We start from the raw sequence: 56172 nt of genomic DNA on the forward strand, positions 1-56172 counted from the left end.
GCGACATCCCCGTGGTCCACGGTGGAGACGTCGTCACGGCTCGCCACCGCCGCCAGCGCGCCCACGGTGCTGTTAGTGAAGATCTGGGTCGCCGTGACGTAGAGGCCGGCGTCCCGCAGCGCGCTCAACAGCGAGATCGCCAGGATGCTGTCGCCACCGAGCGCGAAGAAGTCCTGGTCGACACCGACCTCGGCCCGCCGCAGCACCGACGCGACCGCCGCGCACACCACGCGCTCGTTCTCGGTGGCGGGCGGGACGAGCGAGGTCTCGATCACCGGCTCCGGCAGCGCGCGCCGGTCCAGCTTGCCGTTCGCGGTGAGGGGGAACTCCCGCATCACGACGAGGTGGGCGGGAACCATGTACTCGACCATGTGCTCGGCGGCCCACGCCCTGACCTCGTCCGCCCGCAGGTCCTCGCTGCCGGCCGCCGGGATGACGTACCCCACCAGGTGGGTGCCGCCGGCCGCGTTCTTCTTCGCGACGACGCAGGTGTGCCGTACCCGGGGGTGCTCGGCGAGCCCGATCTCGACGTCCTCGATCTCCAGCCGCATGCCGCGGATCTTGATCTGGTTGTCGGCCCGGCCGAGGAAGTCCAGCGACCCGTCCGGGGCGAACCGGGCGAGGTCACCGGTCCGGTACAGCCGGGAGCCGTCCGTGGCGAAGGGGTTCGCCACGAACTGGGACGCCGTCAGGCCGGGCGCGTTGACGTACCCGCGGCCCAGCAGGAACCCGCCCGCGTACAGCTCCCCGCCGACGCCGACCGGCACCGGGCGCAGCTTCTCGTCCAGTACGTACAGCTGTGTGTTGGGGTTGGCCTTGCCGATCGACGTGGACAGGCGTTCGGCCGCGCCCCGGTAGATGACGTGGGAGACACCGATCGTCGTCTCGGCCGGGCCGTAGCCGTGGTACATGGGGATGTCGAGCCGGGTGCGGAACCGCTCGTACAGCTCGGGGGTCAGCACCTCGCCGCCGCACCACACGTGCCGCAGGCTGTCCAGCCGCCCGGAGTCGCCGGCTATCTCCAGCAGCACGTCCAGCATGGACGACACCAGGTAGGTGAAGGTGACGCGCTGCTCGGCGATCACGCTCAGCAGGTGGTGCGGGTCGCGCTCGCCGCCGGGCCGCAGGATCACCAGCCTGCCGCCGCGCACCAGCGGCAGGAAGATCTCGTTGATGGAGATGTCGAACGACAGCGGCGCCTTGAACAGCGACGCGTCGTCGTGGCCGAAGCCCAGGATCTCCTGGCTCTGCCACAGCAGGCGCTCGCTGATCGCCTCGTGCCGGATCATCGCGCCCTTGGGCCGCCCGGTCGAGCCGGACGTGAAGATCACGTACGCCAGGGCGGGGCCGGGGATGGCGACCTCGGCCGGCTCGGTGGGGTACGCACCGAAGCGCCAGTCGCCGAGGTCGACGGCCACGGCTTCCGGCTCACCCGCAGGGGGCTCGCCGGAGTCGTTGAGCTGCAGCACGACGCGGGCGTCGTCGATGACGACCGCGCGCCGGGCGGCGGGCCACTGCGGGTCGAGCGGCACGAACGCGCCCCCGGCCTGGAGCACGCCCAGCAGGCCGATCACCATCTCGGCGGAGCGGCCCAGCGAGATGCCGACGACCTGTTCTGCGGTGAGCCCGCGGTCGATCAGGTGGTGGGCCAACTGGTTGGACAGCTCGGCCGCTTCCCGGTAGGTCAGCGACCGATGCTCGTCAACGATGGCGACGGCGTCCGGCCGGGCCCGAGCCTGCTCGTGAAACATCTCCACGATGGTCGGGCGGACCCTGTCGACGTGGGTGTCGTTCCACTCGGCCAGGGTCGCAAGGCGCTCCGCCACGCTGGATTCCGTCATCGAAGCCGTCCCTTCCACACATAAGTCAGTTTTCTAACTGCCTTCTTGCCAGGCACGCCACAACCGCGCGTACCGGCCTCCCAGAGCGACCAACTCCTCGTGGGTTCCCTGCTCCACAACACGTCCCGCGTCCAGCACGGCGATGCGGTCCGCCACCATCGCCTGCGTCAGCCGGTGCGCCACGAACAGCGTGGTGCGGCCCAGGCACGCGGCCGACACGGCCCGGTCCAGCTCGGCCGCGCCCTGGCTGCCCGCCTCCGCGGTCGACTCGTCCAGCACCACCACCGGCGCCCGGCCGAGGACCAGCCGGGCCAGGGCGAGCTGGGCGACCTTGGTGCCGTCCAGGCGCTCACCGCCCTCGCCGACCACGGTCTCCAGCCCGTCGGGCAGCGCCGTCACCCACGCGTCGGCGCCGACCGTGCGCAGCGCGTCCATCAGCTCGGCGTCGGTCGCCGTCGGCGCGGCCAGCCGCAGGTCCTCGGCGAGCGCGCCGGAGAAGACATGCGTCTCCTGCGTCAGGATGCTCACCAGAGCCCGCGCTTCGGCCTCGTTCAGCTCGGCCAGATCGGTCGATCCGATGCGCACCGACCCGGCCTGCGGGGTCCCGATGCCCGCGATCAGCGCCGCCAGCGTCGTCTTGCCCGCACCCGTCGCCCCCACCAGCGCGAGCGATCCGCCCGCCGGGATCATCAGGTCGACGTCCAGCAGGACCGGCCGCTCGGACTCGGGATAGCTGAACGTCAGCCCCGCGACCGTCACCGGGTACGCCTCGGCGTCCGGCCGCGCGACGGCCGCATCACCCACCAGCTGTTCGTCCGGGGCCTCGCTCAGGACCCCGACCAGCCGGGTCAGGCTCGCCCCCGACTTCTGCGCCTCGTCGAAGGTGAACATGATGGCGCCCAGCGGGGTGAACAGCCTGTGGAACAGCAGCGGGGCCACCGCCGCCTCGCCCAGGGTGGCCGCGCCGGCCTCCAGCAGGACGTATCCCACCACGATGATCAGGACCAGTCCGATGAACTCGGCGCGGTTCTCCCGGCCGACGAACCGGCCGAAGAACCGGAACACCTCGACGCCGAGATCGCGCACCCGCCACGACTCGCTGGTGACCTTCTCCCGGAAGGCGCCCTCCAGGCGGTACGCCCGGACGGTGCCGATCCCGTTCAGACCGCTGATCAACGCCTGCGCGCGTTCGGCCTGGGCCTGCCGCTGCTGCTGGTAGAGCGGCGCGGACCTGGGCAGATACCAGCGCAGGGCCAGCGCGTACGCGGGCAGCGCGCCGGCGCCCGCCAGGCCGAGCCGCCAGTCCAGCCCGAACATGCCGGCCGTGGCGATGACGACGAGCACCCCCGACGAGAACACCGTGGGGATGGCCGCCCGGATGCCCTTGGACACCACGGCCACATCGTCACCGACCCGGGACAGCACGTCCCCCCGGCCGACCTGCTCGATCCGCGCGCTCGGCATGCCGAGCACCGCCCGGACGGCGCCCTCCCGCAGCCGCGCGAGCAGCTCCGCGCCCAGCCGTCCGATCAGGTACGTGGACGCCGCCGTGGCCCCCGCGCCGAGCAGCGCGGCGGCCACCAGCAGCACCCCGATCGTGACCAGGATCGACTGCGGCTCGCCCGCGACCACCCCATCGACCACCTGGCCGAGCAGGAACACCGGCAGCACCTGGAGCGCCGCCCCCGCCACCGTCGTGAGGACGGTGGCGAACGTCAGCCCCTGCACCTCGCGGCAGTGCGCGGCGACCCATCGGGTGGCCTCGCCTCCGGTCGCGGTGCGCAGGATGGCCGAGGTGACGCGCGTGTCGGTGGTGCTCACACCTGGGACCAGTCGTTCACCGATGCCTAGCCGACCGACTTGACGAGCTCGTCGATCGCGTACGGCAGCGACAGCAGGGTGCCCTGCGACATGGCCGCGCCGATCGCCGGGCCCTCGCTGTCCAGCAGGTACGACACCTTGCCCTCCTTGACCGCGGACAGGTTGGCGAACAACTTGAACTTCTTCAGCGCGTCCTGGTCCGCCTTGTCGGCGATGACGAAGATGCGGTCGACGTCGACCAGGTCGATGCGCTCAGGCGACAGCACGGTGTAGAAGCTGCCGTCCGCGATCTCGTCGATGGCCGTCGTGCCCTTGAAGCCGATGCCCGTCACCATGCGTCCGCGAACGTCGGTGGTGGTGAACGGCGCGACCGAGTTCTTGTACCAGGACACCGCCACGGCGGTCTGGTCGGCGAACTCCGGGTGCGCCGCCTTGGCCGCGTCCAGCTTGTCCTGGATGCCCTGCACCAGCTCCTTGCCCTCGGCCTCCTTGCCGAGCGCCTTGGCGATGTGCACCGCGTTGTCCTGCCAGGGGGCGCTGAACGGCTCCTTCTCGGTCTTGGTACGGCCGACCGTCGGGGCGATCTGGGAGAGCTTGTCGTAGGCGGCCTGGTCGATCTCGGAGTAGACCGCGATGATCAGATCCGGCCGCAGGGCGGCGATCTTCTCGTAGTTGGGACCGGAGTCCCCGTTGTTCATGATGACCTCGGGGCGGGTGTCGCCCCACTTGTCCTTCACCCAGGGCCACTGGGTGTTGATGTCGGGAGTCTTGCCCGGCGGGTTCGGGTACTGGTCGACCATGCCGACCGGCTTGATGCCGAAGGCCAGGATGTGCTGGTCGTCGGTGTAGCCGACGGAGACGACCCGCTCGGGCGCCTTGGTGATCTGCGTGGACCCGAACGCGTGCTCCACGGTGACCGGGAACGGGCCGCTCGTGGTGGCCCCGGTAGTGGCCGCGGTGGTGGCGCTCGGCTGCTCCGCCGGGCCGCTGCCGCATCCCGCGAGGAGGCCGACGCCGAGGGTCACGGCGGACAGGGCCACCGTTAACCGTCGCAAGGTAACTGTCGTTCGTTGGAAAAGCATCCGGGAATCCCTTGCTTTCGCACTATCCGCTGCAAACCCTCATTACGGGCAGGGAAACCGTAACACGCCCAGATTAGGTTAGGCTAACCTTACTTTCATTGATCTGGACATGGGTGCGTCCGATCGGCACGATGAGCGGCCTGTCGCTCACCGGGTCGTCGATCACCCTGGCCTGTAATCCGAACGCCTCGTGCAGCAGTTCGGAGGTGATCACGTCACGGGGGTGCCCCTGCGCCAGGATCGATCCCGACCTCATCACGATCAGGTTGTCGCTGTAGCGCGTGGCCAGGTTGAGGTCGTGCAGCACCATGACCACGGTGCACCCCGACTCGTGCAGGTCGTCCACCAGGTCGATCACGTCGATCGCGTGCGCCAGGTCCAGATAGGTGGTCGGCTCGTCCAGCAACAGCAGGTCGGTGCCCTGGGCCAGGGTCATCGAGATCCAGACCCGCTGACGCTGCCCACCGGACAGCGCGTCGACCGGGCGGCCGGCCAGGTCGGAGACCCCGGTCATGGCCAGCGCGCGCTCCACGACGGCGGCGTCGTCCGACGACCACTGCCGCAGCCAGCTCTGGTGCGGATGGCGGCCCCTGGCGACCAGGTCGGCCACCGTCAGCCCCTCCGGCGCGATGGGGGCCTGCGGGAGCAGGCCGAGCTTCTTCGCCACGTCCCTGGTCTTCAGCTTGGCGATGTCCTCGCCGTCCAGCACGACCGTCCCCTTGGTCGGCTTGAGCAGCCGCGACAGGGCGCGCAGGAGGGTGGACTTACCGCAGCCGTTGGGGCCGATGATCGTGGTGATCACCCCCGGCGGGATCGTCACGTCGAGGTCGTCGAGGACGACCCGGCCGCCGTATCCGACGGTGACGCCCTCGGCTGACAGCCGCGAGGCGACCTCGGTGTTTCGCACGATCACAAGGCCCCACTTTGCTTAGGATAGCCTTACTTTACATCTCTTTCCTGAGGTTGGCTCGTACCAGAAGGTAGACGAGGAAGGGGCCGCCGATCGCGGCGGTGACCACGCCGACCGGGAGCGTGACCGGCAGCGCCGTACGCGCCACCAGGTCCGCGCCGATCAGCAGCAGCGCGCCCACCAGCCCGGAGGCCAGCAGCGGCGGCGTCGGGTATCGCGTCAGCCGCATCGCCACCTGCGGCGCCACCAGGGCGACGAACGGGACCGGGCCCGCCGCGCTCACCGCCACGCCGGCCAGCAGCACCGCGCACAGCAGCAGGACGGCCCGCACCATCGAGTAACGGACCCCCAGCCCCGCCGCGACCTCGTCACCGAAGTGCATCGGCCTGAGGTGGAAGGCGACGTACGCCACGACGGCCATGAGGGCGAGGGTGCACCACAGCGCGATCCAGATCTCGCCCCACGACCGGTTGTCCAGCGAGCCGACCAGCCACGCCTGCGCCCGTGCCACGTCCCGGATGTCGGCCGTGACCAGCAGCCAGACGGTGATCGCCTCCATCACGGCGCTCACCGAGATGCCGATGAGGATGAGCCGGAGGCCGTCGATCCCGCGCCGCCAGGCCATGAAGTACACCAGCAGGCCCGTGCCGAGGCCGCCCGCGAGCGCCGCCGCGGACAGGCCCACGGAGCTGACGATCGCCGCGGCGGCCCCGCCCGACACCGTCACCAGGAACACCGCGACCGCGCTCGCTCCGCCGGTGATCCCCAGGATGTCCGGGCTGGCCAGCGGGTTGCGCGCGATGGACTGCGTGATCGCCCCGGACACCCCGAGCGCGATCCCCACGATGAGCCCGGCCAGGGCGCGCGGCATCCGCAGGTCCATGAGCACGAACTCGTCGACCCGCTCCCCCTGGCCGAAGATCGTGGCGATCACCTGGGCCAGGCCGATGGGGAAGTCCCCCACGCCGAGGGACACGCAGAACAGCAGAAAGCCCGCCGCCGTCATCAGCAGCGTGACGAACACCATCCAGGGCCGCCACACGAACGACGCCCGGCCGAGCCGCACACCCGGCGCCACAGTTCTCTCGTTCATGCCTTGCTGAACTTTCCGCGCCACACCAGCGCCGCGAAGAACGGGGCGCCGACCAGAGCGACGACGATGCCCGCGTCCAGCTCGCCCGGCCGCACCACCACGCGCCCCACCATGTCACAACCCAGCAGGATCACCGCGCCGAGCAGGCCCGCGTACGGCACCAGCCAGCGATAGTCCGGCCCCGTGAGGTACCGCGCCACGTGCGCCACCATGAGCCCGAGAAAGGCGATGGGACCGCACGCCGCCGTGGTCGCGCCCGCCAGCAACGTGATGGCGACGACCCCGATGGTCCGGGTCAGCGCGATGTTCACCCCCAGCCCACGGGCCACGTCGTCACCCAGGTTGAGCAGGTTGACGGCGGGCAGCGTGATCAGCGCCAGCACCAGCCCGGCCACGACGAACGCGACCACCGGCCAGATGACGTCGAACCCGACCCCGGCCACGGTGCCCGCGTTCCAGAACCGCAGCGCGTCCAGTGACGCCTGGTCCGTCAGCGCGACCGCCCTGGTCATCGCCGCCAGGAACACCGCGATCCCCTGCCCGGCCAGCACGAGCGTCAACGGGCTGCCCGCCCCCCGGCCGATGCTCGACAGCCCGAACACGATGACACCGGCGACCGCCGCCCCCAGAAAGGCGAACCAGACGTACTGGTACGGATTGGCGAGCCCGAACACGAGGATCACCATCACCACGGCGAACGAGGCGCCGGCGTTCAGCCCCAAAAGGCCCGTGTCGGCGATCGGGTTACGCGTGTACCCCTGGATCAGCGCCCCGCCGATGCCCAGGGCGATGCCCGCCACGATGGCGAGCACGGTCCGGGGTATCCGCACGGTCTGCACGATGAGCGTGATCTCGGTGAGCCGCTGGTCGGAGCCGGGGGTCGCGAACAACCCGTGCCACACCTCGGCGGGACTCAGCGCGCGTGCGCCGACGGCCAGCGACACCGCCGCCGCGACCACGAGGACCACGACCAGCGTGCTCAGCCCCGCGACCCGCCTCCCGCGGGCTTCTGTGATCCCGGGCGCGGGATGAATCTCCACAGTCGTGCCCATGTCGACGTACGTTATCTCTCTGATCCACCTGCGTTGCATGGCCACCGGCCACCGATGCGAGCGGCTGCCCGCGCTTAGGTAAAGCTATCCTTAGTCCGCTGACGATGGAGTAGGGACTGCGCATGGAGAACACCTTCGCCCGGTTCGGGCTCGCCGGTGAACCCGGCGCCGACGAGTTCTGGGCGGCGGCGGGGGCTCCCGCGTCGGTGCCCGCCGGCGACGGCTGGGTGATGCTGTTCCTGTGGCGCGGGTCCCCGGCGACGATCGACTTCGAGAGCTGGTCGGAGCCCGTCCCCCTGCGCCGGTGGGGCGACACGGACTGCTGGTACGCCGAGGTGGCCATGCCCGCGCGGCTGCGGGTGACGTACCAGATGCGCACCGACGACGCGGTCCACGCCGACCCGCTCAACCCGGACGGCGCGGGCGGCGACCGGTCCATCGCCGCGACCCCGGACGCGCCCGCGCAGCCGCACTGGCCCGCCGTCGGCCCTGCCGACGTCCTGCCCCTCCCACGGACCCGCCTGCGCTGGACCGGCGGCCGGCTCGGCGGGCGGCGCACCGTGCGGGTCCACCCGGCGGGCGGCGGCGGGCCGATGGTCCTGCTGCTCGACGGGGACGACTGGCTGTACCTGCACCCGGCCATGACCGCGTTCGACGCGGCCGTCGCCCGTGGCGAGGTGCCCGCCGTCACGCTCGTCTTCGTGCCCGTCCAGGCCAGGGAGGCCGAGTTCGGGTGCCGGCCCGAGCTGTGGGAGGCGATCCGGGACGAGCTGCTGCCGCTGGTCGCCGGGAGCGGCGTACCCGCCGACCCGGACCGGCTGGTGGTCGCCGGGCAGAGCCTCGGCGGGCTGAGCGCGCTGTACGCGGCCCTGGAGTTCCCGGACCTCGTGTCGCGCGTCGCCTGCCAGTCGGCGTCGTTCTGGTGGACGCCCGAGGCCGCGAGCCAGGCGGACCCCATGGGCGGCCCGGTCGGCGGCGCCGTCGCCGCGCGCCTGCGGGAGCGCCCCGACCTGTCCGGCCTGCGGGTCGCGTTCGACGTGGGTGAGCACGAGACGCGGATGCTGCCGCACTGCGAGCTGGTCGAGACCCTGACCGAACAGGCCGGGGCGACCGTGCGGGTCGCACGGTCGGCCTCCGGCCACGATCGAGCGGGCTGGCGGCACGCCCTGCTCAGGGACGTCGCCTGGGCGCTCGCCTAGCCGGCCTCACCAGTCGTGGACGGTGCCGTCCTTGAGCCGGTTGAACGGCAGGTACGCCGGTTGGTACGGGAACCGCGCCGCGGCGTCCTCGTCGAGTTCCACGCCCAGCCCCGGCTTCTCACCGGGGTGCAGGTAGCCGTCGTTGAAGCTGAACGACTGCTGGAACACCTCGTCGGTCGACGGGCCGTGCTTCATGTACTCCTGGATGCCGAAGTTGTGGATCGCCAGGTCCAGGTGCAGGGCGGCGGCCATGCCCACCGGTGAGATGTCGGTCGGGCCGTGGATGCCGGATTTGATCTGGTACTGGGCGGCGAAGTCGAGCAGCTTCCGCATGGCCGTGATCCCCCCGGTGTGGGTGACGGCCGACCGGACGTAGTCGATGAGCTGCTCGCTGATCAGCGTCTGGTAGTCCCACACGGTGTTGAACACCTCGCCGATGGCCAGCGGGGTGGTGGTGTGCCGGCGGACCAGGCGCAGCGCCTCCTGGTTCTCGGCCGGCGTGCAGTCCTCCAGCCAGAACAGGTCGTACGGTTCCAGCGCCTTGCCGAGCTTGGCGGCCTGGATGGGCGTCATCCGGTGATGGCCGTCGTGCAGCAGCGGCAGCTCGGGGCCGAACTCGCCCCGCACCGCCTCGAAGACGCCGGGCAGGTGACGCAGGTAAGCGCGGGTGTCCCAGTCCTCCTCGGCGGGCAGCGCGGTGCGCTGGGCCGGCTCGTAGTCGTACCGCTTGCCGTCGACGGCGGGCTGAGCGGCCACGCCGTACACGGCGTTGATGCCCGGGACGGAGGTCTGCACCCGGATCGAGCGGTACCCCATCTCCAGGTGCAGGCGGATCGAGTCGAACAGCTCCGGCAGGTCCCGGCCGGAGGCGTGCCCGTACGCCATGATCCCGGTCCGCGAGGCCCCGCCGAGCAGCTGGTAGAGCGGCAGCCCGGCGGCCTTGGCCTTGATGTCCCACAGCGCCACGTCCACGGCGGCGATGGCGGCCATGGTGACGGGTCCGCGCCGCCAGTAGGCCGAGCGGTAGAGGAACTGCCAGGTGTCCTCGATGCGGTGCGGGTCCCGGCCGATGAGGAGGGGGACCACGTGGTCGGCCAGGTACGACGCGACCGCCAGCTCCCGCCCGTTGAGGGTGCCGTCCCCCAGCCCGGTGATCCCCTCGTCCGTCGTGATCTTGAGGGTGACGAAGTTGCGGTCGGGGCTGGTGACGATGACGTCCGCCGCGATGATCTTCACGCAGGTGCCTTTCTTACAGGTGGAAGCGGTGCGGTGCTCACCATTCCGCGAAGGAGCCGTCCGGGTGCCGCCAGATGGGGCCGCGCCAGGCGTGCCCGGCCTTGTCGGCGGCGCGGACCACCTGCTCGTCGACCTCGATGCCCAGGCCGGGCGCGGTGAGCCGCTCGATGTGCCCGTCCTTGAACGTCAACGGGGTCTTGTCGAGGAGGTAGTCCAGCACCTCGGCGCCCTGGTTGTAGTGGATGCCGATGCTCTGCTCCTGGATCAGGTAGTTCGGCGTGGCGAAGCCGACCTGCAGGCAGGCCGCGAGGGCGATCGGGCCGAGCGGGCAGTGCGGGGCGAGCTGCACGTCGTACATCTCGGCGAGCGCGGCGATCTTGCGTACCTCGGTGATGCCGCCCGCGTGCGAGAGGTCCGGCTGGGCGACGGCGATGCCGGCCTGCAGGACGGGCAGGAACTCCTGCCGGTTGTAGAGCCGCTCCCCCGTCGACACCGGGATGGTCGTCGAGCGGACGAACTCGCCGATGAGGTGCGAGTTCTCCGGGACGACCGGCTCCTCCAGGAACAGCGGCCGGTACGGCTCCAGCAACGGCGCCAGGCGGCGGGCGTTGGCCAGGGTGAAGCGCCCATGCAGGTCGACGGCGACGTCACGGTCGTCGCCGAGCACCTCGCGGGCGGCGGCCACCCGGGCGACCACGCCGTTCAGCTCGGCGACCGTGGCGAGCGGGCTCATCCTGCCGGAGGCGTTCATCTTCACCGCGGTGAGCCCGGCCTCGACCTGGGCGGCGACGTGGTCGCGGATCTCGCCCGGCTCGTCGCCGCCGACCCAGCCGTACACCCTGATCCGGTCCCGGACCGGGCCACCGAGCAGCTGGTGCACCGGGGCGCCGAAGTGTTTGCCGGCGATGTCCCACAGGGCCTGGTCGAGGCCCGCCACGGCGCTCGCCAGGATCGGGCCGCCCCGGTAGAACGAGCCCTTGGTCAGCACCTGCCAGTGGTCCTCGACGCGCAGCGCGGGCCGGCCGATCAGCAGCTCGGCGAGCTGGCCGACGGCGGCGCGGACGGTCTCGGAACGCCCCTCGCAGGTGGCCTCGCCCCAGCCGACGATCCCGGTGTCGGTCTCCACCCGGACGAAGAGCCAGCGGGGGGCGACCAGAAAGGTCTCGACGCGTGCGATGGCCGGCATGCCGGTCAGCCCTTGGTGGCGCCGGCGGTGAGGCCGGAGACCACGTACTTCTGCACGAACAGGGCGATCAGCATGATCGGCACGGTCACCACGGTGGCCGCGGCCATCAGGCCGCCCCAGTCGATGCTGGCGTAGCCGACGAAGTCGAAGATCGCCACGGGCAGGGTCTTGGTGTCGGCGTCGGAGAGCACCAGGGCGAACATGAAGTTGTTCCAGGAGAAGATGACGGACAGGATCCCGGCGGTGGCGATGCCCGGCACGGACAGCGGCAGCATGATGCGGCGGAACGCGCCGAGGTGGGTCGTCCCGTCGACCAGCGCCGCCTCCTCCAGCTCCGCCGGCACGCTGTCGAAGTAGCCCATCATGATGTAGACCACCAGCGGCAGCGCGACGAACATGTGGCTGAGGATCAGCACCCCGGAGCCGCCGACCATCTTCAGGTTGGCGAAGACGTAGTACCAGGGCACCAGCAGCGAGACGCCGGGGATGACCCGGGCCATCAGCACCACCAGGGCGGACTTCTTCATGTTGAACCGGCTCATCGAGTACGCGGCCGGCACGCCGAGGACCAGCGACGCCACGGTGGCGGCGACCGCCACCCACAGGCTGTTGACGATGAACTGGACGTAGTTCGCCTGCTGGAGCACCTTGAAGTAGTTGTCCGTGGTGGGCGAGAAGACCAGCGCCTTGCTCGTGTCGTAGATGTCGACATTGGTCTTGAACGACGCGGAGATCATCCAGAGCAGGGGCGCGAGCAGCGAGAGCACCACGACGGCGAGCGCCACGACCCGGAACACCCGGTACGCGGGACGGGACCTCATCGCTTTGCCTCCTTGCGCCGGGCGGTCAGGGCCCACATCGAGCCGATGATGATCAGGAAGAAGAGGATGAGGACGGTGGAGGAGACGCCGTACTCGTTGTAGTCGAAGCTGAGGCCGTAGGCGTACACGTTGAGGGTCTCCACCTCGTGGAACGAGCCGCCGCCGCGCCCCTTGGTGGCGTAGAGGATGTCGAAGGTCTTCAGCGCGTCGATGCCGCGCAGCAGGATCGCCACGGTCACGGTGGGCATCAGCAGCGGCAGGGTGACGTGCCGGAACCGCTGCCAGGTGCTGGCGCCGTCGATCCGCGCCGCCTCCTGCGGCTCTTCCGACAGGGAGGTGAGCCCGGCGAGCAGGATCAGCACCACCATCGGCGTCCACTGCCACACGTCGATGAAGATGGTGGTCGGCAGGGCCGTGTGCTGGCCGGCGAGCCATGGCTGCGGCCCGATGCCGAACCAGCCGAGGATCTGGTTGGCCATGCCGATGTTCGGGTCGAAGATGAGCCGCCACATCATGCCGACCGCGACCGGGGTCGCGACGAGCGGCATCAGGATGGCGACCCGGACCCACTTCTGCCCCTTGAACGGCCGCCAGAGCAGCAGCGCGATCGCCATCCCGAGGACCAGCTCGAACAGCAGCGCGACGATGGTGAACGTGGCGGTCCGCCCCACGGCGGGCCAGAACCGGTCGACGTCCGAGAGGACGTCAAGGTAGTTCTGGAAGCCCACGAACTCGCTCTCCGCGCGGACGGATCCCTCGGTGTCGGTCAGGCTCAGGTAGCCGGTCCAGACCAACGGGAACACGATCAGCGCGCTGACGAAGATCATCGCGGGTGCGGCGAGGAGCCATTTGCGGTGGGCGTTGGCCCAGCGCACCCAGCCGGGTGTTTCGGGGGCGGCGGGCGCGTTGCGCGGCGCCTTGGTGGTGGTGATCGTTGCCATGACGTTCTCCAGGGGTGGGCGGCACGCGGGTGGCGGGCACTCGGCCCGCCACCCGCGTGCGCCGCTTACTTGGCCTCGTCGTCCAGGAACTTCTGGAAGGCGGCGTTGGCCGCGTCAGCGGAGGCCGCCGCGTCCTTGCCGGTGATCGCGTCGACGATCGGCTGGCCGACGATCTCCCGGGACTCGGCGACCTGCACGACGACCGGCCGGTCATGACCCACGCCGCCCTTGGTGCTGGCCTCGATGGCCTCCACCATGTCCTTCGGGAAGGTCGAGGTGCCCTCCGGGTTGGCCCAGACGGAGCTGCGGGCGCCCGGCACGCCGGACTTCTGCTGGGCGAGCGTCTGGTCCTTGCCGGTGGCCCACTCGATGAACTTCCAGGCGTTGGCCTTGTTCTCCGAGCTGTCGTTGATCCCCAGCGCCCACGACGGGATGCTGTACGGCTTCGATCCGGCCGGACCCGCCGGGAACGGCGCGAAGCCGACCTGGTCGGAGACCTTGGACTTGGCCGGGTCGGTGGCGTTCTTGTAGAGCGAGTTGGCCTCGGTGTAGAAGGCGGCCTGGCCCTGGGTGAAGATGGCCATCGCCTCGGGCCAGCCCATGTCGGTGCTGACGTTCGCCGGGCCGGAGTCCTTGATCAGCCCGCCGTAGTAGGCGTACGCCTGCTTGGCCGCGTCGCTGTTGACCGTGGACTTGCCGCTGCTGTCGACGAAGTCGCCGCCGAAGCTGTAGAGGAAGCTGGAGAACTGGGTGACCGCGGCCGACTTGCCGGTACGGGCGACGAATCCGGCGACGCCCGGCTCGGCCTCCTTGATCTTGGCGGCGGCGGCCTTCAGCTCGTCGAGGGTCTTCGGCGGCGCGTCCAGACCGGCCTTCTCGAGCAGGTCCTTGCGGTAGTAGAGGACCTCCTGCTCGGTGATGATCGGGATGCCGACGGGCTTGCCCTCGTACGTGGTGGCCTCCACCGGGCCGGCCTGGAAGTCGCTGAAGTTCCAGTCCTTGTTGGCCGACACCTGGTCCGACAGGTCGGCCAGGTACTTGTTCTTGGCGAAGAGCTTCCCCTCCTGCAAGGGGCGGTACATCATCACGTCGATGTCGGACGAGCCGGCGTTCAGCTTGACGTTGTACTGGTCGGACAGCTGATCCTCGCCGAGCTGGGTGACCTCGATCTTGAGCCCGGTCTCCTTCTCGAAGGCGGGCAGGGCCTTCTTGACGTTCTCCGTCCACACATGGTTGGCCAGGGTGACCCGGACCGTGTTGGACGCTCCGCTGTCGTCACCGCCGCAGGCGGACAGGCTCATGGCGACAACCACGGCCAGAGACGCACCGACTATCGATCGACCTCGCACGTCATCTCTCCTCTCTGTCATGGTCGCCGCCCCCCGGAAGAGCGCCACACTCACTTAACATCTGCTTAATGTGAGGATGCTAGAGCAATAAAGCTGACTTATTCAAGGTGAAGTCTTCACTGATATGCTCTTTGCCGTGACTCAGCCATCCCCAGGGGCCGCGCCCTCCCAGCACGCCCCTGTCGAGGCTGGGCTGCACGCGCGCGTCCTCGATCACCTAGGCACCGCCATCTGCAGCGGTGAGGTGGCCGCCGCCGCGGTCCTGAGCATCGACGACCTGGTCGACCTCTACCAGGTGTCCCGCTCGGTGATCCGCGAGGTGCTGCGGGTGCTCGCGTCCATGGGGCTCATCGAGACGCGGCGCCGGGTGGGGATCATGATCCAGCCCCCCGAGGCGTGGAGCGTCTTCGATCCGCAGGTGATCCGCTGGCGCCTCGCCTCGGAGGGGCGGATGGCGCAGATGCGCTCGATCACCGAGCTCCGGACGGCGATCGAGCCGCACGCCGCCTGGCTGGCCGCCCAGCGGATCGACGACGACGAGGCGAGCGAGCTGGTCGGGATAGCGGCCAAGATGTGGGCCGCCGGGAAGGCCGGCGACGAGGCGCGCTTCCTCACCCTGGACATCGACTTTCACCGGCGGATGCTGGTCGCCTCCGGTAACGAGATGTTCGCCAAACTGCAACTGATCGTCGCCGAGGTGCTCGCCGGTCGGCACCATTACCACCTCATGCCGCACTACCCTGACGAGCTGGCGTTACAGCTGCACACCGATGTGGCCCAGGCGATCCAGCGGCGCGACGGCGAGCGGGCCCGCAGGGCCATGGTGGGGATCATGGAGCAGGGGTTCGCCGAGATCAAGTCGATGTGGGAGCAGACCGCCGAGCCCGGCGGCGCGTGACCGCGCCGCCTCCTGGCTCACGGCTCATAGTTGTCGTGGCGTAAGAAGAAGGCCGCGGCCTCCGCCTCGCCCAGCTCCCTGCCGGCGGCGAGTTCGGCCAGCGTCTCGAAGTACTCCTCGCGAGGCGCGCCGGGGGTGAACAGCAGCAGCATCGAGGCCGGCTCCCCCACGACGTTGCGGAAGCCGTGGACGCCGCCGGGCGGCACATGCAGGAAGTCCCCCTCCCTGCCTTCACGCCAGTCCCGCCCGTCATACAGGCGTATGGTCCCGCGCAGCACGAAGAACGACTCGCTGATGGTCTTGTGGAAGTGCGGGCCCGGCCCGCTCTCACCGGGCCCGAAGTCCCAGCGATACAGGCCGTAGGCCCCCTGAGTGGTCTGTCCGGTGGCGAGGTAGTGGATGTCGCGGCCACCGTAGGACAGGTCCGCGGGCTGGGTGTGCGCCCGGAAGACCGCGCTGACTTCTCCGGTGTCGCCCTCGTAGCGGGGCGGCGGATACGACACGGGGTCTCCTCGGGTCAGTAACGGTTTCTCTCGGAGTCCAGGGCGAGGTCCGCGTCGATCTTCTCCGCGGACACGTCCTTGAGGCCCAGGTGGTCCTTGGCGATCCGGCCGAGCGTCGGCAGACTGCCGCGGTCCGGCCAGGTCCCGGGCTGCCACAGCGACGAGCGCAGGAACGCCTTCGCGCAGTGCATGTACAGCTCTTCGACGTCGATGAGGACCGCCAGCCGCGGCCGCTTCCCCTGGACCGTCAGGTCGTCGAAGAACGGCGCGTCCGACACCAGCGTCGCGCGCCCGTTCACCCGCAGGGTCTCGTTCATCCCCGGCACGAGGAACAGCAGGCCGACGCCGGGATTGCGAAGCATGTTGCGGAAGCTGTCGAGCCGGTGGTTGCCGGGCCGGTCGGCGAACACCAGCCGGTGGTCGTCCAGGACCAGCACCGACCCGGCGGGGTCGCCCCGGGGCGAGACGTCGCAGGTGCCGTCCGGATTCGAGGTCGCCAGCAGCATGAACGGCGAGTGGGCGATGATCGTGCGCGCGTGCTCGTCGATCCGGCCGATGTCCTTGTCCCAGATGCCCTGCGACGGCTCCTTGACGATCTCCCGGAGCTCGGCCTCGGTCGTCACCGTACGGATCTCAGAATGGTTCACCACCCGAAAATAGCGGCAAACCCCCCGCCAGGGCACGACCGAGGCAGTACTAGGGTCTGGGAATGCCCCTCGTGTCGCGCCGTACCGAGTCTTCGCCCTCATGACCAGGGAGACCCGCACGTTGCCCGCCCTCGCGGCGGGGCCGGACGAGACGCCGTTCGTGATCCTGAGCTGGAGCGAGGCCATCGCCAGCGACACCACCTGGAACGAGCACTCCCACCGGTTCCACGAGCTGCTCTGGAACGAGCGGGGCGCGTCCACGGCCGTGGTCGGGGCGCAGGTCTGGACCGTCACCCCCACCCTGGGCCTGTGGATGCCCGCGGGCACGCTGCACTCCGGCTCGGCGATCGCCGGCACCTGGTGCCGGGCCAGCTTCTTCGGTTACGGCACCACGACCTCGATCTCCGCCACGCCCGTCGGCGTCGAGATCACCCCGCTGCTCCGGCTGCTGCTGGAACGGCTCGGCGACACGAGCCTGTCCTCGTACTCGCGGGTGGTGACCGAGGCGATGGTGCTGGACGTGCTCACCCCTTCCTCGCGTGAGCTGCTCCTGCACATGCCCACCTCCGACCTGCTGCGCCCGATCGCGGACGCGGTCCGCGACGATCCGGGCGATCAGCGCCGGCTGGCGGACTGGGCGGCCCACCTCGGCGTGAGCGCCCGTACGATCACCCGCGCCTTCAACGCCGAGACGGGCACCAGCTTCGCGCGCTGGGTCGCGGCGGTGCGCGCCCAGCACGCGGTCGCGCTGCTCACCCGGGGCTGGGAGGTCGACGTGGTGGCCGAGGAGGTCGGTTACCGGTCGGCGAGCGCGTTCGGCGCGGCCTTCCGCCGGACGACCGGGATGACCCCGGGGGCGTTCCGGGCTCGGTGAGGTTCCCGGTGAATGTCCCGATCTCGACAGTGGATGTCTCAAAGCGATGATTGCGACAACTCGTCCATTTCTCCTAAAGTGCAGCAAAGGCAAGCCTTACCTAACCAGGTCGGGGGCTTGTGGCATACGGCCGCACTGTCGCAATTGTTGAAAGTGGAGTACGGATGAAGCGTCCACACAGCCTTCGCATCCTGACCGTGGCGGCCGCCCTGCTGGCCGTCGCGGGCTGCGGCGGCACGTCGGAGACCAAGAGCGAGAGCGCGAGCGCCACGAGCACCGCCTCCACCAGCAGCAGCGCGGGCGCCTTCCCCCTGACGATCGAGCACGCGCTGGGCACGACCACCATCCCGGCGAAGCCGCAGCGGGTGGCCACGGTCAACTGGGCCAATCACGAGGCGCCGCTGGCCCTGGGCGTCGTCCCGGTCGGCATGGCCGCCGCGAACTTCGGCGACGACGACGGCGACGGCCTCCTGCCCTGGGTGGAGGAGCGGCTGACGGAACTCAAGGCCGAGACGCCCGTGCTGTTCGACGAGACCGACGGCATCGACTTCGAGGCCGTCGCCGACACGAAGCCGGACGTGATCCTGGCCGCCTACTCGGGCCTGACCCAGCAGGACTACGACACCCTGAGCGACATCGCTCCCGTGGTGGCCTACCCGAAGGCCGCGTGGGCGACCCCGTGGCGCGAGATCATCCGGCTGAACAGCAAGGCCATCGGCATGGCCGCCGAGGGCGACAAGCTCATCGCCGGCATCGACGGCGACATCAGCACGGTCGTCGCGAAGTACCCGCAGCTCAAGGGCAAGTCGATCATGTTCATGACGCACGTCGACCCCAACGACGTGAGCCAGATCGGCTTCTACACCACGCATGACACCCGCACGCTGTTCTTCGAGGACCTCGGGCTGACGATCCCTGGCAGCATCACCGAGGCGTCCAAGGGCACGGACAAGTTCTCCCTGACCCGGAGCGCGGAGCAGATCGACCTGTTCGACGACGTCGACATCATCACCGGGTACGGCGACGAGAAGGGCGAGCTGCTCGCCAAGATCAGCAAGGACCCGCTGCTGTCGAAGATCCCCGCCGTCAAGCGCGGCTCGGTGTACCTGCTGCCCGACAGCAAGCCGCTCGGCACCGCCGCGAACCCGACCCCCCTGTCGATCTCGTGGGTGCTGGAGGACTACGTCAAGGCGCTCGCCGAGGCCGCGGACAAGGTCAATTGACATCCTCCCCCGCCTGAAGGCAGGGGATGCCAACGTCAGCTACCTCACGAGGAGGAAGTCGCGTTGAGGTTCGCGGTTCGTCGGCTCGCTCAACGGCGGGCCTCCCCGCGCGGACACGGCATGCCCTGCCGCGTGTGCGATGTTTCTGGCCGCGTTCACGTCGGCGTTGCCGGCGTATCCGCAGGATCGGCACCGGTAGGCGGCTTGGCTCTCGCGCGCCTGCCGGTCCACGATCCCGCACGCCGAGCAACGCTGACTCGTGTACGCGGGGTTGATCCTCACGACCCGGCCGGGAGCCTTCTGCTCCAGCCGGGCCACCAGCCGACCCCACCCGGCGGCCAGGATGCCCCGGTTCAGGCCCGCCTTCTGCCGGACGTTGCGGCCCGGCGCATCGATGGTGCCCTTGGCCGAGCGGGTCATGTTAGCGATCTTGAGGTCTTCGACGGCGATCACGCCGAAGCGGCTGGCCAGATCGGTGCTGGTCTTCTCCACCCAGTCCTTGCGCCGATCCCTCTCCCGGGCCTTCAGCCTCGCGATGGCCACCTTCACCTTGCCGCGCCGGTTCCCCCTACGGCTGGCCCGCGCCAGCTTGCGCAGCAGGCGCAGCAGCCGGGCCTTCTCAGCGTCGCGCAGCGTGGGGGCGTGCAGCAGTTCGCCGGTGGACAAGGCGGCGCTCACGGCCACCCCCCGGTCCACGCCCACCACCTCGCCCGTACCCGGTGCGGGGATCGGCTCAGGGATCGCGGCGAAGGCGACATGCCAACGCCCGGAGGTGTCGCGGGTGACCCGATACGACTTCACCCCCTCGGGGACGGCACGGGACCAGCGGAACCGTACCCACCCCTCCTTGGGGACCTTCACCTCGCCCACGTTGCGGGACAGGCGGCGCACATCACCCGTCTTGACCGCGACGATCCGGAACCCTTCGCCCTGCCCCCGCCTGCGCCACGTCGGCCGGCGGTGCGTCCCCCCGAAAAAGTTCGCCATCGCCTGCGCGAAGTCCTTGAGCGCCTGCTGCTGCACGATGATCGACCCCGCGCGCAGCCACGCGTTCTCCGCCCGCGCCTCAGTGAGCTGCCTGCACTGCTCGGCGAAACCGGGCGCGGACCTGCGACCCGGCTTCCAGTGGCGGTGCTGCTCCACCGCCAGATTCCATACATACCGGGCGTGCCCGCAATGCTCCAGCAACGCCACCTCTTGGGCAGGCGAGGGCTGGAGCCGGTAGCGGGACACGCCGATCAAACTACCGACCGCCACCGACAAAACCGGAAGACCGAGATGCCTGACCGTTCCGCGTTTCCTCCCCGCCCTGAAGGACTGGGCTTCTACGCTGGAAGTATTCGGTGACCCTGCCAGAGACCGCGGTCGGCACCGACCGCCTGCCGGACGCCGCCATCGTGCGGCGTCCGGCGCGCGTCCGGGTCCTGTGGCTGCTCGTCGTGCTGGCGGTCCTGGCCGTGCTCATGGTGGCCTCCGTCGCCCTCGGCTCGCGCGATGTGGCCTGGGCCGACGTCTGGGCCGCCCTCGGCGGCGCGGACGGCTCACTCGAACAGGCGGCGGTCACCAAGCGGATCCCGCGCACCCTGCTCGCGGTGCTGATCGGCGCCGCACTCGGCCTCTCCGGCGGCGTCATGCAGGGCGTGACCCGCAACCCGCTGGCCGACCCGGGGATCCTGGGCGTCAACATGGGCGCGTCGCTCTCCGTCGTCACCGCCGTCGCGTTCTTCGGCCTCACCTCGCCCACCGGGTACATCTGGGTCGCGATGACAGGGGCCGCCGCCTCGGCCGTGTTCGTGTACGCCATCGGGTCCCTCGGGCGGGGCGGCGCCACCCCCCTCAAGCTCGCCCTCGCCGGCGCCGTCACGTCGGCGGCCTTCGCGTCCCTCGTCAGCGCTGTCGTCCTGCCCCGCAACGACATCGCCGGCAGCTTCCGGCTCTGGCAGATCGGCGGGGTCGGCGGCGCGTCGTACGAGCGCATCGGGCAGGTCCTGCCGTTCATCGCCGTCGGCTTCGTCGTGTGCCTGCTGTCCGCGCGCGCGTTGAACTCGCTCGCCCTGGGCGACGAGCTCGCGGCCGGGCTCGGCGAGCGCGTGGCCGTGATCCGGGCCACGGCCGCGCTCGGCGCGGTCGTGCTGTGCGGCGCGGCGACGGCCGTCGCCGGGCCGATCGGCTTCGTCGGGCTCGTCGTCCCGCACGCGTGCCGCCTGCTCGTCGGTGTGGACCACCGCTGGCTGCTGCCGTTCTCCGCCCTGGTCGGCGGGGCGCTGCTCACCGCATCCGACGTGGTCGGCCGCATGGTGGCGCGCCCTGAGGACCTTGAGGTGGGCATCGTGACGGCCCTGATCGGCGCGCCCTTCTTCATCCACATCGTCCGACGGCAAAAGGTGCGTGACCTGTGAGTAGGGACAGCGAGCAGGGCGGACAGGTGGGTGTCGCCGTGCGGCCGTCCGTCGTGCAGGCCGTCGCCCGCAGCCGCCGCCGGCGTGCCTCCCGGCGCGGCCTCATCATCCTGGTGCTGGCGGTGCTCGCCGTCGCCGCGTTCGCCGTGACGCTGATGGCCGGGCAGACGTTCTACCCGCCGCGCGACGTGGTCCGGGTCATCCTCGGCGAGCAGGTCCCGGGGGCTTCCTTCACCGTGGGGCGGCTCCGGCTGCCGCGTGCCGTCCTCGCCGTGGTCGCGGGCTTCAGCTTCGGCCTGGCCGGTGTCACCTTCCAGACGATGCTCCGCAACCCGCTGGCCAGCCCCGACATCATCGGCATCAGCTCGGGGGCGAGCACCGCGGCCGCCATCGCGATCGTGTCGCTGTCGCTCGGCGGGACCCAGGTGTCGGTCTTCGCCATCGTCTCCGCCCTCGTCGTCGCCATGCTGGTGTACACCCTGGCGTTCCGGGACGGCGTCGCCGGCACGCGGCTCATCCTGATCGGCATCGGGATCGCCGCGATCCTGGACAGCATCACCTCCTACGTCCTGTCCAGGGCCGCCGAATGGGACCTGCAGGAGGCCATGCGCTGGCTGACCGGCAGCCTGAACGGCGCCGCGTGGGAGCAGGTCCTGCCCGCCCTCGTCGCGCTGGTCGTCCTCACCCCCGTCCTGCTGTCGCGGGCGCGGGACCTGTCGGCGATGCAGCTCGGCGACGACACCGCCTCGGCGCTCGGGGTCCGCGTCGAACGCACCCGCATCACGGTGATCGTCGCCGCCGTGGGCCTGATCGCCTTCGCCACGGCGGCGGCCGGGCCGATCGCGTTCGTGGCGTTCCTGTCCGGCCCGATCGCGGCCCGGCTGGTCGGCGCCGGCGGCTCGCTGCTCGTGCCCGCCGGGCTCGTCGGCGCCCTCCTGGTCCTCGTCGCCGACTTCGCCGGCCAGTTCGCGTTCGACGCCCGCTTCCCGGTCGGCGTCGTCACCGGCGTCCTCGGCGCGCCGTACCTCGTCTATCTGATCATTCGTACGCATCGAGCCGGAGGGTCGCTATGACCACGTCCCACTCCCTCGCGACCGAGCGGCTCACGCTCGGCTACGGTGACCGCGTGGTCGTCGAGTCGCTCGACCTGGTCGTGCCGCCCGGCGAGATCACGGTCATCGTCGGCGCGAACGCGTGCGGGAAGTCGACGCTCCTGCGCTCCCTGTCCCGGCTGCTCACCCCCCGCGAGGGCCGGGTCGTGCTGGACGGCAAGGAGGTGCACCGGATGCCCGCCAAGAAACTGGCCCGCACGCTCGGACTCCTTCCTCAGTCGCCGGTCGCGCCCGAGGGCATCACCGTGCTGGACCTCGTCGGCCGGGGCCGCCACCCCCACCAGAAGCTCTTCTCCCGGTGGAGCGAGCAGGACGACGTCGCGGTGGCGGCCGCCCTGGAGGCCACGCAGACGACGGATCTCGCCGGCCGCGCCGTCGACGAGCTGTCCGGCGGCCAGCGCCAGCGGGTCTGGATCGCCATGGCGCTGGCCCAGCAGACCGACCTGCTCTTCCTCGACGAGCCCACCACCTTCCTGGACGCCGCCCACCAGGTGGAGGTCCTCGACCTGCTGACCGACCTGAACCGCAGCCGCGGCACCACCATCGTGATGGTCCTGCACGACCTCAACCTCGCCGCCCGCTACGCCGACCACCTCATCGCCATCGCCGACGGCCGCTGCCACGCCGCGGGCCCCCCGGCCGAGGTCCTCACCGAGGAGAGCGTCCGCACCGTCTTCGGCCTCGACAGCCGCATCATCGAGGACCCCGTCTCCGGCCGCCCCCTGATGCTCCCCATCGGCCGTCACCACATCCGGCCGCAGGTCGCCTCGTCCCCGGATAGTGGCAAGGCTCGGTAACTCCGCGTTTGCCTCCCCGACGCCGAGGCCAGGACTGCGAGCAGGACGGCTCATCTACCGGGGGGAGAACGCATGCGGTCGTCGGGCCCCATCCGGGCGGACCGCGCGGTCGCCACGACGGGCGGCCCCCTGTCCGGCAGACGGGCGCCGAAGATCCAACTGCGGCACGGCGAGGGCGACAAACACCACCTGACCAGCCTGCAGGGGCTGGTCGCGCTGTCCCTGGACGCACTCAGCTCCGTCGCCTACGGCCCCGAGGCGATCGCCCTCGTCCTGGTCGCCGCCGGGAGCGCCGCCGTCGGCCACACCCTGCCGATCACGCTCGCCATCGCCGCGCTGCTCATCCTGCTGGTGATCTCCTACTGCCAGGTGATCGCCGCCTATCCGGACGGCGGCGGCTCCTACGCCGTGGCCAAGCAGAGCCTCGGCCCGAAGGTCAGCCTCCTGGCCGCCGCCGCGCTCGTCGTGGACTACGTGCTCACCGTGGCGGTCAGCCTCGCGGCGGGCGCCGCCAGCCTGGCCTCCGCCTTTCCCGCCCTCGGCCCGCACCTGCTGGGGACCTGCCTGGTGGGACTGGCCGTGCTCACCGCGCTGAACCTGTACGGCATCGCCGACAGCGCGCGGGTGCTGGCGTTGCCGACCCTGCTGTTCATCGTGAGCATCGTGGGCATCGTCGTCGCCGGGCTGGCCCGAGGCCACCCGGCGGCGGTGGTCGGGGCGGCCATGCCGCTGCCGGGCTACGAGGCGCTCAGCGTCCTGCTGATCCTCAAGGCGTTCTCCTCCGGCTGCACGGCGCTGACCGGGGTGGAGGCCATCGCCAACGGCGTGCCGATGTTCCGCGAGCCGAGGGTCCGCCACGCCCAGCGAACCGAGCTGATGCTGGGCCTGCTGCTGGGGACGATGCTGGTGGGGATAGCCCTGCTGATCCGGCGCGACGACGTGATCCCCCGGGCGAACGTCACCATCCTCGCCCAGCTCACCGCCGGCGCCTACGGCACGGGCTGGCTCTACTACGCGGCCAACATCATCGTCACCTTCGCGCTCGGGCTGGCCGCGAACACCAGCTTCGGCGGTCTGCCGGTGCTGATGAGCCTGCTGGCCAAGGACCATCGGCTGCCCCACCTGTTCGCACTGCGCTCCGAACGGCCCGTCCACCGCTACGGCGTCGTCGCGGTGGCCGTCCTGGCCGCCGCGCTGCTGATCGCGGTCGACGCGGAGACCCATCGGCTGATCCCCCTGTTCGCCATCGGGGTGTTCACCGGGTTCACCATCGCCCAGGCCGGGCTCGTCCGGCACTGGGTGCGACTGCGCCCGCCGAAATGGGCGGGCAAGGCGCTGCTGAACGGCGTCGGCGCGGCGGCCACGACGGTGGCCACGCTGGTGCTGCTCACCACGAAGTTCACCGAGGGCGCGTGGGTGATCCTCGTCGCGATTCCGCTGCTGATCCTGCTGTTCACCTGGGTAGAGGGTTACTACGCCATGGTCGGCGACGCGCTCGGGCTGGGGCGGCCCCAGCCGGTTCCGCGCAGCCCCGACCCGGCCGCGCGGCTGGTCATCGTGCCGCTCAGCCCGGCCACCGCGATCAGCGCCCTGTCCGAACGGGCGATCAGCGCGGCGTTGGCCATCGGCGGCGAGGTCACCGCCGTCATCGTGTCCGACGCCCCCGGGACGCTCGACGGCCTGCGCGCCGAATGGGACCGGTGGACGCCGGGGGTCGGCCTGAAGGTGCTGGACGGTCCCAGCCACACGGTGGTCCGCCCGATCGTCGAGTACGTCCGGCGCCAGGAGGCGGACGGCAGGTGGATCGCCGCGGTCATCCCCGGCATCCAGCCGCCCCATCCCCGCTACCGGGTCCTGCACACGCAGCGGGACCTGCTCCTGGCCGCCGCCCTGCGTGACCACACGGACGCGGTGGTGTGCTTCCTGCCGTTCCGGATCCCGGACTGAGCGGGGTCAGCAGCCCTTGAAGTGCTTGTCGTCGGCCCAGCCGGTGTTGGCCCAGGACTGCGGGTCGGCGGGGGTGAAGCCGGGGAACCGTCCGGCGAGTTCGTCGAGCAGCCAGGCGGCGAAGCGAGCGGCGCCCTGCGGGCAGGTGTGGATGCCGTCGGCGCTGCGGTCGGGCTTGCCGTTCTTCTTCTGCTGGTAGGCGCTGCCCCACACCGCACTGGCGTCGAGCATGAAGGCCTCCCCCGAGGAGGCCTTCACCACCGCTCGGGCGGCGCTGCCGGCTCGCTCCAGTTCGGCCATGTGCGGCTTGTAGAAGTCGTCGGGCTTGATCGGCGGCATGCTGACGAAGATCAGCTTCGCGCCGGCGCCGGTGACCGTGGTCACCAGCTTCCGGTAGGCGGCCTGCTGCTCCTTCTGGCTGCCCCAGTCGAAGGTGGTGATCTGGTAGATGACCAGGGAAGGATCGGCGGAGGTGATCTCCTTGGGAAGCTTCTGCCATCTTTTGTCGGAGAACGGTCCGACGACGTTCCCGCCGCCTTCGGAGGCCAGGGACTTGAAATGGACGTCGCTGGCGGCGAAGGCCTCGGTCAGGGGCAGCGCTTCGCCCATGGCGATCGAGTCGCCGAGGAACAGCACGTTGGACAGTCCCTCGCCGTCTGCGGCCGCCGTCGCGGCGGACTCGGCGCCGGCGGGCTCGGCACTCGCGGTGGGCTGGGTGGCGCACGCGGTGGTCAGCATGAGCAGGCCGATCAGGCCGGGTACGAGACGTGATGTCTTGGTCATGGCCACAACCGTGCCGCCGGCATGTCCCAGGATCTCCGCCGCCGTGTCGCAGCTGTGTCGCAACGACCGTCGCCGCCGTCCTGCCGGCCGGCGTTCTCCATACTGGACGTGTGGTGGCGATTCTGCTCATCGAAGACGATCCGCTGGTACGGCGCGGGCTCCAGCTCGCGCTGGGCAGGCACGGTCACGACGTGCGCACGGCCGAGACCGGCGAGGACGGCCTGCGCGAGCTGCAGGCGTCCATGCCGGACCTGGTGGTGCTCGACCTGATGCTGCCCGGCATCGACGGGCTGGAGGTGTGCCGCCGGGTCCGCTCGATCACCGAGATCCCGGTGATCATGCTCACCGCGCGTGGGGACGAGTTCGACGTCGTGGGCGGTCTGGAGGCGGGCGCCGACGACTACGTCATCAAGCCGGCGCAGCCCGCGGTGCTCGACGCGCGGATCCGCGCCGTCCTGCGCCGCAGCCCCGGCCCGCCCGACGGAGTACGAACGCACCGCGACCTGCGCATCGACACCGTGGCGCTGACGGTGTCGCGGCAGGGCGAGCCGGTGCCGCTGACGCCGACCGAGATGCGGCTGCTGCTGACCCTGTCCCGCACTCCGGGCCGGGTGTTCAGCCGTCAGCAGCTGCTGGAGGAGGTGTGGGAGCACGACTACCTCGGCGACTCCCGGCTGGTCGACAACTGCGTGCAGCGGCTGCGGGCGAAGATCGAGGCCAATCCGGCGTCTCCGGAGTACGTGCAGACGGTACGCGGGTTCGGTTACCGGTTCGGGCCGTTGTGACCTGGCGGCTGTGGCCGCGCGGGCTTCGCCCCCGGTTGCTGGTCGCGTTCGTGCTGGTGACCCTGCTCGGCGCCGCAGCTGCGGCCTGGTCGAGCGCCCGGTCGGCGAGCGCCGCGCTGGTCACCGTGACGCAGGAGGGGCTCACCGACACCATCGCCGACCAGGTCAGCGCGATCACGCCACAGCTCACCTATCCGCCGGACCAGGAAACGCTCGATAGGCTGCGCGCCGCCGTCGGGCCGGACGCCCTGGTGACCTACCGCGCTCTCCGGTCCGCGGCGGGCGCCCACACCGGGCTGGTCACCGACGCGCTGCGCGGCGCCGTACGGAACGAGAACCGGATCGTCGTGCAGCGGATCACCGCCCATGACCGGCCATGGCTGCTCATCGGCACGCCCGTCACGATCACCGCGCTGGACGGCGAGCGCACCCCGTCCGGCATCGAGGTGTACGCGGTCCGCGATCTCACCGGCGTGCAGCGGCAGATCGACGACCTCACCCGAGCCGCGGTCGGCACGGCCGCGCTGGCGCTGCCGCTGGCGGTGCTGCTGGCCGTGCTGGCCGCGGGCAGTGTGCTGCGCCCGGTGCGCAGGCTCCGCGACACCGCGCGCCGGCTGGCCGCCGGTGACCTGGACGCGAGGTCACCGCCCCGGGGGGCGGACGAGCTGGCGGACCTGACCGTCACGATCAACCAGATGGCCGAATCGGTGCAGTCGTCGATGGCGGCGATGCAGCGGATGGAGGCCGATGCCAGGAGGTTCGCCGCCGACGCCTCGCACGAGCTCCGCACCCCGTTGAGCACGCTGACGGCGGTGGTGGAGGTGCTGGCGACCACGGCCGACGGCATGGAGCCGGACGCCCGCGAGTCCGCGCAGCTGGCGATCACCGAGGTTCATCGGATGGTCCGGCTCGTGGAGGACCTGCTGGAGGTGTCCCGCTTCGACGCCGGCACCGTCCGGCTGGTGGCGGAGGAGGTCGACCTGGCCGGCGCCGTGTGGGACTGCCTGCGCGCGCGGGGCTGGGCGGAGCGGGTCGAGCTGGTGGTGCGGCACGACATCCGGCTGCGGCTGGACCGGCGCAGGCTCGACGTCATCGTGGCCAACCTGGTCGGCAATGCCCTGCGACACGGCGAACCGCCGGTGCTCGTGCATGTTTCGGCCGACCGGCACCAGGTGTGGATCGTGGTGACCGACCACGGGCCCGGCCTGGCCGAGGACGTGCTGCCCCAGGTGTTCGACCGCTTCTACAAGCACGACTCGGCCCGGACCCGGACTCCTGGCAGCGGGCTCGGGCTGGCCATCGCGCTGGAGAGCGCCCGCCTGCACGGCGGCGACCTCACCGCGGGCAACGCCCCCGGCGCCGGAGCCCGCTTCGTCCTGCGACTACCACGGACCCTGGAGGACGAATGCGACGAACCTGGTTGACGGCGTTGCCGGCCTTGCTTGTGGCGGGCTGCGGCATCCAGCCGACCGGCGTCATCGACGCGGGTCAGGCCCCCACGGGCGTGGCGCCCGGGGCGACCCTGTACTTCGTCGACGCGAACGACCGGCTTCGGCCGCAGCGACGGCGAACCGATCACCTGGGCACGATCCCCGAGGCGCTCTCCCTGTTGCTGACCGGTCCCGGCGGGGGCCTGCGCACCGAGATCACCTCGACGGAAGGGGTGACCAGGGTCTTCGTGGAGACCACGCCCGACCTGATCCACCTGCGGGTGCCGTTGGCGACCTACGAGGTGACGCCCCTGGGCATCGACCAGATCGTGTGCACGGCGCTGGGCGTGTGGGTGCAGAGCGGCGGTTCGAGGACCACCAAGGTGCGGCTGACCTTCACCTTGGCCGAGCCGGGGTCGGACAAGCTGCGGACCTGCCCGCTGATCAGGTGATCAGCCCAGTTCGGTGATGTCGATGGTCACCGGCACCGGGGCGGGCACGGCGAGCCACAGCACGACCAGTGCGAGCATGAGCGCGACGAACGCCAGCAGCCCGCGATGCCCCCTGGCCCACCGGGCGCGGAACCGGATCGGGTCCTCGACCAGGTACTTCGACAGTGCGGCCAGGCCGATCGAGGCCGCGTACACCATCAGCGTGTGACCCCAGCCGTCGAGTCCGGTCCGCTGGGGGGAGAACAGCACCAGGATCGGCCAGTGCCACAGGTACACGCTGTAGGAGATCAGCCCCAGCCACCGCAGCGGCCGCCAGGCGAGGGCTCTGGCGACCAGCGCGTGCGGCGCCTGTACGCAGAGCCCGACCAGCAGGGCGCCGGCCAGTGAGTGCAGGAAGAGGCCGCCGGTGAACAACCACCCCGACCGCACCCCGTCGGTGAGCCACCACGCCGTGCTCATCCCGGCCGCGAGCAGCACCAGCACGCCGCCCGCCCGCGCGCCTGTGCCGTCTGTGCCCCCTGTGCCGGCTGCGCCGACCGCGCCGACCGCGCGGGCCAGCGCGTCGCGCACCGGCCGGGTCGCGACCGCGGCCCCCAGCAGCAGCGAGAACGCCCGCGTATCGGTGCCGGTGTAGACCCGGGTCGGATCCGCCGCGTCGACGAGCGCGATCATCAGGATCAGCGAGAGGACGGAGGCCAGGACCGCGACCACCGCTACCCGGCCCGCCACCCGCCGCCCCGACTTGGCGACGACCAGCACGAGCGCCGGCCACACCAGGTAGAACTGCTCCTCGACGGCGATGCTCCACAGGTGCCCGAACACCCGGTCCGCGCCGAACCGGTCCCAGTAGCCGGCCGACTCCGCGAGCAGGTGCCAGTTGATCAGGTTCAGCTGCACCCACGGGCCGTCCGACAGCGTCGTGCGGACCAGGTCCGGCGGCCCCACGGCCGTGACCAGCAGCGTGACGACGGCCAGCATGGTCGCCAGCGCCGGGAGCAGCCGCCGGATCCGCCGCCCCCAGAAGGCGACCAGCGACACCGCGCCGGTCGCGGTGACCTCCCGCAGCAGCAGATCGGTGATCAGATAGCCGGACAGGGCGAAGAACAGGTCCACCCCGAGGAACCCCCCGGCCAGGTGACCGGTGTGGAACAACAGGACCCCGAGGATCGCCACCCCGCGAAGCCCGTCGAGCGCGGCCAGGTGCTCCCTGCGCCCGGCACCGCGTGCCACACCGCTCTGTTCGACAACGTTCATGCCACGACGATCAACGCCCCGTGTCCGAGCCGCGTCCGAGCGATGTCGCAGCTTCGTCGCGAAGTCTCAGCGGTGGAGCGCGTCCGGGGCGTCGTCATCGACCAGGAAGCCACCCGACTGGTGCCGCCAGAGCCGGGCGTAGGGCCCCTCGGCCTGCATCAGGTCGCTGTGGGTGCCCTGCTCCACGATGTGTCCCCGGTTGAGCACGATGAGCCGGTCCATCCGGACGACGGTGCTCAGGCGGTGTGCGACCACCAGCGCGGTACGGTCCCGCATCAGGTTCCACAGGGCTTCCTGGACCAGGATCTCGCTCTCGGAGTCCAGGGCGCTGGTCGCCTCGTCCAGCAGCAGGATCGGGGCGTCGCGGACGATGGCCCGCGCGAGGGCGAGGCGTTGCCGCTGGCCGCCGGAGAGCTTGATACCGCGCTCGCCGACCAGGGTGTCGAATCCGTCCGGCAGCGATTCGACGAACTCCGTGACATGCGCCGCCCGCGCCGCCTGGAGGATCTCGGCCTCGGTGGCGCCCGGCCGGGCGAAGGCGATGTTGTCACGCACCGACCGGTGGAACATGGCGGGTTCCTGGGGGACGTAGGCGACGAGACTTCGCAGGTCTGCTTGGCGCAGCCGGCTGATGTCCTGGCCGCCTATCAGGATCCGGCCGCCGTCGACGTCCATGAGGCGCAGCAACAGCCGGGTGAGGGTGGTCTTGCCGCCGCCGGACCGGCCGACCAGACCGATCTTGGTGCCGCTGGGAATGTCCAGATCCAGGCCATCGAACAGGGCCGGGCCATGGCCGTGCGCGAACCTCACCCGCTCGAAGCGGACGCCCGCGTCGGCCGGGCGCAGCGGCTGCGGATCGGCCGGATCGACCACGGTGGGCGGGACCAGGAGCAGCTCGGTGAACTGGGCGGCTTCGGTGAGCACGGTCTCGATGCGCCGGTACACCTGATTGAACTCGAACATGATGTTGATCGCGTTCGCGTAGTAGGTGAACGTCACCACGATGGCCTCCACGCCCAGCCCGCCTCGGAGCACCACGGCGAGGAGCAGGCCCACGGTGCTGGTGAGGACCGTGATCGGGGCGACGACGGTGTCCACCCGGAGGTTGCCGTAATCCCAGGAACGCAGCGACAGCCTGCGCTGCTCGGCGACCCTGGCCCGATGCTCGGCGGCCTCGCGATCCTCGGCGGCGAACGCGCGGACCGTCTCCATGTTGGCCAGCACGTCGGCGACGTGGCCCGACACCAGCACCTTGGCGGCCTCACGCTGGTCGACCAGCGCCTGGCGACGGCGGATCAGCGGGGCGATGAGGAATCCGGTGACCACGATGAGGCCCACGAGAACGAGGACCAGCAGCGGGTGATACTGCCATAGCACCACCGAGGCGAAGATCAGCGGCACCAGCTTGGCCATGATCGAGAAGGTGAGCGTGTCGACGAAATCCTCGAACCTGGAGGAGAACCCGAGCACCCGTTTGGTCAGCGAACCGGCGAAGTTGTCATGGAAGAACGCGGCGTCCTTGGTCAGCAACTCGTCCATGCCCACCACGCCGAGCCGCTCGATGCCCCGCGCGTCCGTACGGTTAAGGAAGTGCAGTCCGATCCGCCACAGCACCTCGCCGGTCAGCAGCAACGCGCCGAAGCCGAGCACATAGGGCAGGAGCGCGGTGAGGGGCAAGTCCCCGCCGGCGGCCAGCCGCCCCACCAGCGCGGCCACCATCAGCGGCGCCAGGTAGAACAGGAAGATGTTCCCCATCGCGGGCATCATCAGCGCGGGCGCCGCGATCGGCCACTGACGTCTCAGCTCACCGCAGTAGTGGCGCAGGGCCAGCAGAACCGCCGACTTGCGTGGGGACGGACCGTCGCCGGCGTCCTCGCGTGTTGCGTGCACAGCCGTCCGCCCCTCCCCGAATGCCGACACCGCCGTCGCCATGCTGCCGCAGGGAGGCCAGGAGGAGCGAACGGTTTTCCGCACGCCGGCGGGCTCGTCACCTCCGTCGGCTAGGTCGTCCCTGGGGCGCCCGATGCGGCGGAGATCCGATCGAAGAGGCCGCAGACGCCGACGGCGCAGACGAAGAACCCCGCCGCGGCCCACAGCAGGCGCGCTTCGGAGTGCCCTGCGGGCAGCGCGGCCGTGACGGCCACGGCGCCCAACGCGACGAGCGCGGCCACCGACCGGATGACCAGGTCCTGAATCGTGTACGGATGGAACAACTGCCATTCGACCAGGCAGAAGATCGCGGTGTACGCCACCGAGGCCGGCCACGCCAACCGCAGCGCCCTCGCATAAACGTCGGCCGAGAACCATCGGCAGACCGAAAAATAGGCGAAGAAGACGAACGGCAGTTCAAGAAAGGCCGGCACCCGTAACAGCGCCGGAGCCGGCAACTCGGGCAGCGGGAAAAGGCCCGCCAGCCCCTCCATCGCGGGTCCGCGCGCGAGCGAGAACCACCCGTCGGGCAACTGCCGGGCGATGAACGACACCTCGCCGCCCCGCACCCGCAGGATGTACACGGCGAACAGCACCTGGTTGACATAGATCAGGCATGTCACCAGGGCGAGCGCCCCCTCAGGGGTGCGCCACCCGCGCGGACGGACCGCCTGCCGCTCCGGCGGCACCGGTGCCCGGCGGACGAGCGCCAACGCGGTCACGACCGCCCCCGGAGGCGAGGCCCACCACCATCATGCGGATCATCTTATATGCGGGGATATCCAAAGTTTTCGCACCCATAAAAAGCGCCACATTCGAGGTGGCGTGACATTAGCGCGAATACGCGATCTCATATTCCCGGCCCAACCATTCAGGGACAGGAGATTCGCATGCACATTCCGCGAAAATTTGGAAGAATCGCCGTCGCATTCGTGGCCGCGGTCGGAATAGGCGGAATCGGGAGCAGCGCGGCCACCGCCACCCCCGACCAACCCAGCCTGCGCGTCACCCGATTTCTCGGCGAGCAACGGCTCCCGCACAAGATGCAGGTCGACGGAACCACCCTCGGCGGCCTGTCCGGCATCGACCAGGACCCGCGCACCGGCACCTGGTACTTCATCTCCGATGACCGCTGGCGCTACCAGCCCGCCCGCTTCTACACCGGACGCCTCGACTTCGACGGATCCGGCGCGTTCACCGGCGTCCGCGTCGAGGGCGTCACCACGCTGCGGCGCGCCGACGGCACCCCGTACCCCGCGTACGGGAAACCCGAGTCGGCCGATCCGGAGAGCATCCGGTACGACCCCTGGAGCCGCCGGCTCCTGTGGGCGCACGAAGGCGACCGCCCCGACACCCGGAATCCCGACATTCCCGTCTCCGACCTGTTCGTACGCTGGACCACCACGAACGGCCGGCACCTCGGCGAGCTACCGATCCCCCGCAACCTCCAGCTGACCGGCACCAACGCCGGACCACGCCGCAACTTCGGTTTCGAGGGCGTCACCCTCACCCGGCGATCCATCGCCGCCGTCGTCGAAGGCCCCCGGTTCGAGGACGGCGAATCCCCCACGGTCGGCCACGGCGCCCCCGCCCGCTTCACCGTCTGGTCCCGCGACGGCAGCACCCGTGGCCAGTACGCGTACCCGATCGACCCGCTCCCCGCCGCCCCCGTCCCGCCGACGGGCCACACCGACACCGGCGTCTCGGAGATCCTGGCCATCGACGACTTCCGCTACCTCGCCCTGGAACGCTCCTGGATCGAGGGCGTGAACTACCGGGTCAAGCTGTACGAGATCGACCTGCGACCCGCCACGAACGTGCTGAACAGGGAGAGCCTGTCGTCCGGCGGACCGTACCGGCCGGTGCGGAAGCGACTCGTCCTCGACCTGAGCGAACGGCACGGCCCGACACAGAACCTGGAGAGCCTCGCGTGGGGCCCCCGCCTCCGCACCGGTGAGTGCACGCTCGTGATCGGCTCGGACGACAACTTCGACGACCGCGAAGTGACCCAGTTCCTCGCCTACGCCGTACGCGGGTGTCCCGCCTCGCGGTGACGTCCTGAACCACCACCTCGTGCCACCCCCCGGCACGAGGTGGCGTGCAGCCGGCTCAGCGGGCGGCGAGGGCCTTGGTGAACATCTCATGCAGCTGCCGCTGCTCGGCCTCGTCGAGCACCGCCAGCGGGGAGCGCCGGGTGGCGATCTCCACCATGCGCTCGCGGACGTCGCGGCCGGCGTCGGTGAGCACGAGGGTGCGCACCCGGCCGTCGCGCGGGTGCGGACGGCGCTCGGCGAGCCCGCGTTCCTCAAGCTTGGCGCTGAGCAGTGTCACGTTGGACGGGTCGCAGTGCAGTCGCGCGGCGAGCTTTCGCAGGGGCATCGGATCCCCGTCGGGCGGCACGGTCCAGATCAGCTCGGCGAGCGGCTGGCTCAGGTCGAGCTCCTCAAGCCAGGGCCGCATGCCGCTGATCACCCCGGAGGCGAGGTCGACCAACTGCCGGAGCACCACGGCCGCCAACTCGTTCGCTGCCATAATCCCAGCTTACCGCCGCAGTTCATGAAGTTTTTCATGAACTTCCAGAGGCTGCCGACGCTGCCGGAATGGCTGAAACTTTCTGCTGTCCAGAAATCTTTCGGACGGCATAAGGGCATGTAGAAAGCTTCTAATTGGCCATTCACAGCTGCTTCATACGAAAGCTTTCTGGTCATCGTTGACACCTTTCGGCCGCCTCCTCACAATGACCGCAGGCGAAGCCACCCCCTCAACGATCAAGGGATCAGCAATGGTCGATCGGAAACGCACTTCCGCCCTCACCGCCGCGCTCCTAGGCGCGATCCTCGCCGTCTGCCTGGCCGCCACCGCCACCTCCGCCGTGGCCGCCAACCGCTCCCAGGCCGCCGCCGACTGCAGCGCCGGCTATGTCGGGCTGACGTTCGACGACGGGCCCAACGGCGGCAACACAGCCAACCTGCTCAACGCGCTGACCTCGAACGGCCTGCGAGCGACAATGTTCAACACCGGCCAGAATGCCCAGAACAACCAGTCCCTCGTCAGGGCGCAGCGTGACGCGGGCATGTGGATCGGCAACCACAGCTGGTCCCACCCGCACCTCACCCAGCTCAGCAGCGCGCAGATGACGTCGGAGCTGCAGCGCACCCAGCAGGTCATCCAGCAGGCCACGGGTGCCGCGCCCCGCCTGTTCCGGCCGCCGTACGGCGAGACCAACGCCACCCTGAGATCGGTGGAGCAGCAGCTCGGCCTCACCGAGGTCCTCTGGGACGTCGACTCGCAGGACTGGAACGGCGCCGGCACCGCCCAGATCGTCCAGGCGGCCGGGCGCCTGCAGAACGGCCAGGTCATCCTCATGCACGACCAGTACGCCACGACGCTGAACGCCATCCCGCAGATCGCCGCGAACCTGCGCGACCGCAACCTGTGCGCCGGGATGATCTCCCCCGCCACCGGCCGGGCCGTCGCCCCCGACGGCGGCGCGGGCCCCACCGACCCGCCGACCGGCGGCACCTGCACGGCCACCATCTCGCAGGGCCAGCAGTGGGGCGACCGCTTCAACCTGTCGGTCGCGGTCTCGGGCACGAACTCGTGGATCGTCACCGTCACCCTGACCTCGCCGCAGCGGGTCATCGCCACCTGGAACGGCACCCCGTCCTGGCCCAGCGGCAACGTGATGACGATGCGCCCGAACGGCAACGGCAACACCTTCGGCCTCACCATCCAGCACAACGGCAACTGGACCTGGCCGTCGGTCTCCTGCCGCACCAGCTGACGTCAGCCCGGGTGCGGCGGAACCCCCTCCCTCTACAGCCTGTAGAGTTTGCGCGACAATTCGGGCGAAAGGGTGAGAGCATGCTGCGCTGGTTCCGGGTCGTGGCGGTGGCGGAGGCGTGCTCGTGGGCCGGGCTCCTGGTCGGGATGTTCTTCAAGTACGTCACCTCGACCACCGAGCTCGGGGTGAAGGTGTTCGGGCCGATCCACGGGGCGCTGTTCGTGCTGTACGCGGTCGGGGTGGTGCTCTCGGCGCGGGAGGCGGGCTGGAGCCGGGGCGCGGTGGTGCTGGGCCTGGCGTGCGCGGTGCCGCCGTTCACCTCGCTGTGGTTCGAGCGGCGGATGGCGGCGCGCACGGCGGCCGCGCAACTCGCGTGACACCGGGCCGGGTGCCCGTGACGGGAGCACCCGGCCTGAGTCGCCGAAAGAAATGCTGGTGACGGACGGCACGCCGGACGAACGTACCCGCCAGGCGCGCATGGAGATCGCCCTGCGCCTGCACACGGCGGCCCTCGACGGAACGCCCCGGACGAGCGCCGAGCCCGCGGCGGCACCGGAACCCGTACCAGAGCCGGCACCGGCGGCGCCGCGCCGCCCCGCGGCGACCCCGGGCTGTTCGCGACCGGTCCGAACGGTTCGATCTTCAGGTACGAGGGCCCCGGCAAGCCTTGGAGCTTCGTCGGCACGCCGGGCGCCTCGTTCGCAGTCACCGACAGGCACCTGTACGGCCTCACCCCGGACCGGGCCTGGGTCAATCGCCGGCTGACGGGCGAGCGACCGAAGGAGGGGCTGCCCTGGGTCACCGTGGCGGGCCCGGCCGGCGACCTGTACGGAGGCGCCGCCGGCCTCTTCTCCACCGATTCGTCCCGCACCCGGCTGCGAATCCTCGGCGAGCCGGGGATCGACGGAAAACAGGACTGGCGCGACATCGGACCAGCGGGCGCAGAGGTGCGGGTCGGCCGGCGGGAGGTGTACGTCCTCACCGAGGATCGCTCGGAGGTTCGCCGCTGGTCCCTCGACACCGGCGCCTGGCTGCGCATCGGCGGCCCGGCCCGGACGCTGGCGGTGGCGTACTGACCCCGCGAAAGGGTCAGCGGCTGACGGCCCGCTTGTAGAGCCGGGTGGCCAACGGCACGAACACGACCAGGAGCAGCAGCGACCACAGCAGTGAAGCGAGCACCGCGTGCTGGAGCGGCCAGGCGTCGGGCACCAGCATGCTCGGGCTGGTGTTGCCGAAGAGCTCGCGCGCGGCCTGGACGAACGTGGAGACCGGGTTCCACTCGGCGACCACCTTCAGCGGGCCGGGCAGGCGGGCGCTGTCGACGAAGGCGTTGGACGTGAACACCAGCGGCAGCGACACGACGGTGGCGATGTTGTTGAAGGACTCGGGCGTGCGCAGGGCCAGCGCGACCGTGGCCGTCACCCAGGAGAACGCGTAGGCGAACAGCAGCAGCAGGAGGAAGCCCAGGACGGCCTCGTGCGGCGCCGAGTTGATCCGCCAGCCGACGACCAGGCCGACCAGTGCCATGGTGGCGATGGTGGTGGCGTTCATCACCAGGTCGCTGACGGTCTGGCCGGTCAGCACCGCCGATGGCGACATCGGCAGGGTGCGGAAGCGGTCGAAGATGCCTTTCTGCAGGTCCTGGGTGAGGGTGTAGCCGGTGATCTGGGCGCTGGTGACGATCGTCTGGACGAAGATCCCGGGGAGCAGGTAGTCGCGGTAGGACAGGCCGGGCAGCTCGATCATGCTGCCGAAGACGTACACGAAGAGCAGGACGAACACGATCGGGAGGATGATCACCCCGCCCAGCAGGTCCGGCGCCCGCTTGATCTTGAGTGCGTTGCGTTTGGTGATCGTCATGCCGTCGGCGATCGCGATCTGGAGGGTGTTCATCGGCTCAGCTCCTTGGTGGTCTCGCTGCTCTCGTGTCCGGTGAGCGTCAGGAAGACGTCGTCCAGGGTCGGCCGCCGCAGACCGGCGTCCCGTACGGTGATCCGCTCGGCGGCGAGGTGGCCCAGGGCGGCGGTGAGCGACGCCGCGCCGCCACTGACCGGGATCGTCACCCGGAACGCGGTGGTGTCGAGGTGTACGTCCCCGACGGCGAGAGGCGCCAGGCCGTGCCGCACGGCCTCCATGTCGGCCGCGTTCGTCACCGTCAGCTCGATCCGGTCGCCGCCGATCTGGTCCTTGAGCTCGTCGGCGGTGCCGAGCGCGATCACGCGGCCGTGGTCCACCACCGCGATGCGGTCGGCGAGCCGGTCGGCCTCCTCCATGTACTGCGTGGTGAGCAGCAGTGTCGTGCCGCCCGCGACCAGCTCGGAGATGACGTCCCACAGTCCCGCGCGGGCCCGGGGGTCCAGACCGGTCGTGGGCTCGTCGAGGAACAGCACCGGCGGGTTGGCGACCAGCGCTCCGGCGAGGTCGAGCCGGCGTCGCATACCGCCGGAGTAGCCCTGCACCGGGCGGTCGGCGGCCTTGCCCAGGTCGAAGCGGTCCAGCAGCTCGCGGGCGCGCTCCTTGCTGCGCCTGGTGCCCAGGTGGTAGAGGCGGCCGACCATCTCCAGGTTCTCGGCGCCGGTGAGATGGTCGTCGACGGCGGCGTACTGCCCGGACGCGCCGATGTGGGACCGCAGCCGTTCGGCGTCGCCGACGACGTCGAACCCGGCCACGGTGGCGCGGCCGGCATCCGGCTTGAGCAGTGTGGTCAGAATCCGCACCGTCGTCGTCTTTCCGGCGCCGTTGGGTCCGAGGAGCCCGAACACGGTCCCCTCGGGGACGGACAGATTTAGCCCGTCCAGGGCGATCACATCGCCGTACTTCTTGACCAGTCCTTCGGCCGCTATCGCGGGGGGCATGGGTTTTCTCCTTCTGCGGGGATGTGCGGGAATGCGTGGGAATGCGTGGGAGTGTGCGGCGGGGTGCGGGGTCAGCGCGTCCAACCGGTGTAGTGCCGGTCGGAGCCGTGGGAGCCGGGTTCGAGCGCGGCGGACACGGCGCGGACGAGCCAGGCGTTGATCGAGAGCCCCTCCAGGCCGGCCGCCTCTTCGACGCGTGCCTTGAGGTGGTCGGGGACGCGGAGCGAGATCCGCGCCATGCCGCCCTCGTCGGCCTCGGAAATGGGCGCCCGCACCCCCATCGCGACCTCGACCGCGCCGGCCAGGGCGCTCCTCAAGCTGCCCTTCGGCGCCGCTTCGGGTGACCGGCCGGCCGGGGCGGGGGTCACGAGGAAGGTGGGGTCGCGTCCGCGCAGCCGCAGGTCGACCGAGCCGGGCGCGAGCTCGCGGGTGATCTCCCCGGCGGCTGCCGACAGCGCCTCCAGCAAGGTGAGACGGACGGCCGATTCGAGTGGCGCGGTGAGACGCTCGGCGAGCTCACGAGCGTCCGGATCGCCTGCCTCGGCGGCGAGCATCAGCTCGCGGCGGAGAGCGTCGACATATGGCGTGAGGTCCATGACACCACTATGACGCTAATTTGACGCCATCGCAAGCCCTTATGACGTCAAGTCCTCCAGCTCCACGAGGAAAGGGCCATGGCGTCATAGTGACATCATGGCGTCATCTACACCAGCCACTCGGCGATCTCGGCGACGACGGCCGGGTCCACGTGCTGTGCGGGCTCGTACCCCGCCGGCGTCGACGGCCCCTCGCCGGGAAAGAACAGATGATCGTCGGCGTCATGGACGTGGATCGTGACATCCGCCCGGTGCCCGAGACCGGTCCGCCACCCCGGCAGATCGTCCTCGACGGTCACCTGGTAGTCGCGCCCGCCCTGAAGGATGAGCATCGGCCTGTCCACCGCCGCCGCGGTCGCGACCGGGTCATAGCCGCGCAGATCCAGCCAGTAAGCCGCGGACCAGCCGAACAGCAGCGATTCGGCCGGCGTCGAGGGCGTCAGACCGGGGCCGCCGATCACCTCGGCCTGCCGCGTGACCGCCTCGACAGCGGCTGCCATCGCGGGGCCGGGATCGAGCGCGGCGAGGTAGCGGACCACGCGGACGGCGGCCTGGTGCATCGGCTGCGTGTCACCGGCCATGATCACCAACCCGGCGACGGACGCCTCGGCCGCCGCGACTCGCGGGGCGACCTTGCCGCCCATGCTGTGGCCGAGCACGAAGACACGCCCGGGGTCCACGCCCGGCTGCCGCTGGAGCCGGCGGACGGCGGCGACCGCGTGCGGCACGTACTCGTCGGCCATCGTGAATCCGGGCGTGTCCGCCACCTGGTCACTGTGGGTGTGGGTCACCTTGTCGAACCGCAGCACCGCCACGCCCCGACTGGCCAGACCCCAGGCCAGGTCCTTGAGCGGCTTGTTGGCCCCGCTGGTGGCATCGCGATCGAAGGGCCCGCCCCCGCTCAGCAGCACGACGCCCGGACGAGGGCCGGGCCCGTGCGGCAGGCTCACCGTGCCGGACACGGCGAGAGGCCCGTCGCCGACCGTGACGTCATGCTCGGCGAACGCCGCCGGGTCGGCGTACGGCGGCGGCTCCCAGGGCGGGGTGGGCGCGGCGAGCCACAGCCCGTGCAGCAGGCCGTCGCGGCCGACCACCATCACCAGGGCGAGCCCTTCGCGCACCGGGACGCTCACCCGGACCAGCGCGGCGTCGATCCGCTCGCTCACCGGCTCCCCGATGGCGGCGACCGGCCCGCTCCCGGCCGCCCAGGCGGCTCCGAGCGTCTCAGCGGACAGGGCCGCGCGCAGCGGCGGGGCGAACAGCTCCGCGATCTCGGCGAAGCGCCCCTGCTGCGCCAGCTCGGCGACAGCGACGGCCGTCACCGCCGGGTCTGTTTCCATGGTCATAGATTTCCACCTTTCTCATCTTTTGCGAAAGGTAGCACGTCGTGAGATCGTACGAGAGTGAACATGTTGGAGCTTCTGGGGCATCCGGTGCGACTGCGCATCGTGCACGTGATGCGTGGGGGGCGGACGCTGACGACCTCCCAGCTGTGCGCCCGCATCCGCGATGTCTCGAAGGCCACCCTCTACCGGCACATCGACCTGCTCGCGACCGGTGGCGTGCTGGAGGTGGCCGACGAACGGCGCGTGCGCGGCGCGGTGGAGCGCCGATATCGCCTGCGCCAGGATCGGGCCACGCTCGACGCCGAGACGATCGGGTCGCTGTCACGCGACGATCATCGGCGCGGTTTCGCCATCGCCATGGCCGCCCTGCTCGCCGAGTTCAACGCCTACCTCGACCGGGAGCACGCCGATCCGGCGGCCGACCTCGTGGGCTACCGGCAGCATGCGGTCTGGCTCAGCCAGGACGAGCTGCACACGTTGATCATCGAGCTGCGCGCCGCCATCGCGCCCCTGCTGGCGAACGAGCCCGCCCCCGACAGGGCGCGCTACCTGCTCAGCCCGATCCTGTTCCCGGCCGAGGAGCCGCCCGCCGACCCCGAGTGACGCCCGTCCTGCCCCGACGCGAGCAGGATCGTGCAAGAGTGCGCGAGTTCTGGTCTCACCATCCCCTTCGTCGTGCTGTTTACATGGCTGGTCAGAGGTTGTCCCCCCTTGCCGTCCAGCCGTACACACGCGGATCGGCCGCGTGGCGAGAAAGGCGAGACTTTGACCGACGACACCCATGGCGAGATCGCGCTCCGCGTCAACGACGTGACACACCGACTGCTCGTCGACAACCGCACGACCCTGCTCGACGCGTTACGGGAGGGCCTCGGCCACACCGGCTCGAAGAAGGGGTGTGACCACGGGCAGTGCGGCGCCTGCACCGTCCTGTGCGACGGCCGGCGGGTGGTGTCCTGTCTGACGCTGGCGGTCGCCGCCGAGGGCGCCGAGATCACCACCGTCGAAGGTCTGGCCGACGACGGTGAACTGCGGCCGATACAGCGGGCTTTCGTGCGGCTCGACGGTTTCCAGTGCGGCTACTGCACGTCGGGGCAGATCTGCTCGGCCGTCGGGATGCTGGCCGAACACGCGGCGGGCTGGCCGAGCGCGGTCACCGCCGATGTCTCCCCCGACGCCCCCGCGCCGGAGCTGGACGCGGCGGAGGTGCGCGAGCGGATGAGCGGCAACCTGTGCCGCTGCGGCGCGTACCCGTCGATCGTGCGCGCCGTCCTGGAGTCGGCCGCGCATGAGGAACCCGGGCCGGCCATGCATGAGGAAGTCGCAGGACGCGCTCACGAGGAGGTCGCAGGATGAAGGAGTTCGCCTACCGGCGCGCGACAGAGGTGCGAGACGCGCTCACCCTGGTGGCCGAGCACGACGGCGCCCGCTACCTCGGCGGCGGCACCAACCTCGTCGACCTGATGAAGGACGGGGTGGAGACGCCCGGACGGCTGGTGGACGTACGGTTCCTGCCGCTTGACGGTGTTCGTGAGGCGGCGGACGGCGGGCTGGTCATCGGCGCGACGACGACCAACAGCGACGCGGCGGCCCATCCCGAGGTGCGGCGCCGGTATCCCGCGTTGAGCGAGGCGATGCTGGCGGGCGCGTCGGGTCAGTTGCGGAACATGGCCACCGTGGGCGGCAATCTGCTGCAGCGGACCCGGTGCGCCTACTTCGCCGACCCCTCGCAGGCGTGCAACAAGCGGGTGCCCGGCAGCGGATGCGCCGCTGTCGCCGGGGAGCACCACAACCACGCGATCTTCGACTGGTCTCAGCACTGTGCGGCCACCCATCCCTCGGACATGGCGGTGGCGCTGGCCGCGTTCGACGCGGTCGTGCACTACGAGACGCTCGACGGCGCCGGCGAGATCCCGCTGTCGGAGTTCTACCTGCCGGTCGGAGACACGCCGGAGCGGGAGACGGCGCTGCCGCCAGGAGCCCTGATCACCGCGGTCGCCCTCCCGGGCTCCGCGATCTCCCCACGGTCGCGGTACCGGAAGGTCCGCGAGCGGGCGTCGTACGCCTTCGCCACCGTGTCCATCGCGGCTGACCTGGACGTACGCACCGGGGCGGCCCGGATCGCGCTCGGCGGGGTCGCTTCGCGGCCGTGGCGCGCCCGGCGCGCCGAGGCCGTGCTGCTGGACGGTCCCGTCACGGCGGGCAGGTTCCGGACCGCCGCCGACGCGGAGCTGTCCGCCGCGGAGCCCCTGCCCGGCAACGGATACAAGGTGGCGCTGGCGCGCAACCTGATCGTGGCCGTCCTGACCGAACTCGCCGATCGGGCCCGGTCGTGAACCGGCGGACCGCAGTAAAGGAGATCCACGCATGAACGCGGTCACGGGAAGCACAGGCACTGGGAGCACGGTCCCGAACAACATCGGGGTCGCCCGGCCCCGGGTCGAGGGGCGGGCCAAGGTCACCGGCAGCGCACGGTACGCCGCCGACAAGCCGATGCGGGACCTGGCCTTCGGCTCGGTCGTCATGTCCACGGTGTCCCGGGGTCGCATCGTCGACATCGACGTCTCGGCCGTCAAGGACATGCCCGGCGTGCTCGGTGTGATCGACCACCGGAACGCGCCCCGGCTCAACCCGCAGGCAGGGCACTTCTTCGGCCCGGACGGCGGACTGCAGCTGCTGCAGGACGACGTGATCCCCTTCGCCGGCCGGCCCGTCGCCCTCGTGGTGGCCGAGACGCCGGAGCAGGCCAAGGCGGCGGCCGACGCGCTGCCGGTGACCTACGACGAGCAGCCGCACGACACGGACTTCTCTGCCGATCACCCGGCGGCCCGGCCGGCGCCGACGCTCTTCGACGGGCCGGCGGACGTCGGCGACGTGGCGGCGGAGCTGGCCGCGTCCGCCGTGGTGGTCGACGAGCGCTACCGCACGCCCGAGGAGCACTGCAGCGCCATGGAGCCGCACTCGGCGACCGCGTGGTGGGAGGGCGAGCGGCTGCAGGCCATCGACTCCAACCAGGGCCCGTTCTTCATCGCCACCGTCCTGGCCACGCTGTTCTCCCTGAGTTTCGAGCAGGTACGGGTCCGCACCGAGCACGTCGGCGGCGGTTTCGGCTCCAAGGGGATGTGCGGCCCGCAGCTGGTGCTGGCCACGATGGGCGCGACACTGTTCCGGCGGCCCGTACGCGTCACGCTGACCCGCAATCAGGTGTTCCTGATGACCGCGATGCGGCCGGCGACCGACCAGCCGATCCGGATCGGCGCCGACGCCGACGGCCGCCTGCGGGCGATCCAGCATGAGCCGGTGTTCGAGCTCTCCCCGCTCGCGGACTACATCGAGGGCTGCACCGAGCTCACCAAGACGCTGTACGCGGCGCCCGCGATCCGTACCCGGCTCAAGGCGGTTCCCCTCGACATCCTGCCGCCGTACTCGATGCGCGGGCCAGGTGCCGCTCCCGGCTCCTTCGCGCTCGAATCCGCCATGGACGAGCTGGCGGAGCGGCTGGGCATGGACCCGCTCGAACTCCGGCTGCGCAACGAGCCCACCGTCGGCCCGGTGTCCGGCCTGCCGTTCAGCAGCCGCAACCTGGTGGCGTGCCTGCGTGAGGGCGCGCGCCGGTTCGGCTGGGCGACGCGTGATCACAAGCCGAGGATGCGGCGGGAAGGACACCTGCTCGTCGGCACCGGGATGGCCGCCACGTCCTTCAGCGCCGGGGCCTTTCCTTCGGTGGCGTCGATCACCGCCGAGCTGGACGACACCTTCACCGTGGTCATCGCCGCCACCGACCTCGGCACCGGCGCACGCACCGCGCTGACCGCGATCGCAGCCGACGCGCTGGCGGTCGACATCGAGCGGGTACGGCTGCGCATCTCCGACAGCGAGCTCGGCCCCGCCTGGAGCGCGGGCGGTTCCCGGGGGACGACGTCCTGGGCCTGGGCGATCACCGAGGCGGCGGCGCAACTGCGCGACCGGCCGCGCGATCCGTCGCGACGCGTGACCGTCACGGTCGACACCTCCGAGTTGCTCAACGACCTGCCGTCCATGGAACGGCACGCCTACAGCGCCGTGTTCACCGAGGTGACCGTCGATCCGGCGACCGGCGAGGTGCGCGTGCGGCGGCTGCTCGGGATGTTCGCGGTGGGCCAGGTGGTCAACCCGCTCATGGCGCGCAGCCAGGTCATCGGCGGGATGATCGGAGGGCTGTCCATGGCGCTGCACGAGGAGGGCGTACGGGACCGGGTCTCGGGCCGGCACGTCAACGCGGACTTCGCCGGTTACCACATCGCCGCGCACGCCGATGTGCCCGACATCGAGGCGGACTTCGTACCGGACTATGAGCCCGGCATCCCGTTCGGCATCAAGGGCGCCGGAGAGATCGGGAACGTCGGCACCGCGGCCGCGATCGCGAACGCCGTCTGGCACGCCACCGGGACGCGGCAGCGGTCACTTCCGATCCGGCTCGATCGCGTACTGGAGGAGCAGCCTCTGACTTGATCGCTTGCCCGGCGCGGATGGGGCATGGTTTCGTAAGGTGTGCGAACCATCCCCATATTGGTGGACGAATGCCGCAGCATCGTCGCGGCCCATGCCCGGCCGGACTATTCGACGCCGATCGCCGGGCTGACGGTGTCCAGCATCGAAACGGTGGCGCCGGAGCACTCGCTGACCGAGCCGCTGCTGGTGGTCATGTTCCAGGGCGGCAAACGCATCCTGCTGGACGACCAGGTCTACGAGTACCGGGCCGGGGACTGCCTGGTGGTCACCGCCAACCTGCCCGTCACCGGCCACTTCCTGGACACCGGCCCGAAGTCCCCGTCGCTGGCCATGGCGCTGGTGCTGCGCCCGGCCGCCATCACCCCGCTCCTGCTGGAGATCCCGGCCGGGCGCTGGTCCCGTACTCCGGCCGGTCAGCCCGCGATCGCGACCAGCGAGGCCGACGCCGACCTCCTGGACGCCGTGGCCCGGATGCTGCGGCTGCTCGACCGCCCCGAGGACGCGCCGGTGCTCGCCCCGCTGATCGAGCGCGAGATCCTCTGGCGGCTGCTCACCGGCCCGCACGGCGCCATGATCCGCCAGATCGGCCTGGCCGACAGCAACCTGACCCAGGTCAGCCAGGCCATCCAGTGGATCCGCGACAACTACGCCGAGCCCATCCGGATCTCCGACCTCGCCCGGCTGGCCGGCATGAGCGCGTCCGCGTTCCACCGGCACTTCCGCGCCATCACGACCCTGAGCCCGCTGCAGTACCAGAAACGTATCCGCCTCCAGGAGGCCCGTTCGTTGCTGGTCGCCCGCGCGGGCGATGTCGTCGGCGTCGCCCATCTCGTCGGCTACGACAGCCCGTCGCAGTTCAACCGCGAGTACCGCCGCCTGTTCGGCGCCCCTCCCGGTCAGGACGCCGCGCGGCTCCGCGCGGAGTAAGCGGAGTAACCGGTCACGACAGATCGGACATGTCGAGGACGAAGCGGTAGCGGACGTCGTTGCGCTGGAGGCGGTCGAGGGCCTCGTTCACGCGCGACGAGGCGAGCAGCTCGATGTCGGCCGTGACGCCGTGCTCGGCGCAGAAGGCCAGCATGGCGGCCGTCGCGGCGCGGCCGCCGCTGCCCGCGGAGCTGAGCTTCTTACGTCCGACGAGCAGATCCATGGTGTCCACGGTGAGCTCTCCGAGGTACCCGACCTGGCTGAGCGTCCCGTCCATGGCGACGAGTCGCAGGTAGGGGCCCACGTCGTGGGGGGCGGAGATGGTGTCGACGACGACGTCGAACCGGTCGCGGGCGGCCGCCATCCGATCCGGGTCCGTGGAGTCGACGAGGTCGTGGGCGCCGAGCCGGCGGGCGTCGGCGGCCTTGTCCGGTGATCGGCTGATGACCGTGGTGTCGGCGCCGAGCGCCACGGCGAGTTTGACCGCGAGATGGCCCAGGCCGCCCAGTCCCGCCACGGCGACCCGGCTGCCCGGGCCCACGCCGAGTGCGCGCAGCGGCTCCCACACGGTGATCCCGGCGCAGAGCAGGGGGGCCGCGGCGGCGGGGTCGAGCCCGGCGGGCAGAAGGTAGGCGAACCGGTCGCGGACGACGTACTCGCGAGAGTAGCCGCCCAGGGTGGTCGAACCGTCGTGGCGGTCGGTGCCGCCGTAGGTCAGGGTCGGGAACTCGTGGCAGAAGTTCTCCTGATCGGCCCGGCACATGGCGCACACGCCACAGGAGTCGACGATGTTGCCGACCGCGACCGGGTCGCCGGCCGCGAACCCGGTGACCTCGGGCCCGATCTCGGTCACCACCCCGGTGAACTCGTGACCCGGCACCAGGTTGGTCCCGCCGCTGTGGGCGTGGACCGCGTGCAGATCGGTGTGGCAGACGCCGCAGTAGTCCACCCGCACGGCGAGGTCGTCGGGGCGCAGGTCGCGCCGTTCTACGGTCGCCCGCCGCAACGCCGCCGCCGGGCCGTCCGCGCGCCATCCCACTGTGGTTCTCATACTGGCTCCCTAACAAACAGAACAGTCGGTCTGTTCCAGAGACTAGCAGACCAACTGTTCTGTTTGGATAGGCTGACCTGTATGGACGATCAGCCGCTGACCTCCCGTGGCGCCGCCACCCGCGCTCGCATCCTCGACGTCGCCACCCGGGAGTTCGCCGAGCACGGGATCGCCGGGGCGCGCATCGAGCGGATCGTGGCCGCCGCCCGCACCAACAAGGCGCAGCTGTACGCCTACTTCGGCAACAAGGAAGGGCTGTTCGACGCTATCTTCTTCGCCTCGCTGGAGCGGATCGTCAACGTCGTCCCGATCGACGCCACCGACCTCTCGGACTGGGCCGTACGCCTCTACGACGAATACCTCCGCCGCCCCGACCTCATCCGGCTGGCCACCTGGACCCGCCTGGAGCGACGCCCGACCGGCCATCTCGTCGCCGAGGCCGACCACCGCAACGACCACAAACTCCAGGCCATCGCCGAGGCCCAGGCCGCCGGCATCGTGGTCCCGGGCGACCCGTTCGACGTGATGGCCCTGGTCATCGCGATGTCCATGACCTGGTCCCCGGTCAGCAACGTCTACACCGCGACCGCCGAGGAACCCCCGGAAACCCACGACCGACGCCGCGCCTTCCTCCGCGAGAGCGTCAGACGCGCCGTCATGATCAACTGACCGGTCGCATCGGCGTGCGTACGGTTGCTGGCGTCATGGGCAGTTCACGGAGGAGGGGAGGGAGCCTGGGCGGCATCCCGGCCGGCGAAGACGACCGCCCAGGGCTTTCATGCAGGTGGCGTCAGGCAAGGCCGAGCCGGGGGCGCACCCATTCCGCCAGCTTCCTGATCGCCTCATCGGCGACCGGGGCGCGACCTGCGCCCATGTGCCAGGTGTGCTGCTGGTCTTCGAAGATCTCTACCTTGACCTCCACGCCCTCCTTTTCGGCGAGTGTGGCGAGCCTGTGGCTGTCATCGAGGATCATCTCGGTGCTGCTGGCCTGGATGTACAGCGGGGGAAGGCCGGCCAGGGCGGCGTAGAGGGCATTGATGGCCGGGTCCTTGGGGTCCCCGTGCTCGCCCAGCAGGATCTGTGCCAGGAATTCCAAGTCCATCGGTGTCTCGCCGCCGAAGAGGGTGTCCGTCATCCGGTTGGTCGTGCGGGTCTCGCCGCCGTTCTCGATGTCGAACCAGGGCGACAGCGGCATCACGGCCGCCGAGACGGGCAGGCCTCTGTCGCGGGCGTGCAGCATGGTCAGCACGCTGAGCCCACCGCCTGCCGAGTCGCCGGTGACGGCGATGTGCTCGGCCCTGATGCCCTGATCGAGCAGCCAACCGTAGGCTGCGGTGGTGTCGTTGATCTGGGCGGGATGCTGGTGCTCGGGCGTCAGACGGTAGTCGACGATGAGAGCCCTCGCACCTACGGCCTTGGCGATATGCGCGAACATCTTGCGATGGGTGTACATCGAACCGCCGATGAACCCACCTCCGTGCAGGCACAGAAGCACCCGATCTGCCACACCGGCCTTAGGCGTCGCCCACATGGCCGGCACACCACCCGCGTCCACCTCGACATAGTCGACCCCGCCAGGTTCGGTGGTCGCGTCGCTCCAGTGGTCATTGAGGTCGCGGGACTCTTCCAGTGAGATCGGCGGGTTCTGCGCGAACGCCGCGTTGACCTGCCGGTAGTGCTCGGTCAGCCAATCGGTCTTGCCGGTCATGTCCAGAGTTCCTTTTCCGGTATGAGCCGTACCACCTGAATGCGTGTCAGGGGACGGCATCGGTTTCCTTGAGTGGTGGCTTCTCGCCCGGGCGGGCGCTGTTCCGGTGCTGCCTTCGCCAAGGGAGACAAGCCTCACGCTGAGAAGGAATCGCTACGCCGCGAGGCGCCCGAAGCGGCTTCGACCCGCAGGGCCAGGCGCACTGGGCCGCACACCTGAAGCTCATCCGCGCCATCCAGCAGCGCACGGGCGGGTTCGCAGCGATTCCTTTCGCCGCCCTGGATGGTCCACATTGGTGCGGCTCGGAAGGAGCCGACCCACAAGAGGCGGGAGAGGACCACGGTGAGCACGTTCGAGGAGTTCGCCGCGCTCGCGGAGCCGTACCGTCGCGAACTGCTGGCGCACTGTTACCGCATGGTGGGCTCGGTGCACGAAGCCGAAGACCTGGTGCAGGAGACGTACCTGCGCGCCTGGAGCGGCTACCGGAAGTTCGAAGGCCGCTCGTCCCTGCGCACCTGGCTCTACACGATCGCCACCAACGCCTGCCTGACCGAGCGGAGGCAACGCAGCCGACGTCCGCTGCCCTCTGGTCTCGGGCCGGCGAGCGACGACCCCGACGCCCCGCTCGAAGCGGCGAGCGGAGACGTGCTCTGGTTGCAGCCGATCCCCGACATGATGGTCACCCCTGGCCCGGGTGACCCCGCAGCCATTGTCACCTCACGGGAGCAACTGCGCCTCGCGCTCATGGCCAGCCTCCAGAAGCTGACGCCGCGCCAGCGGGCGGTCTACCTGCTGCGCGAGGTGATGGAATTCCCCGCCGCGGACGTGGCGGCCATGCTGGAGACCTCGGCGGCCGCGGTCAAGAGCTCGCTGCAGCGCGCCCGCGCGGCCCTGACCAAGGTCGACACCATCCACGAGGAAACCACCGAGCTCTATGCCCAGGACCTGCTGGAGCAGTACATGACCGCCTTCGAGAAGGCGGATCTGGCGGCTCTGGAGCGGGCCTTGCGCAAGGACGCCGCGCTGGAGATGGTCGGGTACTCCACCTGGTTCTCCGGACTGGACACCTGCCTGCGCTACCTCGCCCCGGTGCTGGGCTCTCCCGGCATCTGGAGGATGATTCCGGTCCGGGCCGGCGGGCAGCCCGCCGCCGCTGCCTACCTACGCCGTGACGATGGCATCTACGAGGCCTTCGGCCTCGCCGTCCTCACCGTCACGCCGGGCGGCATCAGCCGGATCACCGTGTTCGGCAAGGAGGACTCGCTTCCCTGGTTCGGCGTACCGAGCACTCTGCGATGAAGACATGACGGATCGTACGTCGTCCGAGCCGCGCGATGAGTCGGTCGCCCGGACCGGCTCCATTTATCGTGCAAGTGTCCGGCTGCGGTCGCGGAGGAGGGCGACGCCGTCGCCCTCCAGTTCGTCGCAGTACGCGGTACGCCCGGTCATGGCCATGGTCAGGGCCAGGGTGGTGCCGGACACGAGCGGTCCCGCGCCGGTGGTGAAGGGGCCGTCGGTGGCGGTGAGCCGCAGGCCGCCGATGCGCCCCTTGGCGAGCACCACCATGTCGGAGCCCTGGTAGTAGTCCGCTACTCGCGTCAGGGTGTCGATCGGGTAGTCCCGGTGGATGCCCAGCGGACGCCGGATGTCCTCCCCGTGCACGATCGTCTCGCCGAGCATCGCGAGGACGGGGAGTGGTGGTTTGGTGGTGCTGGTGACGATGCGGCGGAATCTCTCGAACGTCTCGGCCGGGGTCGAGCCGAGCTGCTCGGCCAGCCGCATGGCCACCTGCTTGTCGAAGTCGAACCGGCAGCGGATCACGCCGGCCAGCCACCGTACAGGGGTGAGGCCGGCCCCGGAGGTGAGGTGGGCGAGCACCTCGCGCACCGTCAGGCCGTCGCACAGCGACGGCGTCGCCCACTGCTCGTCGGTCAGCTGGGTGAGGTCGGCCGCCAGCGCGGCGCGCTCGGCGTGGATCAGGGCCCATATCGCGGTGCGGCGGTCTGCTGTGGACATGTCGAATGAAGTCCCGTCAACGTGCGTGACCTTGGCCGCGGTCGAGTCCGCGGCGGCCGGTCGTGGCGGCTCGGCCAAGCCGCTCACGGGCTTCGCCTGCCGTTGGTCACAGTAGTGACTCCCACGGCAGGGCGAAATCGTCGCTCGTGAGCGACCGATCCTCCAGGCGACGCTACTCGCGGGCGGTGATCTGCTCCGCGGTGGCGAGCAGGCGCCTGGCGGTGCGCTCGACGTCCAGGTCGACCATCGACACTATGCCGAGACTGGCCTCCAGCGACTGCCCGTCACCGTCGTAGAGCGGCACGGCGATGCCGACCGCGCCCGGTGTCAGGTTTCCGCGTGACACCGCGTATCCGCGCTCCCGCGCCTCGACGACCCCGGCCGGGTCGTCGGCCTCGGGCGGGCGGGCCAGCATGATGGCCAGGCCGCTGGCCCCCTGGTCGAGCGGGTGGCGGGCGCCGCTGCGCTGGGACAGGTGGAAGACCGCGTCGGACGGCTCGACCACCGCCAGCACCACGGCGTCGGCGCCTTCCGACACGACGCACTGCGTGGTGACGCCGAGCTCCTCCGCCAGCGTCCGCAGGTAGGGGACGACCGCGCGCCGCAGCTGCGGGTTGGCCTGTCTGGCCAGCTGGATCACGCCCAGGCCGAGCCGGTAGCGGCCCGAGCTGCCCTCGGCGGCGAGGCGGTGGTTGCGGAGCGTGGTGAGCAGCCGATAGACCGCCTGGCGGTGCATGCCCAACGACGTGGCCAGCTCCGCGACGGTCATGTCACGGTCCTCCACGGCGAGCAACTCCAACAGTTTCAGACCCCGATCCAAGGTCTGGGACCCGTTGCCCTGACTCCCGCCGTCCCCGGCGCGATCACCAGTGCTCACGTCAAGCCATCCCTACCGCTGTCGGTTTTCACAACGCGCATTATGCCGATATTGATCAGGCCTGATTTCACTCGTCGCATGAGAGTCAACTTCCGACAGTCCGGTCTGCTGCGGCATTACGCCCAGCGATCCGGCCGAACGCGAGACATTCGGCGATACTGCCGCCACCTGTCGGATAAAGCAGGCCGTGCAATGATCCTAGCTCACCGGCGGAGTACAGATTGTCTATCCAACCTCCGTGAATCGAGGCCACCCGCGCTTTCGCGTCACGGCGCGGCCCGCCGACGGTATGCGAGCCGCCCGGCCATAGCGGAACCGCGAAATAGCGATCACCGCCGATCGGCGTGAGCGTGCCGGGGTCGCGGCCGAAGTCGGCGTCGACGCCCGCCGCGCAGTGCTCGTTGTAGCGGGAGACCGTCCGCTCCAGAGCGTCCGGGTCGAGCCCGCAGGCGCGGGCCAGCTCGGGGATCGACTCGGCTGACTGGATCCAGCCGCGCCGCAGTTCGGCCACGTTGTCCGCGCTCCAGGTGTAGTCCTGGACCGGTCCGGCGGGGCCCGAGTAGGTGGGGACCAGCGTCGCCCGCTCGAAACGGGCCTGATCGAATATCCACCACGTCGGAATCCGGGGATAAGTGAGCTGATCGGCGTCCATCGCCAAAAGCGCCAGATGGGCGGCGTGCTGCTTGCCCGGCTCGCGGATGAATCGCCGGGCCGACCCGTCGACGAAGATCGAACCGGGTGCCGTCACACCCTCGGCCGGTCCGAACCTGCCTGATCCCCACAGGTCGACGGCCGTTCCCCCGGTGTATCCGGCATCGGGGAATCGTGCCACGAAATGACCTGGCCAGACATTCATGTGCCACAGCTCCGCGCCGATATCGGCGGCCATGGTGATGCCGTCCCCGGTGTTGTGCTCGGTGCCGTAGAAATGCACCGGGGTGACCGGCAGGTAGTGCTTTTTGAGCCGTTCGCTGGCCTCGTAACCACCGACCGCCAGCACGACGCCGCGACGCACGCCGATGCGCTGCACTCCGCCCGCGCCTTCGGTCTCCACCCCGACGACCGCGCCGCGGTCGTCGGTGAGCAGCCTCTTGGCCGCCGTCGCGTACCGGACCTCGATCTCGCGCTCGGCCACCAGGCTCCGCAGGAAGCCGTGCATCGGGCAGCCGGTGTAGCCGTCGGGGCCGCTCGTGGGCTGCGCCTTGTAGACCCTGATCGACTCGTGAGCGGGCAGGGAGGGGTGCTCGCCACGGATGTTCAGCTTCTGGTACTTGCCGCCGTGCGCGTCGAGCCAGGCCGGGTTGGCCGCCGTCTCCTCCGCCCAGGTGCGGATCAGACCGGGATCGATCAGGGGCAGCTCGCCGTTGACCGCGTACATCGCGGACAGGTACTCCACCGCGCCGTCCACGTCCTCCGGCACGAGGAAGAACCCGGCGGCGTAGCGGCTGTTGGGCCGGTGATCGTCGGCCCGCTGCTTCTCGATGACGAGCACCTCGGCGCCCTCTTCGTGCGCGGTCACCGCGGCGACCGCACCGGCGTCGCCCAGACCGAGCACGACCACGTCGACGGTCCTGTCGAAGGGACCGGTGTGATGCATCGCGACCTCCCCTAACCGAGCCCGAACAGTCTGGCCGCGTTCTCCTTGAGGATCTTCGGGCGGATCTCGTCCCGGATGTCGATCTTGGCGAAGTCGGCCAGCCAGCGCTCCGGGGTGATCATCGGGAAGTCCGAGCCGAAGAGCACCTTGTCCTTGAGCAGCGTGTTCGCGTACTGCACCAGCTGCGGCGGGAAGTACTTCGGAGACCACCCGGACAGGTCGATGTACACCTTCGGCTTGTGCATGGCGACCGACAGCGCCTCGTCCTGCCAGGGGAACGACGGGTGCGCGAGGATGATCTGCAGGTCGGGGAAGTCGACGGCCACGTCGTCGATGTGCATCGGGTTGGAGTACTTCAACCGCAGCCCGCCGCCGCCCGGGGTGCCCGCGCCCGCGCCGGTCTGGCCGGTGTGGAAGAGCGCGGTCAGCCCGTGCTCGGCGATGACCTCGTAGAGCGGATAGGCCATCCGGTCGTTCGGGAAGAAGCCCTGCGAGGTGGGGTGGAACTTGAAGCCGCGGACGCCGTACTCCTCGATCAGCCGCCGGGCCGCCCGCACGCCCGCCGCGCCGCGATGCGGATCGATGCTCGCGAACGGGATGAGCACGTCGCTGTGCAGTGCCGCCTGCTCGGCGATCTCCTCGTTGGCGGGAGACTGCTCCTTGCCGCTGACGTGCATGGAGTCGACGCCGAAGACGATCGCCGCCATGTTCCGCTCGCGGTAGTACTCGGCGATCATGGGCACGGTGAACTTCCGGACCGCACCGGCCTTGAAGTAGTCGGCCATCGCCGAGAACTTGTCGTCGCCGGAATCAGGAGTGTCGTGGACGGAGATCTGCACGTGGGTGTGCACGTCGATCGCGTCGAGCGCGGTGATGTCCATCAGGCCGTCTCTCCCTGGTCGGCGACGATCGCGGTGGCGCTGCCGGACAGCACTTCCACGCCCGCCGCGTTCACCGCCGAGATGGTGAGCTCGGCGCGCCGCTGCCCGTCGACCGTGTCCACCGAGGTGACGGTCGCCGTCGCCGTGATGGTGTCGCCGGGCCAGACGGGCGCCTTGAACCGGGCCCGGTAACGCCGGATGTTCTCGTGCCCGAACCAGTCGGTCAGCACGCGGCCGGCCAGGCCCATGGTGAGCATCCCGTGGGCCATGACGGTCGGGTGGCCGGCGATCTGGGTGGCGAACGGCTCGTCGGTGTGCAGCGGGTTGAAGTCACCGCCGGCGCCGGCGTACATCACGATCTGCGTGCGTTTGAGGTCCGTCACGACGACCTGACGTACTTCCTGGTCGGTTGTCACGGTCATCGGCCTGCCTCCGGGGTGTCGTCGCTCTTGGGGGTGACCGTAACCGAGACCGTGGTCGAGCGGGCGACCAGCTCTTCGTCGGCGTCGAAGAAGTCGACGTGCCGCTCGGCGAAGTTGAGCACGCCGCGCCCGCCGGTCTTGCTCCACGTCCGGCCCTCGCGCTTGCGGGCCGTCAGCGTCTCGCCGACCCGGATCGGGCGGAAGTACTCGAACTCCTGCTCGGCGTGCAGGCCGCCGCCTCCGCCCGATGACTCGCCGGGCCCGGCCCCGGAGCCGTTCCAGGGTGCGCCAGGGCGCATCCGCAGCCCCCAGTCCGGGTCGAACTGGGCGAAGGCGATCGGGAAGGTGGGCGGGACCACGTCGGCGTCCTCGCCCAGGGCGCGGGCGAAGGCCCGCACGTGGCCCTGCTCGATCGGGAACGGTATGCCGGTCAAGACGCTGTCTCCTCTGCTTGCAGGTAGCGCGTCGCCACATCACGGGCCGACGCGCGGTTGATCTTGCCAGCCGGGCTCCGGGGGAGCGAGTCGACCCGGACGATCCGGCGCGGGCGCTTGTAGCCGGCGAGCCGCTCGGCCACGAGGGCGCTCAGCGTCTCGTCCTCGACGTCGGCGAGCGCGCTCGCCGGGGCGACGACGGCGACCACGATCTGGCCCCAGCGCGGGTCCGGGACGCCGACGATGACCGCGTCGGTGATCTTCGGGTGGGTCAGCAGCGCCTCTTCGACCTCCTCCGGGAAGACCTTCTCGCCCCCGGTGTTGATCACGCCGTCGCCCCGGCCGAGCAGGATCAGCTTGCCGTCCGCGTCCAGCGAGGCGAGGTCCCCCGGCACCGAGTAGCGGACGCCGTCGATGACCCGCCAGACCCTGGCCGTCCGCTCCGGGTCCTTGAGATACCCGACCGGCTGCGCTCCGGCGCTGGCCAGGATGCCGATCTGACCGGTGCCCGGCTTGATGTCCTGGTCGTTCTCGTCGAGGATCCGGGCCACGGGGGCCAGCGTGAACCGCCCGTCCGCCAGGTCGGCCTCCGAGCGCGCCACGGCCAGCCCGAACGGGCCGCCTTCGGAGGCGGAGATGTTGTCGATCAGGGTCAGGTCGTCGCCGTACCGCAGCAGCTGACGCTTGACGTCGGCGCTCCAGATGACGCCGGAGCTGGTCATGTTGCGCAGGCTGCTGATGTCGTACGGCTGCCCGGAGCTCTCGGCGGCGGCCAGGGAGTCCACCAGGGGGCGGCCGAACGCGTCGCCGACGATGACCATGTCGGTGACCGCGTGCTGCTGGACGGTCTGCCACACCTCGTCCGCGTTGAGGGACTTGGAGGTGCAGAAGCAGATCGTGCCGCCGCCGTACAGGCTGCGCAGCGTCTGCAGCAGGCCGGTGCCGTGGATGAGCGGTGACATCGGCAGCACGGTGGGGGCGAGGCCCCTCTCGTGCAGCTCGCGGACCCGCGCCCGCACGTCGCTCGGCGTCTCCGGCACCGCGAGGTCGTGCTGGCGGAAGACCGAGGCGATGATGCCCAGCAGCCCGTCACGGTCCCAGATGACGCCCTTCGGCCGGCCGGTCGTGCCGCCGGTGAGCAGGATGATGCCGTGCGGCGAGTCGGTGTCGACCTCATCGTGGACCGGGCCGTGCTCGGCCGCCCACTCGAAGGACACCGCCGGTGCGAGCGGCTCGGCGGCCGATCCGGTTTCCAGGAGCAGGCCCAGCGCGGGGAGGTCGCCGTCTATCTGCTGAACCTGGGCGGCCAGGCTGGTGTCATAGACGAAAGCGGCCGCATCGGTGTAGTTGAGCACGTAGTGCAGCTCTGGGGCGAGATAGCGGTAATTGATGTTGACCGGCTGCGCGCCCAGCTTGAACACGGCGTACATGATCTCCAGGTACGCGAACGAGTTGTACAGGGAGATCGCGACGGTCGAGCCGGGGCCGACCCCGCGCTCCGCCAGCACCCCGGCGAGCCGCGAAGAGCGGGCGTCCAGTTCGGCGTAGCCGACCGACCGGTCACCCTGGATCATCGCGGGCCGGTCGCCCACCACTTCGGCCGCGGCGCGCAGGGCCGTGGCA

54 protein-coding genes (2 of these 54 running past the window's edge) are annotated in these 56172 nt (G+C 70.4%); 22 read left to right on the plus strand and 32 right to left on the minus strand.

Features of this window, described 5'->3' with window-relative positions; translation table 11 throughout:
* The 6 genes from ACTMTF_RS17180 to ACTMTF_RS17205 form a co-directional block, all read right to left on the minus strand.
* A protein-coding gene (locus tag ACTMTF_RS17180) for an amino acid adenylation domain-containing protein (protein ID WP_441111564.1) crosses the window boundary here: on the minus strand, positions 1–1841 show its start. The gene continues 8848 nt to the left of window position 1, outside the view; only the first 1841 of its 10689 coding nucleotides appear in the window; it begins with the start codon at positions 1839–1841; the stop codon falls past the left edge of the window.
* 33 nt (positions 1842–1874) lie between these two features.
* Positions 1875–3662, minus strand: a complete 1788-nt coding sequence (locus ACTMTF_RS17185) for an ABC transporter ATP-binding protein (protein ID WP_441111565.1) — start codon at positions 3660–3662, stop codon at positions 1875–1877.
* Between the two features lie 26 nt (positions 3663–3688).
* Positions 3689–4717, minus strand: a complete 1029-nt coding sequence (locus tag ACTMTF_RS17190; RefSeq protein ID WP_441111566.1) for an iron-siderophore ABC transporter substrate-binding protein — start codon at positions 4715–4717, stop codon at positions 3689–3691.
* A gap of 100 nt (positions 4718–4817) precedes the next feature.
* Positions 4818–5651 (minus strand): ABC transporter ATP-binding protein, encoded by an 834-nt coding sequence (locus tag ACTMTF_RS17195; RefSeq protein WP_441111818.1) that lies wholly within the window; start codon positions 5649–5651, stop codon positions 4818–4820.
* 37 nt (positions 5652–5688) lie between these two features.
* Complete coding sequence (locus tag ACTMTF_RS17200) at positions 5689–6747, minus strand: FecCD family ABC transporter permease (protein WP_441111567.1); 1059 nt, start codon at positions 6745–6747, stop codon at positions 5689–5691.
* Positions 6744–7799, minus strand: a complete 1056-nt coding sequence (locus tag ACTMTF_RS17205) for a FecCD family ABC transporter permease (RefSeq protein WP_441111568.1) — start codon at positions 7797–7799, stop codon at positions 6744–6746. The genes ACTMTF_RS17200 and ACTMTF_RS17205 overlap by 4 nt, the downstream gene beginning before the upstream one ends.
* Before the next feature lie 122 nt (positions 7800–7921).
* Between ACTMTF_RS17205 and ACTMTF_RS17210 the strand changes: the two genes are divergently transcribed.
* Positions 7922–8998 carry an alpha/beta hydrolase-fold protein gene (locus tag ACTMTF_RS17210; RefSeq protein WP_441111569.1) on the plus strand — a complete coding sequence of 359 codons (1077 nt, stop codon included), beginning with the start codon at positions 7922–7924 and terminating at the stop codon, positions 8996–8998.
* A 6-nt stretch (positions 8999–9004) separates the two neighbouring features.
* Here the strand turns inward: ACTMTF_RS17210 and manD are convergent, their stop codons facing one another.
* From manD to ACTMTF_RS17235, 5 genes are all read right to left on the minus strand, one after another.
* On the minus strand, positions 9005–10234 hold the full coding sequence (gene manD, locus ACTMTF_RS17215) for a D-mannonate dehydratase ManD (protein ID WP_441111570.1): 1230 nt from the start codon (positions 10232–10234) through the stop codon (positions 9005–9007).
* A gap of 37 nt (positions 10235–10271) precedes the next feature.
* Positions 10272–11420, minus strand: a complete 1149-nt coding sequence (gene dgoD, locus ACTMTF_RS17220; RefSeq protein WP_441111571.1) for a galactonate dehydratase — start codon at positions 11418–11420, stop codon at positions 10272–10274.
* Between the two features lie 5 nt (positions 11421–11425).
* Complete coding sequence (locus ACTMTF_RS17225) at positions 11426–12241, minus strand: carbohydrate ABC transporter permease (RefSeq protein WP_397007136.1); 816 nt, start codon at positions 12239–12241, stop codon at positions 11426–11428.
* Positions 12238–13182 carry a carbohydrate ABC transporter permease gene (locus ACTMTF_RS17230; protein ID WP_441111572.1) on the minus strand — a complete coding sequence of 315 codons (945 nt, stop codon included), beginning with the start codon at positions 13180–13182 and terminating at the stop codon, positions 12238–12240. The genes ACTMTF_RS17225 and ACTMTF_RS17230 overlap by 4 nt, the downstream gene beginning before the upstream one ends.
* Positions 13183–13247: 65 nt before the next feature.
* Complete coding sequence (locus ACTMTF_RS17235; RefSeq protein ID WP_441111573.1) at positions 13248–14483, minus strand: ABC transporter substrate-binding protein; 1236 nt, start codon at positions 14481–14483, stop codon at positions 13248–13250.
* A gap of 184 nt (positions 14484–14667) precedes the next feature.
* On the opposite strand from ACTMTF_RS17235, the gene ACTMTF_RS17240 reads away from it, so the two are divergent.
* A complete protein-coding gene (locus ACTMTF_RS17240) occupies positions 14668–15429 on the plus strand; it encodes a FadR/GntR family transcriptional regulator (RefSeq protein WP_397007142.1) in 762 nt (253 codons plus the stop codon).
* A 17-nt stretch (positions 15430–15446) separates the two neighbouring features.
* On the opposite strand, the gene ACTMTF_RS17245 is transcribed toward ACTMTF_RS17240, so the two are convergent.
* Positions 15447–15932, minus strand: a complete 486-nt coding sequence (locus ACTMTF_RS17245) for a cupin domain-containing protein (protein ID WP_441111574.1) — start codon at positions 15930–15932, stop codon at positions 15447–15449.
* A 14-nt stretch (positions 15933–15946) separates the two neighbouring features.
* Positions 15947–16579 carry a pyridoxamine 5'-phosphate oxidase family protein gene (locus tag ACTMTF_RS17250; RefSeq protein WP_397007146.1) on the minus strand — a complete coding sequence of 211 codons (633 nt, stop codon included), beginning with the start codon at positions 16577–16579 and terminating at the stop codon, positions 15947–15949.
* A gap of 100 nt (positions 16580–16679) precedes the next feature.
* On the opposite strand from ACTMTF_RS17250, the gene ACTMTF_RS17255 reads away from it, so the two are divergent.
* The gene (locus ACTMTF_RS17255; protein WP_441111575.1) at positions 16680–17453 is read left to right on the plus strand and encodes an AraC family transcriptional regulator; all 774 of its coding nucleotides are present in this window, start codon (positions 16680–16682) and stop codon (positions 17451–17453) included.
* Positions 17454–17617: 164 nt separating this feature from the next.
* Positions 17618–18676: an iron-siderophore ABC transporter substrate-binding protein gene (locus ACTMTF_RS17260; protein ID WP_441111576.1), complete on the plus strand. Its 1059-nt coding sequence runs from the start codon at positions 17618–17620 to the stop codon at positions 18674–18676.
* Positions 18677–18715: 39 nt separating this feature from the next.
* Here ACTMTF_RS17260 and ACTMTF_RS17265 read toward each other — a convergent pair whose 3' ends face one another.
* The gene (locus ACTMTF_RS17265; protein ID WP_441111577.1) at positions 18716–19933 is read right to left on the minus strand and encodes an RNA-guided endonuclease InsQ/TnpB family protein; all 1218 of its coding nucleotides are present in this window, start codon (positions 19931–19933) and stop codon (positions 18716–18718) included.
* Between the two features lie 86 nt (positions 19934–20019).
* On the opposite strand from ACTMTF_RS17265, the gene ACTMTF_RS17270 reads away from it, so the two are divergent.
* The 4 genes from ACTMTF_RS17270 to ACTMTF_RS17285 all read left to right on the plus strand — a co-directional run bounded on the left by ACTMTF_RS17270 (position 20020) and on the right by ACTMTF_RS17285 (position 24931).
* Positions 20020–21075, plus strand: coding sequence for a FecCD family ABC transporter permease (locus tag ACTMTF_RS17270; protein ID WP_397007152.1), 1056 nt, complete (start codon positions 20020–20022; stop codon positions 21073–21075).
* Entirely contained in the window at positions 21072–22148 is a 1077-nt protein-coding gene (locus ACTMTF_RS17275; RefSeq protein ID WP_441111578.1) for a FecCD family ABC transporter permease, read from the plus strand. Before ACTMTF_RS17270 ends, ACTMTF_RS17275 begins: the two co-directional genes overlap by 4 nt.
* Positions 22145–22984: an ABC transporter ATP-binding protein gene (locus ACTMTF_RS17280; RefSeq protein WP_441111579.1), complete on the plus strand. Its 840-nt coding sequence runs from the start codon at positions 22145–22147 to the stop codon at positions 22982–22984. The genes ACTMTF_RS17275 and ACTMTF_RS17280 overlap by 4 nt, the downstream gene beginning before the upstream one ends.
* Before the next feature lie 72 nt (positions 22985–23056).
* Positions 23057–24931, plus strand: a complete 1875-nt coding sequence (locus ACTMTF_RS17285; protein ID WP_441111580.1) for an APC family permease — start codon at positions 23057–23059, stop codon at positions 24929–24931.
* A 6-nt stretch (positions 24932–24937) separates the two neighbouring features.
* Here ACTMTF_RS17285 and ACTMTF_RS17290 read toward each other — a convergent pair whose 3' ends face one another.
* On the minus strand, positions 24938–25714 hold the full coding sequence (locus ACTMTF_RS17290; RefSeq protein ID WP_441111581.1) for an SGNH/GDSL hydrolase family protein: 777 nt from the start codon (positions 25712–25714) through the stop codon (positions 24938–24940).
* Between the two features lie 110 nt (positions 25715–25824).
* On the opposite strand from ACTMTF_RS17290, the gene ACTMTF_RS17295 reads away from it, so the two are divergent.
* From ACTMTF_RS17295 to ACTMTF_RS17305, 3 genes are read left to right on the plus strand one after another with little or no spacing between them, the layout of a single operon-like run.
* Positions 25825–26499, plus strand: coding sequence for a response regulator (locus tag ACTMTF_RS17295; protein ID WP_441111582.1), 675 nt, complete (start codon positions 25825–25827; stop codon positions 26497–26499).
* Positions 26496–27923, plus strand: coding sequence for an ATP-binding protein (locus ACTMTF_RS17300; protein ID WP_441111583.1), 1428 nt, complete (start codon positions 26496–26498; stop codon positions 27921–27923). Before ACTMTF_RS17295 ends, ACTMTF_RS17300 begins: the two co-directional genes overlap by 4 nt.
* Positions 27905–28381 (plus strand): hypothetical protein, encoded by a 477-nt coding sequence (locus ACTMTF_RS17305; protein ID WP_441111584.1) that lies wholly within the window; start codon positions 27905–27907, stop codon positions 28379–28381. The genes ACTMTF_RS17300 and ACTMTF_RS17305 overlap by 19 nt, the downstream gene beginning before the upstream one ends.
* Here the strand turns inward: ACTMTF_RS17305 and ACTMTF_RS17310 are convergent, their stop codons facing one another.
* The 3 genes from ACTMTF_RS17310 to ACTMTF_RS17320 form a co-directional block, all read right to left on the minus strand.
* A complete protein-coding gene (locus ACTMTF_RS17310) occupies positions 28382–29635 on the minus strand; it encodes an acyltransferase family protein (protein WP_441111585.1) in 1254 nt (417 codons plus the stop codon). It abuts the gene before it with no gap.
* A 66-nt stretch (positions 29636–29701) separates the two neighbouring features.
* Positions 29702–31525 carry an ABC transporter ATP-binding protein gene (locus tag ACTMTF_RS17315; RefSeq protein WP_441111586.1) on the minus strand — a complete coding sequence of 608 codons (1824 nt, stop codon included), beginning with the start codon at positions 31523–31525 and terminating at the stop codon, positions 29702–29704.
* A 110-nt stretch (positions 31526–31635) separates the two neighbouring features.
* Positions 31636–32286 carry a hypothetical protein gene (locus tag ACTMTF_RS17320; protein ID WP_441111587.1) on the minus strand — a complete coding sequence of 217 codons (651 nt, stop codon included), beginning with the start codon at positions 32284–32286 and terminating at the stop codon, positions 31636–31638.
* Between the two features lie 168 nt (positions 32287–32454).
* Here ACTMTF_RS17320 and ACTMTF_RS17325 point away from each other — a divergent pair, with 168 nt between their 5' ends.
* Complete coding sequence (locus tag ACTMTF_RS17325) at positions 32455–33618, plus strand: esterase-like activity of phytase family protein (protein WP_441111588.1); 1164 nt, start codon at positions 32455–32457, stop codon at positions 33616–33618.
* Between the two features lie 55 nt (positions 33619–33673).
* Here ACTMTF_RS17325 and ACTMTF_RS17330 read toward each other — a convergent pair whose 3' ends face one another.
* On the minus strand, positions 33674–34096 hold the full coding sequence (locus ACTMTF_RS17330; RefSeq protein ID WP_397007165.1) for a MarR family winged helix-turn-helix transcriptional regulator: 423 nt from the start codon (positions 34094–34096) through the stop codon (positions 33674–33676).
* A 250-nt stretch (positions 34097–34346) separates the two neighbouring features.
* Between ACTMTF_RS17330 and ACTMTF_RS17335 the strand changes: the two genes are divergently transcribed.
* The 3 genes from ACTMTF_RS17335 to ACTMTF_RS17345 all read left to right on the plus strand — a co-directional run bounded on the left by ACTMTF_RS17335 (position 34347) and on the right by ACTMTF_RS17345 (position 36424).
* A complete protein-coding gene (locus ACTMTF_RS17335) occupies positions 34347–35348 on the plus strand; it encodes a polysaccharide deacetylase family protein (RefSeq protein WP_441111589.1) in 1002 nt (333 codons plus the stop codon).
* 80 nt (positions 35349–35428) lie between these two features.
* The gene (locus tag ACTMTF_RS17340) at positions 35429–35725 is read left to right on the plus strand and encodes a DUF3817 domain-containing protein (protein ID WP_441111590.1); all 297 of its coding nucleotides are present in this window, start codon (positions 35429–35431) and stop codon (positions 35723–35725) included.
* 426 nt (positions 35726–36151) lie between these two features.
* Entirely contained in the window at positions 36152–36424 is a 273-nt protein-coding gene (locus ACTMTF_RS17345) for a hypothetical protein (RefSeq protein WP_441111591.1), read from the plus strand.
* 13 nt (positions 36425–36437) lie between these two features.
* Here the strand turns inward: ACTMTF_RS17345 and ACTMTF_RS17350 are convergent, their stop codons facing one another.
* The 4 genes from ACTMTF_RS17350 to ACTMTF_RS17365 form a co-directional block, all read right to left on the minus strand.
* Positions 36438–37241: an ABC transporter permease gene (locus tag ACTMTF_RS17350; RefSeq protein ID WP_441111592.1), complete on the minus strand. Its 804-nt coding sequence runs from the start codon at positions 37239–37241 to the stop codon at positions 36438–36440.
* Positions 37238–38203, minus strand: coding sequence for an ATP-binding cassette domain-containing protein (locus ACTMTF_RS17355; protein WP_441111593.1), 966 nt, complete (start codon positions 38201–38203; stop codon positions 37238–37240). The genes ACTMTF_RS17350 and ACTMTF_RS17355 overlap by 4 nt, the downstream gene beginning before the upstream one ends.
* Positions 38204–38274: 71 nt before the next feature.
* Positions 38275–38799 carry a hypothetical protein gene (locus ACTMTF_RS17360; RefSeq protein ID WP_441111594.1) on the minus strand — a complete coding sequence of 175 codons (525 nt, stop codon included), beginning with the start codon at positions 38797–38799 and terminating at the stop codon, positions 38275–38277.
* Between the two features lie 107 nt (positions 38800–38906).
* Positions 38907–40145, minus strand: coding sequence for an alpha/beta hydrolase family protein (locus tag ACTMTF_RS17365; protein ID WP_441111595.1), 1239 nt, complete (start codon positions 40143–40145; stop codon positions 38907–38909).
* Positions 40146–40208: 63 nt separating this feature from the next.
* Here ACTMTF_RS17365 and ACTMTF_RS17370 point away from each other — a divergent pair, with 63 nt between their 5' ends.
* From ACTMTF_RS17370 to ACTMTF_RS17390, 5 genes are all read left to right on the plus strand, one after another.
* Positions 40209–40748, plus strand: a complete 540-nt coding sequence (locus tag ACTMTF_RS17370; RefSeq protein ID WP_441111596.1) for a helix-turn-helix domain-containing protein — start codon at positions 40209–40211, stop codon at positions 40746–40748.
* Positions 40749–40910: 162 nt separating this feature from the next.
* Complete coding sequence (locus tag ACTMTF_RS17375; protein WP_441111597.1) at positions 40911–41501, plus strand: (2Fe-2S)-binding protein; 591 nt, start codon at positions 40911–40913, stop codon at positions 41499–41501.
* A complete protein-coding gene (locus tag ACTMTF_RS17380) occupies positions 41498–42481 on the plus strand; it encodes an FAD binding domain-containing protein (protein ID WP_441111598.1) in 984 nt (327 codons plus the stop codon). Before ACTMTF_RS17375 ends, ACTMTF_RS17380 begins: the two co-directional genes overlap by 4 nt.
* A 31-nt stretch (positions 42482–42512) precedes the next feature.
* Positions 42513–44636, plus strand: coding sequence for a xanthine dehydrogenase family protein molybdopterin-binding subunit (locus ACTMTF_RS17385; RefSeq protein ID WP_441111599.1), 2124 nt, complete (start codon positions 42513–42515; stop codon positions 44634–44636).
* 39 nt (positions 44637–44675) lie between these two features.
* On the plus strand, positions 44676–45563 hold the full coding sequence (locus tag ACTMTF_RS17390) for an AraC family transcriptional regulator (protein ID WP_441111600.1): 888 nt from the start codon (positions 44676–44678) through the stop codon (positions 45561–45563).
* 13 nt (positions 45564–45576) lie between these two features.
* Here ACTMTF_RS17390 and ACTMTF_RS17395 read toward each other — a convergent pair whose 3' ends face one another.
* A complete protein-coding gene (locus ACTMTF_RS17395) occupies positions 45577–46614 on the minus strand; it encodes an NAD(P)-dependent alcohol dehydrogenase (protein WP_441111601.1) in 1038 nt (345 codons plus the stop codon).
* A gap of 81 nt (positions 46615–46695) precedes the next feature.
* Here ACTMTF_RS17395 and ACTMTF_RS17400 point away from each other — a divergent pair, with 81 nt between their 5' ends.
* Entirely contained in the window at positions 46696–47283 is a 588-nt protein-coding gene (locus ACTMTF_RS17400) for a TetR family transcriptional regulator (RefSeq protein ID WP_441111602.1), read from the plus strand.
* Between the two features lie 121 nt (positions 47284–47404).
* Here the strand turns inward: ACTMTF_RS17400 and ACTMTF_RS17405 are convergent, their stop codons facing one another.
* Entirely contained in the window at positions 47405–48322 is a 918-nt protein-coding gene (locus ACTMTF_RS17405) for an alpha/beta hydrolase (protein ID WP_441111603.1), read from the minus strand.
* Positions 48323–48604: 282 nt separating this feature from the next.
* On the opposite strand from ACTMTF_RS17405, the gene ACTMTF_RS17410 reads away from it, so the two are divergent.
* Positions 48605–49621: an RNA polymerase subunit sigma-70 gene (locus ACTMTF_RS17410; RefSeq protein ID WP_441111604.1), complete on the plus strand. Its 1017-nt coding sequence runs from the start codon at positions 48605–48607 to the stop codon at positions 49619–49621.
* 63 nt (positions 49622–49684) lie between these two features.
* Here ACTMTF_RS17410 and ACTMTF_RS17415 read toward each other — a convergent pair whose 3' ends face one another.
* From ACTMTF_RS17415 to ACTMTF_RS17445, 7 genes are all read right to left on the minus strand, one after another.
* On the minus strand, positions 49685–50338 hold the full coding sequence (locus ACTMTF_RS17415) for a maleylpyruvate isomerase family mycothiol-dependent enzyme (protein ID WP_441111605.1): 654 nt from the start codon (positions 50336–50338) through the stop codon (positions 49685–49687).
* A 172-nt stretch (positions 50339–50510) separates the two neighbouring features.
* A complete protein-coding gene (locus ACTMTF_RS17420) occupies positions 50511–51215 on the minus strand; it encodes an IclR family transcriptional regulator (protein WP_397007205.1) in 705 nt (234 codons plus the stop codon).
* An 85-nt stretch (positions 51216–51300) separates the two neighbouring features.
* The gene (locus ACTMTF_RS17425) at positions 51301–52812 is read right to left on the minus strand and encodes an FAD-dependent oxidoreductase (RefSeq protein ID WP_441111606.1); all 1512 of its coding nucleotides are present in this window, start codon (positions 52810–52812) and stop codon (positions 51301–51303) included.
* Positions 52813–52823: 11 nt separating this feature from the next.
* A complete protein-coding gene (locus ACTMTF_RS17430; RefSeq protein ID WP_441111607.1) occupies positions 52824–53693 on the minus strand; it encodes an amidohydrolase family protein in 870 nt (289 codons plus the stop codon).
* The gene (locus ACTMTF_RS17435) at positions 53693–54115 is read right to left on the minus strand and encodes a MaoC/PaaZ C-terminal domain-containing protein (protein WP_397007211.1); all 423 of its coding nucleotides are present in this window, start codon (positions 54113–54115) and stop codon (positions 53693–53695) included. Before ACTMTF_RS17435 ends, ACTMTF_RS17430 begins: the two co-directional genes overlap by 1 nt.
* Positions 54112–54549: an FAS1-like dehydratase domain-containing protein gene (locus tag ACTMTF_RS17440; protein ID WP_441111608.1), complete on the minus strand. Its 438-nt coding sequence runs from the start codon at positions 54547–54549 to the stop codon at positions 54112–54114. The genes ACTMTF_RS17435 and ACTMTF_RS17440 overlap by 4 nt, the downstream gene beginning before the upstream one ends.
* Positions 54546–56172, minus strand: the 3' portion of a protein-coding gene (locus tag ACTMTF_RS17445; protein ID WP_441111609.1) for an AMP-binding protein. It continues 8 nt past the right edge of the window; 1627 of the gene's 1635 nt are visible here — the last part of the coding sequence; its start codon lies beyond the right edge, outside the window; the stop codon is at positions 54546–54548. The genes ACTMTF_RS17440 and ACTMTF_RS17445 overlap by 4 nt, the downstream gene beginning before the upstream one ends.

The sequence above is a fragment of the Nonomuraea sp. ZG12 genome (assembly GCF_052068115.1).
Classification (GTDB): Bacteria; Actinomycetota; Actinomycetes; order Streptosporangiales; family Streptosporangiaceae; genus Nonomuraea.

Excerpts from the sequence above, each read along its gene's own strand:
- ACTMTF_RS17205 (WP_441111568.1), bottom strand. The coding sequence starts at position 7,799 with ATGGGCACGACTGTGGAGATTCATCCCGCGCCCGGGATCACAGAAGCC.
- ACTMTF_RS17350 (WP_441111592.1), bottom strand. The coding sequence starts at position 37,241 with ATGAACACCCTCCAGATCGCGATCGCCGACGGCATGACGATCACCAAA.
- ACTMTF_RS17225 (WP_397007136.1), bottom strand. The coding sequence starts at position 12,241 with ATGAGGTCCCGTCCCGCGTACCGGGTGTTCCGGGTCGTGGCGCTCGCC.
- ACTMTF_RS17305 (WP_441111584.1), top strand. The coding sequence starts at position 27,905 with ATGCGACGAACCTGGTTGACGGCGTTGCCGGCCTTGCTTGTGGCGGGC.
- ACTMTF_RS17430 (WP_441111607.1), bottom strand. The coding sequence starts at position 53,693 with ATGGACATCACCGCGCTCGACGCGATCGACGTGCACACCCACGTGCAG.
- ACTMTF_RS17255 (WP_441111575.1), top strand. The coding sequence starts at position 16,680 with ATGACCAGGGAGACCCGCACGTTGCCCGCCCTCGCGGCGGGGCCGGAC.
- ACTMTF_RS17360 (WP_441111594.1), bottom strand. The coding sequence starts at position 38,799 with ATGGACCTCACGCCATATGTCGACGCTCTCCGCCGCGAGCTGATGCTC.
- ACTMTF_RS17385 (WP_441111599.1), top strand. The coding sequence starts at position 42,513 with ATGAACGCGGTCACGGGAAGCACAGGCACTGGGAGCACGGTCCCGAAC.
- ACTMTF_RS17200 (WP_441111567.1), bottom strand. The coding sequence starts at position 6,747 with ATGAACGAGAGAACTGTGGCGCCGGGTGTGCGGCTCGGCCGGGCGTCG.
- ACTMTF_RS17285 (WP_441111580.1), top strand. The coding sequence starts at position 23,057 with ATGCGGTCGTCGGGCCCCATCCGGGCGGACCGCGCGGTCGCCACGACG.
- ACTMTF_RS17395 (WP_441111601.1), bottom strand. The coding sequence starts at position 46,614 with ATGAGAACCACAGTGGGATGGCGCGCGGACGGCCCGGCGGCGGCGTTG.
- ACTMTF_RS17405 (WP_441111603.1), bottom strand. The coding sequence starts at position 48,322 with ATGACCGGCAAGACCGATTGGCTGACCGAGCACTACCGGCAGGTCAAC.
- ACTMTF_RS17260 (WP_441111576.1), top strand. The coding sequence starts at position 17,618 with ATGAAGCGTCCACACAGCCTTCGCATCCTGACCGTGGCGGCCGCCCTG.
- ACTMTF_RS17290 (WP_441111581.1), bottom strand. The coding sequence starts at position 25,714 with ATGACCAAGACATCACGTCTCGTACCCGGCCTGATCGGCCTGCTCATG.
- ACTMTF_RS17330 (WP_397007165.1), bottom strand. The coding sequence starts at position 34,096 with ATGGCAGCGAACGAGTTGGCGGCCGTGGTGCTCCGGCAGTTGGTCGAC.
- ACTMTF_RS17355 (WP_441111593.1), bottom strand. The coding sequence starts at position 38,203 with ATGCCCCCCGCGATAGCGGCCGAAGGACTGGTCAAGAAGTACGGCGAT.
- ACTMTF_RS17230 (WP_441111572.1), bottom strand. The coding sequence starts at position 13,182 with ATGGCAACGATCACCACCACCAAGGCGCCGCGCAACGCGCCCGCCGCC.
- ACTMTF_RS17340 (WP_441111590.1), top strand. The coding sequence starts at position 35,429 with ATGCTGCGCTGGTTCCGGGTCGTGGCGGTGGCGGAGGCGTGCTCGTGG.
- ACTMTF_RS17210 (WP_441111569.1), top strand. The coding sequence starts at position 7,922 with ATGGAGAACACCTTCGCCCGGTTCGGGCTCGCCGGTGAACCCGGCGCC.
- ACTMTF_RS17370 (WP_441111596.1), top strand. The coding sequence starts at position 40,209 with ATGTTGGAGCTTCTGGGGCATCCGGTGCGACTGCGCATCGTGCACGTG.
- ACTMTF_RS17415 (WP_441111605.1), bottom strand. The coding sequence starts at position 50,338 with ATGTCCACAGCAGACCGCCGCACCGCGATATGGGCCCTGATCCACGCC.
- dgoD (WP_441111571.1), bottom strand. The coding sequence starts at position 11,420 with ATGCCGGCCATCGCACGCGTCGAGACCTTTCTGGTCGCCCCCCGCTGG.
- ACTMTF_RS17435 (WP_397007211.1), bottom strand. The coding sequence starts at position 54,115 with ATGACCGTGACAACCGACCAGGAAGTACGTCAGGTCGTCGTGACGGAC.
- ACTMTF_RS17325 (WP_441111588.1), top strand. The coding sequence starts at position 32,455 with ATGCACATTCCGCGAAAATTTGGAAGAATCGCCGTCGCATTCGTGGCC.
- ACTMTF_RS17410 (WP_441111604.1), top strand. The coding sequence starts at position 48,605 with ATGGTCCACATTGGTGCGGCTCGGAAGGAGCCGACCCACAAGAGGCGG.
- ACTMTF_RS17280 (WP_441111579.1), top strand. The coding sequence starts at position 22,145 with ATGACCACGTCCCACTCCCTCGCGACCGAGCGGCTCACGCTCGGCTAC.
- ACTMTF_RS17380 (WP_441111598.1), top strand. The coding sequence starts at position 41,498 with ATGAAGGAGTTCGCCTACCGGCGCGCGACAGAGGTGCGAGACGCGCTC.
- ACTMTF_RS17335 (WP_441111589.1), top strand. The coding sequence starts at position 34,347 with ATGGTCGATCGGAAACGCACTTCCGCCCTCACCGCCGCGCTCCTAGGC.
- ACTMTF_RS17425 (WP_441111606.1), bottom strand. The coding sequence starts at position 52,812 with ATGCATCACACCGGTCCCTTCGACAGGACCGTCGACGTGGTCGTGCTC.
- ACTMTF_RS17400 (WP_441111602.1), top strand. The coding sequence starts at position 46,696 with ATGGACGATCAGCCGCTGACCTCCCGTGGCGCCGCCACCCGCGCTCGC.
- ACTMTF_RS17310 (WP_441111585.1), bottom strand. The coding sequence starts at position 29,635 with ATGAACGTTGTCGAACAGAGCGGTGTGGCACGCGGTGCCGGGCGCAGG.
- ACTMTF_RS17235 (WP_441111573.1), bottom strand. The coding sequence starts at position 14,483 with ATGAGCCTGTCCGCCTGCGGCGGTGACGACAGCGGAGCGTCCAACACG.
- ACTMTF_RS17365 (WP_441111595.1), bottom strand. The coding sequence starts at position 40,145 with ATGACCATGGAAACAGACCCGGCGGTGACGGCCGTCGCTGTCGCCGAG.